The organism is Aerococcus sp. UMB7834 (assembly GCF_030215145.1).
GTDB lineage: Bacteria > Bacillota > Bacilli > Lactobacillales > Aerococcaceae > Aerococcus.
The window spans coordinates 173,015-230,685 of record NZ_JASOLI010000004.1; the positions used below are offsets into that span (position 1 = coordinate 173,015).

50 protein-coding genes, 1 tRNA gene and 3 pseudogenes (2 of these 54 running past the window's edge) are annotated in these 57,671 nt (G+C 47.0%); 36 read left to right on the plus strand and 18 right to left on the minus strand.

The annotated features are described in order from the left end of the window. The 3 genes in view from QP339_RS04555 to QP339_RS04565 are tightly spaced (at most 53 nt apart) and all read left to right on the plus strand, a layout consistent with a single transcriptional unit that may run on beyond the window. Positions 1-968: the 3' portion of an Mbeg1-like protein gene (locus tag QP339_RS04555; protein ID WP_284910595.1), read on the plus strand. 769 nt of this gene lie to the left of the window's left edge; the window shows 968 of its 1,737 coding nt (coding positions 770-1,737); its start codon lies beyond the left edge, outside the window; its stop codon occupies positions 966-968. 53 nt (positions 969-1,021) lie between these two features. Further along, positions 1,022-1,153 carry a hypothetical protein gene (locus QP339_RS04560; RefSeq protein WP_284910596.1) on the plus strand — a complete coding sequence of 44 codons (132 nt, stop codon included), beginning with the start codon at positions 1,022-1,024 and terminating at the stop codon, positions 1,151-1,153. A 51-nt stretch (positions 1,154-1,204) separates the two neighbouring features. Continuing rightward, a complete protein-coding gene (locus QP339_RS04565) occupies positions 1,205-1,969 on the plus strand; it encodes a linear amide C-N hydrolase (RefSeq protein ID WP_284910597.1) in 765 nt (254 codons plus the stop codon). Positions 1,970-1,988: 19 nt separating this feature from the next. Here QP339_RS04565 and QP339_RS04570 read toward each other — a convergent pair whose 3' ends face one another. Beyond that, the gene (locus QP339_RS04570) at positions 1,989-2,717 is read right to left on the minus strand and encodes a lysophospholipid acyltransferase family protein (RefSeq protein WP_284910598.1); all 729 of its coding nucleotides are present in this window, start codon (positions 2,715-2,717) and stop codon (positions 1,989-1,991) included. A gap of 206 nt (positions 2,718-2,923) precedes the next feature. On the opposite strand from QP339_RS04570, the gene rlmD reads away from it, so the two are divergent. From rlmD to QP339_RS04600, 6 genes are all read left to right on the plus strand, one after another. Next, positions 2,924-4,324: a 23S rRNA (uracil(1939)-C(5))-methyltransferase RlmD gene (gene rlmD, locus QP339_RS04575; RefSeq protein WP_284910599.1), complete on the plus strand. Its 1,401-nt coding sequence runs from the start codon at positions 2,924-2,926 to the stop codon at positions 4,322-4,324. Positions 4,325-4,592: 268 nt separating this feature from the next. Then, positions 4,593-6,299 carry a signal peptide peptidase SppA gene (gene sppA, locus QP339_RS04580; protein ID WP_284910600.1) on the plus strand — a complete coding sequence of 569 codons (1,707 nt, stop codon included), beginning with the start codon at positions 4,593-4,595 and terminating at the stop codon, positions 6,297-6,299. A gap of 135 nt (positions 6,300-6,434) precedes the next feature. Beyond that, positions 6,435-6,812 (plus strand): YbgA family protein, encoded by a 378-nt coding sequence (locus tag QP339_RS04585; RefSeq protein ID WP_284910601.1) that lies wholly within the window; start codon positions 6,435-6,437, stop codon positions 6,810-6,812. Between the two features lie 468 nt (positions 6,813-7,280). Continuing rightward, entirely contained in the window at positions 7,281-7,559 is a 279-nt protein-coding gene (locus QP339_RS04590; RefSeq protein ID WP_284910602.1) for a response regulator transcription factor, read from the plus strand. After that, complete coding sequence (locus QP339_RS04595) at positions 7,492-7,932, plus strand: hypothetical protein (protein ID WP_284910603.1); 441 nt, start codon at positions 7,492-7,494, stop codon at positions 7,930-7,932. The genes QP339_RS04590 and QP339_RS04595 overlap by 68 nt, the downstream gene beginning before the upstream one ends. A 217-nt stretch (positions 7,933-8,149) precedes the next feature. Further along, the gene (locus tag QP339_RS04600) at positions 8,150-9,058 is read left to right on the plus strand and encodes a class II fructose-bisphosphate aldolase (protein ID WP_067974904.1); all 909 of its coding nucleotides are present in this window, start codon (positions 8,150-8,152) and stop codon (positions 9,056-9,058) included. Positions 9,059-9,117: 59 nt separating this feature from the next. Here the strand turns inward: QP339_RS04600 and pcaG are convergent, their stop codons facing one another. Next, complete coding sequence (gene pcaG, locus QP339_RS04605) at positions 9,118-9,804, minus strand: protocatechuate 3,4-dioxygenase subunit alpha (RefSeq protein ID WP_284910604.1); 687 nt, start codon at positions 9,802-9,804, stop codon at positions 9,118-9,120. Further along, positions 9,797-10,546 carry a dioxygenase family protein gene (locus QP339_RS04610; RefSeq protein WP_284910605.1) on the minus strand — a complete coding sequence of 250 codons (750 nt, stop codon included), beginning with the start codon at positions 10,544-10,546 and terminating at the stop codon, positions 9,797-9,799. The genes pcaG and QP339_RS04610 overlap by 8 nt, the downstream gene beginning before the upstream one ends. 305 nt (positions 10,547-10,851) lie before the next feature. Between QP339_RS04610 and QP339_RS04615 the strand changes: the two genes are divergently transcribed. From QP339_RS04615 to QP339_RS04640, 6 genes are all read left to right on the plus strand, one after another. Then, positions 10,852-11,586, plus strand: coding sequence for a YaaA family protein (locus tag QP339_RS04615; RefSeq protein ID WP_284910606.1), 735 nt, complete (start codon positions 10,852-10,854; stop codon positions 11,584-11,586). Beyond that, positions 11,586-11,888, plus strand: coding sequence for a hypothetical protein (locus QP339_RS04620; RefSeq protein ID WP_067974915.1), 303 nt, complete (start codon positions 11,586-11,588; stop codon positions 11,886-11,888). Before QP339_RS04615 ends, QP339_RS04620 begins: the two co-directional genes overlap by 1 nt. 250 nt (positions 11,889-12,138) lie before the next feature. Continuing rightward, positions 12,139-12,351 carry a FeoA family protein gene (locus tag QP339_RS04625; protein ID WP_067974918.1) on the plus strand — a complete coding sequence of 71 codons (213 nt, stop codon included), beginning with the start codon at positions 12,139-12,141 and terminating at the stop codon, positions 12,349-12,351. 18 nt (positions 12,352-12,369) lie between these two features. After that, positions 12,370-12,591, plus strand: a complete 222-nt coding sequence (locus QP339_RS04630) for a FeoA family protein (RefSeq protein WP_067974923.1) — start codon at positions 12,370-12,372, stop codon at positions 12,589-12,591. Between the two features lie 7 nt (positions 12,592-12,598). Further along, the gene (gene feoB, locus QP339_RS04635; RefSeq protein ID WP_502869648.1) at positions 12,599-14,740 is read left to right on the plus strand and encodes a ferrous iron transport protein B; all 2,142 of its coding nucleotides are present in this window, start codon (positions 12,599-12,601) and stop codon (positions 14,738-14,740) included. Between the two features lies 1 nt (position 14,741). Further along, on the plus strand, positions 14,742-14,936 hold the full coding sequence (locus QP339_RS04640; RefSeq protein ID WP_284910608.1) for a hypothetical protein: 195 nt from the start codon (positions 14,742-14,744) through the stop codon (positions 14,934-14,936). Positions 14,937-15,050: 114 nt separating this feature from the next. On the opposite strand, the gene brnQ is transcribed toward QP339_RS04640, so the two are convergent. The 6 genes from brnQ to QP339_RS04670 all read right to left on the minus strand — a co-directional run bounded on the left by brnQ (position 15,051) and on the right by QP339_RS04670 (position 19,943). Further along, complete coding sequence (gene brnQ, locus QP339_RS04645) at positions 15,051-16,361, minus strand: branched-chain amino acid transport system II carrier protein (RefSeq protein WP_070616608.1); 1,311 nt, start codon at positions 16,359-16,361, stop codon at positions 15,051-15,053. Between the two features lie 273 nt (positions 16,362-16,634). Continuing rightward, complete coding sequence (locus QP339_RS04650; protein WP_070616610.1) at positions 16,635-17,177, minus strand: glutathione peroxidase; 543 nt, start codon at positions 17,175-17,177, stop codon at positions 16,635-16,637. A gap of 68 nt (positions 17,178-17,245) precedes the next feature. Beyond that, positions 17,246-17,812 carry an NADPH-dependent FMN reductase gene (locus tag QP339_RS04655; RefSeq protein WP_070616612.1) on the minus strand — a complete coding sequence of 189 codons (567 nt, stop codon included), beginning with the start codon at positions 17,810-17,812 and terminating at the stop codon, positions 17,246-17,248. A 12-nt stretch (positions 17,813-17,824) separates the two neighbouring features. Further along, a complete protein-coding gene (locus tag QP339_RS04660; RefSeq protein WP_070616614.1) occupies positions 17,825-18,892 on the minus strand; it encodes an LLM class flavin-dependent oxidoreductase in 1,068 nt (355 codons plus the stop codon). 2 nt (positions 18,893-18,894) lie between these two features. After that, positions 18,895-19,344 (minus strand): LLM class flavin-dependent oxidoreductase, encoded by a 450-nt coding sequence (locus QP339_RS04665; protein WP_284910609.1) that lies wholly within the window; start codon positions 19,342-19,344, stop codon positions 18,895-18,897. Between the two features lie 2 nt (positions 19,345-19,346). Then, entirely contained in the window at positions 19,347-19,943 is a 597-nt protein-coding gene (locus tag QP339_RS04670; RefSeq protein ID WP_284910610.1) for an LLM class flavin-dependent oxidoreductase, read from the minus strand. A gap of 143 nt (positions 19,944-20,086) precedes the next feature. Between QP339_RS04670 and QP339_RS04675 the strand changes: the two genes are divergently transcribed. From QP339_RS04675 to QP339_RS04700, 6 genes and pseudogenes are all read left to right on the plus strand, one after another. After that, positions 20,087-20,536, plus strand: a complete 450-nt coding sequence (locus QP339_RS04675; RefSeq protein ID WP_070616618.1) for a pyridoxamine 5'-phosphate oxidase family protein — start codon at positions 20,087-20,089, stop codon at positions 20,534-20,536. Between the two features lie 12 nt (positions 20,537-20,548). Further along, positions 20,549-21,976 (plus strand): DASS family sodium-coupled anion symporter, encoded by a 1,428-nt coding sequence (locus tag QP339_RS04680; RefSeq protein ID WP_284910611.1) that lies wholly within the window; start codon positions 20,549-20,551, stop codon positions 21,974-21,976. Positions 21,977-22,014: 38 nt separating this feature from the next. After that, complete coding sequence (locus QP339_RS04685) at positions 22,015-22,881, plus strand: PPK2 family polyphosphate kinase (protein ID WP_070616622.1); 867 nt, start codon at positions 22,015-22,017, stop codon at positions 22,879-22,881. 227 nt (positions 22,882-23,108) lie between these two features. Further along, positions 23,109-24,338, plus strand: coding sequence for a quaternary amine ABC transporter ATP-binding protein (locus tag QP339_RS04690; protein ID WP_070616623.1), 1,230 nt, complete (start codon positions 23,109-23,111; stop codon positions 24,336-24,338). After that, positions 24,331-26,085, plus strand: a pseudogene (locus tag QP339_RS04695) (ABC transporter permease/substrate binding protein). The gene QP339_RS04690 and the pseudogene QP339_RS04695 overlap by 8 nt, the downstream one beginning before the upstream one ends. Positions 26,086-26,178: 93 nt before the next feature. Beyond that, complete coding sequence (locus QP339_RS04700) at positions 26,179-27,057, plus strand: glycine betaine ABC transporter substrate-binding protein (RefSeq protein ID WP_284910612.1); 879 nt, start codon at positions 26,179-26,181, stop codon at positions 27,055-27,057. Positions 27,058-27,185: 128 nt separating this feature from the next. Here QP339_RS04700 and QP339_RS04705 read toward each other — a convergent pair whose 3' ends face one another. From QP339_RS04705 to QP339_RS04725, 5 genes are all read right to left on the minus strand, one after another. Next, positions 27,186-27,938: an iron ABC transporter ATP-binding protein gene (locus QP339_RS04705; RefSeq protein WP_284910613.1), complete on the minus strand. Its 753-nt coding sequence runs from the start codon at positions 27,936-27,938 to the stop codon at positions 27,186-27,188. Further along, complete coding sequence (locus QP339_RS04710) at positions 27,935-28,957, minus strand: iron chelate uptake ABC transporter family permease subunit (RefSeq protein ID WP_284910614.1); 1,023 nt, start codon at positions 28,955-28,957, stop codon at positions 27,935-27,937. The genes QP339_RS04705 and QP339_RS04710 overlap by 4 nt, the downstream gene beginning before the upstream one ends. Further along, positions 28,954-29,940 carry an ABC transporter permease gene (locus tag QP339_RS04715; protein WP_070616631.1) on the minus strand — a complete coding sequence of 329 codons (987 nt, stop codon included), beginning with the start codon at positions 29,938-29,940 and terminating at the stop codon, positions 28,954-28,956. Before QP339_RS04715 ends, QP339_RS04710 begins: the two co-directional genes overlap by 4 nt. Positions 29,941-30,114: 174 nt before the next feature. Then, positions 30,115-31,176 carry a siderophore ABC transporter substrate-binding protein gene (locus tag QP339_RS04720; RefSeq protein WP_284910615.1) on the minus strand — a complete coding sequence of 354 codons (1,062 nt, stop codon included), beginning with the start codon at positions 31,174-31,176 and terminating at the stop codon, positions 30,115-30,117. A gap of 184 nt (positions 31,177-31,360) precedes the next feature. Next, entirely contained in the window at positions 31,361-32,032 is a 672-nt protein-coding gene (locus QP339_RS04725) for a helix-turn-helix transcriptional regulator (protein WP_284910616.1), read from the minus strand. 286 nt (positions 32,033-32,318) lie between these two features. On the opposite strand from QP339_RS04725, the gene QP339_RS04730 reads away from it, so the two are divergent. The 9 genes and pseudogenes from QP339_RS04730 to QP339_RS09680 all read left to right on the plus strand — a co-directional run bounded on the left by QP339_RS04730 (position 32,319) and on the right by QP339_RS09680 (position 45,651). Continuing rightward, positions 32,319-33,395 (plus strand): PTS sugar transporter subunit IIC, encoded by a 1,077-nt coding sequence (locus tag QP339_RS04730; RefSeq protein ID WP_070616638.1) that lies wholly within the window; start codon positions 32,319-32,321, stop codon positions 33,393-33,395. Positions 33,396-34,062: 667 nt separating this feature from the next. Beyond that, positions 34,063-35,082 carry a PTS sugar transporter subunit IIC gene (locus QP339_RS04735; protein ID WP_070616640.1) on the plus strand — a complete coding sequence of 340 codons (1,020 nt, stop codon included), beginning with the start codon at positions 34,063-34,065 and terminating at the stop codon, positions 35,080-35,082. Positions 35,083-35,203: 121 nt separating this feature from the next. Further along, a complete protein-coding gene (locus QP339_RS04740; protein ID WP_070616642.1) occupies positions 35,204-36,553 on the plus strand; it encodes an aspartate aminotransferase family protein in 1,350 nt (449 codons plus the stop codon). Between the two features lie 178 nt (positions 36,554-36,731). After that, a complete protein-coding gene (locus QP339_RS04745; RefSeq protein ID WP_284910617.1) occupies positions 36,732-36,965 on the plus strand; it encodes a helix-turn-helix domain-containing protein in 234 nt (77 codons plus the stop codon). Next, the gene (locus QP339_RS04750) at positions 36,937-38,262 is read left to right on the plus strand and encodes a helix-turn-helix domain-containing protein (protein WP_284910618.1); all 1,326 of its coding nucleotides are present in this window, start codon (positions 36,937-36,939) and stop codon (positions 38,260-38,262) included. Before QP339_RS04745 ends, QP339_RS04750 begins: the two co-directional genes overlap by 29 nt. A 365-nt stretch (positions 38,263-38,627) precedes the next feature. Further along, positions 38,628-40,859: an Ig-like domain-containing protein gene (locus QP339_RS04755; protein ID WP_284910619.1), complete on the plus strand. Its 2,232-nt coding sequence runs from the start codon at positions 38,628-38,630 to the stop codon at positions 40,857-40,859. A gap of 1,390 nt (positions 40,860-42,249) precedes the next feature. Further along, positions 42,250-43,503: pseudogene (locus QP339_RS09670) on the plus strand (collagen-flanked surface repeat-containing protein); the annotation flags it as partial. 90 nt (positions 43,504-43,593) lie between these two features. Continuing rightward, positions 43,594-43,914, plus strand: a pseudogene (locus QP339_RS09675) (collagen-flanked surface repeat-containing protein); the annotation flags it as partial. Between the two features lie 570 nt (positions 43,915-44,484). Continuing rightward, a complete protein-coding gene (locus tag QP339_RS09680) occupies positions 44,485-45,651 on the plus strand; it encodes an LPXTG cell wall anchor domain-containing protein (RefSeq protein ID WP_502869652.1) in 1,167 nt (388 codons plus the stop codon). 83 nt (positions 45,652-45,734) lie between these two features. Here the strand turns inward: QP339_RS09680 and QP339_RS04765 are convergent, their stop codons facing one another. The 4 genes from QP339_RS04765 to QP339_RS04780 all read right to left on the minus strand — a co-directional run bounded on the left by QP339_RS04765 (position 45,735) and on the right by QP339_RS04780 (position 51,710). Continuing rightward, complete coding sequence (locus QP339_RS04765; protein ID WP_284910621.1) at positions 45,735-48,236, minus strand: G5 domain-containing protein; 2,502 nt, start codon at positions 48,234-48,236, stop codon at positions 45,735-45,737. Between the two features lie 300 nt (positions 48,237-48,536). Next, entirely contained in the window at positions 48,537-49,799 is a 1,263-nt protein-coding gene (locus tag QP339_RS04770) for an NRAMP family divalent metal transporter (RefSeq protein WP_284910622.1), read from the minus strand. Positions 49,800-50,159: 360 nt separating this feature from the next. Further along, positions 50,160-50,232, minus strand: a tRNA-Lys gene (locus QP339_RS04775). A gap of 206 nt (positions 50,233-50,438) precedes the next feature. Then, a complete protein-coding gene (locus QP339_RS04780) occupies positions 50,439-51,710 on the minus strand; it encodes an amidohydrolase family protein (RefSeq protein ID WP_284910623.1) in 1,272 nt (423 codons plus the stop codon). A 218-nt stretch (positions 51,711-51,928) separates the two neighbouring features. On the opposite strand from QP339_RS04780, the gene QP339_RS04785 reads away from it, so the two are divergent. The 6 genes from QP339_RS04785 to QP339_RS04810 form a co-directional block, all read left to right on the plus strand. Then, positions 51,929-53,077, plus strand: a complete 1,149-nt coding sequence (locus tag QP339_RS04785; RefSeq protein WP_284910624.1) for an MFS transporter — start codon at positions 51,929-51,931, stop codon at positions 53,075-53,077. A 143-nt stretch (positions 53,078-53,220) separates the two neighbouring features. After that, on the plus strand, positions 53,221-54,303 hold the full coding sequence (gene rlmN / locus QP339_RS04790) for a dual-specificity RNA methyltransferase RlmN (protein ID WP_070618886.1): 1,083 nt from the start codon (positions 53,221-53,223) through the stop codon (positions 54,301-54,303). Between the two features lie 128 nt (positions 54,304-54,431). Beyond that, a complete protein-coding gene (locus QP339_RS04795; protein ID WP_284910625.1) occupies positions 54,432-54,731 on the plus strand; it encodes a DUF4298 domain-containing protein in 300 nt (99 codons plus the stop codon). A gap of 10 nt (positions 54,732-54,741) precedes the next feature. Beyond that, entirely contained in the window at positions 54,742-55,410 is a 669-nt protein-coding gene (locus QP339_RS04800; RefSeq protein WP_284910626.1) for a YoaK family protein, read from the plus strand. 62 nt (positions 55,411-55,472) lie between these two features. Next, positions 55,473-56,675, plus strand: a complete 1,203-nt coding sequence (fabV, locus tag QP339_RS04805) for an enoyl-ACP reductase FabV (RefSeq protein WP_284910627.1) — start codon at positions 55,473-55,475, stop codon at positions 56,673-56,675. A 97-nt stretch (positions 56,676-56,772) separates the two neighbouring features. Further along, positions 56,773-57,671 carry the 5' portion of a coenzyme F420-0:L-glutamate ligase gene (locus QP339_RS04810; protein WP_284910628.1) on the plus strand. 301 nt of this gene lie beyond the right edge of the window, so 899 of the gene's 1,200 nt are visible here — the first part of the coding sequence; the start codon lies at positions 56,773-56,775; its stop codon lies off the right edge, out of view.

The following is a 57,671-nucleotide window of genomic DNA, read 5'->3' on the forward strand; positions in this document are numbered from 1 at the left end:
TCCAACACCTCCTCCAACTCTGGGAGATCGAGGGAGACCAGTTTAAAAGGGTGGAATCGACCACTGTGACCAGTCAGCTCAGCCAAGAAACCCTTAATATCTGGATGAAATGGCACGGACCAGAGGAAATTGAATTGTTGCTGACGCTTTTATTCGATGCCCTCTATAATACGGGGGTCCTCCGCCTCACCGATATTTCGGAACACTTCCGCACCTTTATCAACCGGCTCTATTCGGAGGCTCGAAAATTAGAACCAGAGGAGCGCCGTTTTATGGTGAAAGCTATCAATGATTTGTTACTCATTTGGGAGGACCTCCACCAGGACCGCCTCTACCAAGTCCAAAGTCGGCATAAGTCCCTGTCACTTTCAGCTGAGGTCCACTTACAGCTCAACCGACTCAATAGAGACCAGTCTTTGGCTAGTGTTTTGATTGGCTGTGTCTTAATGATGATGGGCGTTTTCCTCTTTTTAGAACCGGATAAGGACCTGCATATCTTTGCTGTGGCCTTTCTCTTAGGAACGGCCCTATCAGGCATTTGGGACCTCCGCCATTTCTATCAGGCGGGCCGCAAGCACCTCCATTATGGCAACTTACTGACGGGGTGTTTTTCTATTTTGACCTGTATCTGGGGGATCTATGACTATATCCAGGGTAGCCAACAAATTTTTCCCTATGTCCTAGGGGGCTGGATGCTTGGAATGGGCTTGGTCCGTGCCTACCAATTCTTCCGCCTTCGCTACGAAGACTCACCGGTTCCAATCTGGGGGAGCCTTTTATCTCTGGCGGGAATTCTTTTGGGCTTACTCCTCGTCGGCCATCCGGATTTTAGCCTTTACCTTCCTGACCTCCTCGCTTTGGCCTTTATCGTTCAGGGGATCCAGATGATTGTCAGCTACTTAATCTATCGTAAGGAGAGTGACCTCTATCGCTTCATTGACCGAGTCAAGCATGAGCATATGGATTGAGTCGACCTGGGATTCATGATAGCTTAGAGCTAAAATGATGGGAGGGGCTTATGATGTGTACAGGGATTCAGATGACTTATGACCAAGGGGTGGTGCTCGGCCGGACCATGGATGTGGAAGGGCCGGTGCCTTGGAATATCATCTACCAGCCAGCTGACTATCCTGCTGCCGATGACCTCTACTAGGGAGGGACTTACTGCGGACCTTATCGCCGTTTGGGGATTGGCTTTAGGGATTTGGACCCTCTAAAAGAAGGCATCAATGACCAGGGACTTATCGGCATCACCAATGAATTTGTAGGCCCCAAGCCGCGCTTCTCTAAACTTCCCCAGCCGGACAAGAAGAACCTGTCGAGCTATCACTTTTTGACTTATGCCCTGGCCAACTATGCCTCCCTTGCAGAAATCCTAGACGACCTGGACCAGCTTTGCCTAGCCAACCATGATCGAGAAGGACAGGCGGTCATCTGCCCCGACTTCCATTATATGTTCACAGATGACAGCCAGGCTTGCCTGGTCTTAGAACCTGACCGTGGCCGTTTAAAAGCGACTGTCAATCCTTACGGGGTAATGACCAATTCACCTGATATTGATAAGCATTTTAAGGCCTTAGAAAAGACTTTAGCAGTAGATGACTTGCGAGCTTTCAATGCTGCCAAGGACCTACCAGGGGGCTATGACCCCAAGTCACGCTTTATTAAGGCCTATTATCTAAAGGCGATGACGCCTCCAAACCAGGAAGAGGGCCAGGCACAAGCAGCTGCCTTTGATGTTCTGTCTGCCTTGACCCTCCCCCGTGGCTTTATCCGACCAGGTAATCGAAATGAGGGAACTTTTACCCGCTATAGTTCTGTCTATGCCAGCCAGAGCCAGACCCTAACTGTTCGTTCCGGGACCAATCCCTTGCCTTACCAGCTGAGTCTCAAGGACCTCGCCCAAGCAAGCGACCGCCGCGCCTTCTTCCTCCCCGACCACTTCCAGGCTTCCTCCTTAGAAACTTAGAGACTAAAAAAGCCAACTCCTATTTTACGGAGAGTTGGCTTTCGTTTTCTTCAAGCTGTTCAAGGGAAGGATCAGCCAGTCGATTGAGTTCGTCCTGGAGGGCCTGGGCCATCAGTTCTCGCTCCTTGCGAAACTTCATCCGACCAGTGAAGCGCAAGGGGCGGCCGATTTCAAATTCTTGCTTGTGCTTATTGGCGACTAGAGGGATGAATTGGATACGCTGACCATACTTTTTAAAGTAGAGCTGGTCGATGGTTAGGAAACCCTCATAGAGTTCCCCGATGCTTTGGTCGCTATTTTGATAGTCGATGTCGGGGAAGATCGCGATGGGCTGGCCGGCTTGGAGACTGGCCACGGATTCTCTGAAAGTTAGGCGGATCTTCTTACTCTGCCGGTAGACAGGGATGGACCGGGCGCTCTTGAGGAAGAAGACGCTGATTCGGGCAGCAGGCCAGGCTACGCATTTGGCTAGGACTTGGGGCAGGCCAAAACGTTTGTAGAAGGTGTAGGAGCTGAAGTGCTTGTAGCAGCTTTTGAATTGGGTCAGTTTGGCGAAGACCCAAGGCCGCATGAAAACTGGCGTCCAGATCATCAGACGCAGGGGCCCCTTGAGGTTCTCGTGGTGGGAAACGAAGATGGTCGGTTGATCAAGGTTCGGTAAATCTTCGCAATTAAACTGATACTTAGGCAGGAAGAGGCGGACGACACGCCTCAAAATGCGGAGACTCCAACCAAAATGTGCTGACATGAAATCAACTCCTTAACCTAGCTAATGGTCAATTACCAAGAAAACTGGCTATCTCTTAAATAATCGTTAAGACTATTCTATCATAAGTATAGCCTAGAACCACGCATGAGCTCTTATAAGCTGGCGAAAAACCTTGCACCCAGACTTTTAATATGCTTAACTGGAAGAAAATTATTCTATAATACGCGCAAAGAAGGTGGTTGTTAATGACTAAGAAAAATTATCCGACTGAACAACTGGAAGTGGAAGTAAAGGCCCTGGATGATAAGGGGATGGGCCTGGCGACTTATCGCTTTCCTGATACAGATGAAGGCAAGGGACGCAAGTTAAAGCTCCGCATCCCCAAGGCCCTGCCCGGAGACCGGCTCCTGATTAGCGTTCCCAATGCTCGGGGACGGCGCCGGGCTTGCTTAACTTATGACCGGATCCTGGAAGCTGCGCCGAGCCGAATTGGCGGCTATGAACTTGACCAGGCCCAAGTGGGTGGAGCGCCGTTAGAATTTATGGCCTATGAGGACCAATTGGCCTTTAAGCAGGCCATGGCCCAGACCTATCTAGCAGACCAAGGCTTTGATCCAGACCTTGTGGGGGAGGTCTGGGGCATGGACGATCCCTACCACTACCGCAATAAGATCGAGCTGAGCTTTTCCAAGGAAGGAGCGTTGGGATTTTTTGCCCAGGGCGACCAGTACCAGATTGTGGACTGGCAGGACAACATCCTGGCTCCTGAAATCTATATGCAACTCAAGGAAGAAATCCAGGCTTGGCAGAAGCATTGGGGACTGGCGGGATATGATAAGAAGTCCAAGCAGGGGCTCCTCCGCCAACTTCTTCTGCGCCAAGGCCAGAAGACTGGGAAAGTGATGCTGGCCTTATTCGCCAAGGAAGATAGCAGCCAGTTCCCTGAAGCTGTAGCAGACCTGATTTGGCGGATGGGGGCCTACACCGATGTTAAGAGCCTGATGTGGATTAAAAATACTGAAATTGCCGATAAGATGGGGGCTGACCAGGTGACTGTCTTAGCCGGCCGTGACTACATCCGTGATGAACTAGCCGGCTTCCACTATCGCCTCTACTTCGATACCTTCTTCCAGCCCAACCCTAGCCAGGCCCAGCGGATGATTGACCTCGTTCTTGATTGGGCAGACCTAAGCGACCAGAGCCTGGTCATCGACCTCTTCTGCGGGGTGGGGACCTTCAGCCTGCCCTTAGCCAAGCAGGCCAAGGCGTTGGCAGGTATTGAAATTGTCGATCAGTCCATCGAATCCGCCAAGCGTAATGCCCGGGAGAATGGGATTGACAATACCCACTTCATGGCCCGCGATGCCCGGCGCGGCTTGACCGAGATTGAAGACGATTGGGGTCAAGCCGACCTCTTGCTTCTCGACCCGCCCCGCAATGGGGCAGGGGGCAAGGTCATGCGCCGGATTGGCCGCTTGGGCACCGATAAGATCATCTACGTCTCCTGCAATCCCAAGACCCTGGCTAGTGACATGGCCTGGCTCAGAGACTATGGCTATCAGCTCGCCAAGATCCAACTCGTCGACCAATTTCCCCATACCCAGCACGTGGAGGCGGTTGCCTTGTTGGAGAAAGAGCATAAATAGCATTACAGCGAGCTTCTTGAGAGGTTGCGACTTCTGTTGAATAATGTGTTTAAGCAATGAAGTAGGATATAGATAAGGAAGAAGTTCCATTGATGGAGCTTCTTTTCTGTTTGAGGGAGAAGCTAACTAGGCCAAAGCTTTAACTATAAGAATATAACAAAAAACTATCATATTCCCTTTGCCTTCTAGCTGTTATACAATGAATCTATCCACCTCATCGCTGCAGAGAAGGGTGTGGTAAATTTTAAAGTAAAAAAAGACTGATGACATGTTTATTGTTCGCGCCTTGATCGAAGGTTTGCTAGTGGCTGTGATTTTTATTGCCTTACTAGGAATCTTGTCTGGGATCGTTTACAAGAAACTGAAGGCTAAATCTTCACCGACTAAGGAAGTGATGACCAAGGCAGTCAGACAAGTGGTAATTGATACAGACGATTTGAAAGAAGACCAGACAAGTTCTTTGATATCCAGGGAGGCAGACGACTCGTATTATACTTTCCTAGCTAAGTTAGAAGACTTAGTGGACGATCCACAGATCGAGCGGGTCTACCTGAATGTTGACCGTATGGACTTAAGCTTAGCCCAAATTGAAGAAGTCTGTCCCTTATTCGAAGAAATGGCCAAGCACAAGGAAGTCCTTGCTTATGGCACAACTTATGACCAGCAGACTTATCAAATGGCCTTATTAGCGCCCAAGATTTATATGCTGGATACCAATAATGCGAGCTTGTGGTTGCGGGGCTATGCTTATTATGACCTTTATCTCAAAGATTTCTTGGCTAAGTTTGGCCTTAAAATGCATGTCTTATCAATTGGAGACTATAAGCTAGCTGGTGAAGCCTACCACCATAATCAGATGAGTCCAGCGAGGCAAGAATCCCTGCAAGCCCTAGGGCACGAGTCTTTGACCTATTTCATTGATTTGCTTAAAGAAAAGCGCGGGCTAGATATTGAGGAAGCACTCTTAGCAGGGGACCTTGTTCTGGCTAACCGCCAACAGGCCCTAGCATTGGGCTTGGTCGATGGCTACCTGGGCTACGACGACTTAGATATTCACGACTCAGAGCATACCGTTTCATTTGATACTTATGAGTGTCTGAGCGATAAGGAAAGTCACCTTGGCCTAAAGCCGCTCAAAAAATGGACCAGTCGCTCGGCCGACCAAGACGAGCTAGCCCTTATCTGTCTCTCGGGGACGATTCAATCCAAGCCTGGCCAAAAAACACATATTTCTTACGAGAATGTTAAGAATAAGGTCGACCAGATTAAGAAGATGGATCATGTGCGCGGCCTGGTGATTCGACTTGATAGTCCAGGTGGGGAAGCCCTTGAAGCAGAGAAGATCTATCAACTATTCAAGCATTTAGACTTACCGACCTATGTCTCGATGGGCGATTATTGTGCCAGTGGGGGCTATTACATTGCTTGTGCAGGAGAGCGCTTATTCGCTAATCGAAATAGCTTAACAGGGTCGATTGGCGTGGTGGCCATGGTTCCAGAATTTACTGGGACCATAGAGAAATTAGATCTCCATCTGGAAAGCGTCAGCAAGGGGCAAGGGACCGATTTTTTGAACCCCTTCGAGCCCCTGTCTGATGAATCGAAAGGCCGTTACGTTGCTAGTATGGAAGCTGTCTACACTGAGTTTAAGGACCGGGTATCGGCTGCGCGAAAGATAGCGGCAGACGACTTGGAGCCCTTAGCTGGCGGCCGAGTTTACCTGGGACAGCAGGCCTTCCACAAAGGCCTAGTCGATGAGATTGGCTCTCTGAATGACTGCGTGGAGGCTCTAGCTAAACACCTAGGACTTGAAGATCCAGATCTTGTCTATATCCAAGAGAAAGTCGATAGCCGTGACCTACTCAAACAAGTAGGCGGCCCCTTGACCTTAAACACAGTAGAAGACCTCTTGAAGGCCCAATTGCTCGAAAAGAATCCTATTCAATTCTATGAGAGGGTTCGCCGCAAAATATAGTAGTAATGATAAATAGCTTGCGCCTAAAAAGTTGACTGGAATCCCTATGTCCTCCAAAAGCGATGCAAGAAATTAAAAGACAAGTTCAAGTATTTGTTTTATCATAGGCTTAAAAGACTGATAGGAGGGGGAAAAATGACCAAGCAAGTCCAAGCCTGCCAAAAGCTGTGGGCACAAAATAAGTACCTGGTATTGAGCAAGTCACAGAAGATCTACCGAGAAATTCGAGAGTATTTAAAAAATGACCAGCCTGAATTAGCTGTGCTAGAAACTTATATCGAAGAGGCAAAAGCCTTGCCCGAAGACCCTGGCCAGGTCGTCAATGCCTACCAGCATGTCTGGGGCTACTTTAAAAAGTTGGCAACCGACCAAGAGAAGGTTGATTTTATGAACTTGTTGTCGGCATACTGGGAGGGGCAAGTGGAGCAGGACCAGCTGGCTGAGGCAGCGAGAAGGCTTTTAGCAAGCTATCCCAATGACTATTTAGGCCAATCCAAGTTATTGGAACAATGAGTGATGTAACAGCTCGTAAGCTTTTAAGAGCTTTAGTTGATAAAGAAGTTCTTTGTTGGCATGGAAATTCAAAGCGAGATCCTAGACAATATTACACTCTCTTAAGTGAGTGTAAACGTTGAAGAGTAGTTCGGAGCATCTTACAGTAATTCCCAACACTTTTAGCTAATTAAAGCGCTTTCTACAGGTTTGGCGTAAGTTGAAGTAATTCAGACTAGCGTGAACTTGTTGAGAGTAGTTTGTTCGAAATCATTCCTGTGTTTTAGAATTTTTCATCATCATTTTCCTGCTATCCCAGTATGATTAAGGTATCGTTTATTTCAAAGCTAAAGCTAAGAACGAACCTCTGACAATTCTTGTAGTGTCAGAAGTTCGTTCTTGTTTGTTAGAAAAAACACTATGATCTGATAGAATAGAAGTGAAGGATAAGAAGATATGAAGGACTGTCAACATTTGAGGAGGTTTGACATGAATTCTCTGCTTTTAGTTGAAGATGATCCCGCGATTGGCCAAGAGACTGTCGACTTTTTGACCAAGCATGGTTTTGATGTGGGCTTGGCGAGGAATTTCGCAGAAGGACAAGCAGCAGCTAGGCAATCCTACGATCTGGCTATTCTCGATTTAAATTTGCCGGATGGGAATGGTTTTGATCTTTATCTAGCAGAGGAGATGATCAAGGATGCAGACACTAGAAGAAGTGAAGGAAGCGCGTCAAGCAGCTCAAGAAGTTTTGTTGGGTTTGGATAAAGCCATTAAATCCCTGCAAGATGCCTCTGGTTGGGGCGTGATGGACTTATTAGGCGGAGGATTCTTCTCGTCTATGATGAAACGCGATCATATGAAAAGGTCTAACCAAGAGCTTGAAGACCTCAAACGTGGCCTAGATAAATTGGACCATGAACTGGCTGACCTCGGTCTATCCCTCCCAGATGAAATTAGTGATACTTGGGGCGATAATTTCGTGGATGTCTGGTTAGATAATACCTTCATTGACGCCAAGGTCCAATACGAAATCAAAGACCAGCTCAAGGCCCTCCAGAAGCTCCGTCAGTCGATTGTTGAACTGGAGGAGGACTTGGCTGCGAAGATGGAAAATTTGAAGGAAAGTGATAGTGTTTAGAGAAATTGGTCGCTAAAATAAGCTTATAAAATCCACAAAAAAGTTATTTTTGTTCTGAAATGACTTTTTTTAATCGTTTTTATTGAATTTCTTGCTAACTTTTGACCGTATTTGATTGTTTTTGATTATGAAAGCGATTTAATTTGTAAAAAGGGCTGTGAAAAATTTAATTAGTAGGGTATAATGAACTCGGTAAAAATTTTAGGAGGTATTTTTGATGGCTTTTTTAGTGAATGGTAACGAGATTTTACAACACGCTCGCGACAACCAATATGCAGTGGGTGCATACAACACAAACAACTTGGAATGGACACGTGCATTAATTCGTGGGGCGAAAGAAACTCGTACACCATTATTAATTCAAGTGTCTACTGGTGCTGCTAAATATATGGGTGGCTACAAAGTGGTTCGTGACTTAGTCCTGAATGAAATGGATGCTATGGAAGCTGACATCCCAGTCATCTTAAACTTAGACCATGGTGACTTCGCAGCTGCTAAGGAATGTATCGACTTAGGCTATTCCTCAGTTATGTATGATGGCCATGATCTTCCCCTTGAAGAAAACTTGAAAAACACCAAAGAAATCGTTCGTTTAGCTCATGAACGCGGGATTTCTGTAGAAGCTGAAATCGGTAAAATTGGTGAAAACCAAGGTGTCGGTGAATTAGCTTCTGTTGATGAAGTTGTGATGTTTGCTGAAGCAGGCGTTGACAAATTAGCTTGTGGTATTGGTAACATCCACGGGGTTTACCCAGAAGGCTGGGAAGGCTTAAACTTCGAACGCTTGAAAGAAATCGCTGATGCAGTGGATAATCCATTGGTATTGCACGGTGGTTCAGGTATTCCTCAAGACCAAATTCAAAAAGCAATCTCACTGGGTATTGCTAAGATCAACATCAACACTGAATTCCAATTAGCTTTCCAAAAAGCAACTCGTGAATACATCTTAGCTGACAAAGATATCGACAAAGCGAACAAGGGTTATGACCCACGTAAACTCCTACGTGCTGGGACTGACGCAATTACTGAATCTATGAAAGAAATGATCGGCTGGATGGGAACTCGTCCAATCGACAACAAAGACTCTAAAGTTGTCTTTGATGAAGCTTCATTAAACGAAGAATAATTAAGTCTATCACTCAAAAAAGCCAGGCTTTCACTGCCTGGCTTTTTAATATTAATGGCTTATTTAAAATGGAAGAAGTAGGTCGTAGCTTTTCCTGATCCATCTGGGAGCTCGTCGACTTCTTCACCATCGAGCTTGGATTCAAGGACCATATCTTCAGCATCGCCATCGAGGATGATATCAAATTGGTAAGTTGGGAGGTCTGTGCCTTCTACTTTCTTAGCAATCAAAGTCTTAGCTTCTTCTTCGGAGACTTGTTGGATGAAGTGGTCATCTTGGCTTTCGTCTTCGAAGTAGATCCGGGTATAGAGAGGGTAGGAGACCCCACTGGCGTGGACAAAGGCGAGAATATGAGGAGATTGGGAAAATTCGGGATAGTCTTTTTCTAGGATAGCTCCAGGTTTGAAGGTTCTGAAGCTGTATGCTCCACTTTCATCTGTAATGGTTCGCCCAAAGCCTACAAAGCTAGGATCATAGCCTTCCCGGTCCTTAAAGGCAGGGTGGTTGAAGACCCCTTCGGAATTAGCCTGCCAAATTTCAACAAGGACGTTAAATAGAGGCTTACCGTCTGAGCCGAAGAGATTTCCCTGGATGATAATTTCTTGGCCTTGACCACCGTCTTCGATTAGGTCATTAGTGATATGGTCATTGGCTTCATCAGCCACCAGTCCTAGACTGGCATAGGGCCCCACTGTTTGTTGGGGCGTTCGGATGGGGTCGAGGTGTTCTTGGTCTACCTTAGTCATCGATTAAGTCCACTCCTTTATCTTTGAGATCTTGGCGTTCTTCGTCACTGAGTTGGTGGCGGTTAGGCATGGTTGGGGAAGCACTTGAGCCGCGGAGTACCATGTCGAATTGGTAGCCTAGGGCCCAGTCTGGTTCGGTGAAGTCGTGATTATAAGTTGCCACAACGCGCTTGCGCTCGTCTTCATCGAGATCGAGGTAGATCCCTTCGTCATAGTCTAGGAGAGGGTCCCCTTCGAAGTAGAGTTGGGTCACTAAACGGTCGGCGAGGGCAGGTCCCATCACTGAGAAGTGGATATGGGCAGGTCGCCATTGGTTGATATCGGGTTTCCAGGCATAGTTACCAGGTTTGATGGTGGTAAATTCGTAGTTGCCGTCTTCATCTGTGTAGGTCCAACCGCTCCCGATGAAGTTCGGATCGAGGGGGGCATCCCAAGAGTCTAACTTATGGATATAGCGGCCCGCTGCATTGGCTTGCCAAATTTCGATAAAGGCTTTAGGAACAGGCTTTCCATTCTCATCGAGGACGCGGCCCTTGACAATAATGCGTTGGCCAATGGCTTCGTCGCCAGTGCCAGCATTTTTGGTGAGGTCATCATTTTTACCATACTTATCAACGAGGGCGGGGCCAGGACCCGGCTCAAAGAGAGGGAAGAAGGATTTGAATTCTGCTTCATCCATTTCGTGGCCGTATTCTTTAATGTGTTCCCAGGCTTGGGCGTTCTTCAGGCTTTTGTTAGTCATCTAAGACGTCCTTTCTTTTGTGGGCTTTAAAGTTAAATTAAAGGGTTGTCTGTATCCTAGCACAGCTCAAAATAAACATGCAAATAAAAACAATCATGCAAATATCGTTATTTTTTTCTGCTGCTAGAGGAAAGTTAGTTTTTAAGCAAAAAGTCCTTTAAACTGGGCTTTATAGCCTGGGCTGATTATCAGCCAAAGCTTGCTTCAACGATCACTGCAAACAATATTGTATTAGAAGGCCTGGTCGGGTGGACAGGGAGGACGCCATCAGGCATAATAGATCTTGATTGAAGGAGGCGTTTGCTATGAAGATTATCTTATCCCCAGCCAAAGAGCAGGATCTTTCTCATCCTCTAACCGAGGATTGGGATCTGTCCGCTAAGAGTCAACAAATCGTTGACCAGGTGAAAAGCCTGGAAGGGGGCGAGCTCCAAAAAGCTCTTAAACTGTCGGACAAGCAAGCTGGTCCGGTTCAGGAGATGATAGCAGCTTTTGACCAGAAGACGACTTATCCAGCCATCCAGCTCTATCATGGACTAGCTTTCCGGCAATTTGACTTGGAGAATTTGACCGCCAGCCAGGAGGATTATCTCGCAGACCATGTCGTGGTTCTTTCCGCTTTGTATGGTCCTATTAGCGCTTTTACTCCGATCAAGGCCTATCGTTTGGACTTTACCATGCCCTTGCGGATCGATGGTCAGTCCTTGCGCCAATATTGGAAGGGGAGTTTCGACCAGGCCTTCCAACCAGGCGAAGTGGTGGTTAATCTCGCGAGTCAAGAATATGCCAGCATGCTCCAAGTTGATCGTTATGACTGGCTTGAGGTCGAATTCTGCCAATATCGCCAGGGCAAATTGAAGAAGGCTCCGTCTGCTACCGCCAAGAAATTACGGGGCAAGATGGCTAATGCCTTGGTCCACGACCAGGCGGAAAGTATCGAAGCACTTAAGACTTTTCAAGCGGAGGGCTTTACTTATGCCCCGTCAGCTTCTAAAGAAGGGCTTTTAGTCTTTATCCAAGACGAGGAGGATCAGACCTGATGAACTATCAGAATCCCTACCGGAAGAAAGTCAAGAACAGCCACCTTTTGTTGGTTTCCTGCCAGGTCTGCAAGGCCGATTTAGCGATTTACTATAAGGTAGGGCGGGGTAACCTGATCAAACTCCAGGTCCACCGCATCCACTCGGCTAACTTCCCCCTCCAGCCTCTAGCTAAAGCCTTGAACTGTCCGGAATGTGGCCAACAAGTCGCTTCCTTAGCAGATTACAAGGGGAAGCCCTGCTACTTTCTCTTCCGGTCTTTAACCACTAGCCGTCGCATCTCCAGCCACGACCTGGCTTAAGTATTCTTAATTACTCAAAATAGATTAAAAAGGACTGAGCAATTTGTCTTAGTCCTTTTTACTTGTGATTCAATTTTCAAATTGTTATTCTTTTATTCTATTTCCTTACAAAATACTGACAAATCAAACTTTTATACTGTCAAATCTTTCTCTAAAAAAGAAAATTATGGTAGACATGAATAGGGTATCAGGCATAAAATAGTTAAGTGATGAACATGTAACTGAGAATTAGAATCAATGAGAGGCGCATATGTATTTAGCCATGTTAACAAAAGGAGAGACAGGAACGATCGCTCGTCTAGTCGGTTCCAAGCAAATTGTGAAACGTTTAACGGACCTGGGCTTCGTACCCGGAGCTGAAATTACGGTACGAAACGAACTAGCGGGGGATTTGATTGTGGACTTGAAAGGGACTCGCCTGGCCTTGAATCGCTCTATGGCCATGCATATCCTGCTTCGCTAAAAGGAGAGAAAGTAAGAGATGAAAACCTTAGACCAAGTAACATTGGGAGAAAGTGTTCGGGTGAAGGGCGTCCATGCTGAAGGGATCTTAAGGCGACGCCTCCGGGATATGGGACTGACCAAGGGGGCCCAAGTGACCCTGCGGAAGTTGGCACCCCTTGGCGACCCTATGGAATTGACCGTTCGGGGCTATGAGTTGAGTTTGCGGAAAAAAGATGCCGCATGTGTTGAAGTGGAATAAGGAGTGAATGATGACGGTTAAATTGGCATTGGCCGGTAATCCGAATACCGGCAAGACAACCCTTTTTAATGCATTGACAGGATCGAATCAGAGAGTGGGCAACTGGCCGGGAGTAACGGTCGAGAAGAAAGGCGGAGCGCTCAAGGCCGATAGCTCGGTCTGGTTAGAGGACTTGCCGGGGATTTACTCCCTGTCTCCCTATACTTCGGAAGAGTTGATTTCTAGAAATTATATCTTGGAGGAAGACCCTGACCTGATCTTAAATATTGTGGATGCTTCCAGTCTTGAACGTAACCTCTACCTCACCACCCAATTGACAGAAGTGGGGATTCCGGTTGTCGTGGCCCTCAACATGATGGATATTGCGAAGAAACGCGGCATCCAAATTGATAGTCAGCGTCTCAGTGAGGCAATGGGCTGTTCGGTAGCCCCTATATCGGCCCTTAAATGGACCGGGGTCGCTAAATTGACGGAAGCAGCAATTGTCCGCGCTGAAGAAAAGCTTCCTTACCAACCCCCTAAAAAATACCCCCACCGAGTCGAGAAGGTGATTGGTGAGATTGCTGAGATTATAGACGGACAGGTGCCGGCTGACCGCCTGCGCTGGTATGCGATCAAGACTTTTGAACGCGATACAGAAGTGGTCGAAGGACTTGACCTATCCGATGACCAAGCCAAGTCAATCGAAGCGCTTATCGACCAGCTGGAGAACGCCTATGATGACGATTCAGAAGGGATTATGGCAACGAGCCGCTATGAATGGATTAGCCAGATGATTGCCGACTGTGTCCAAGAAGAAAGCCAAGAGGAGTTGAGCTTGACTGACCGAGTGGATGCCATCGTCACCAACCGCTTCCTGGCCTTGCCCATTTTTGCGGGTGTGATGTATTTGGTTTATTATCTGGCCGTTTCAACGATCGGTAAGCAAGGGACAGACTGGGTCAATGACCAGGTCTTCGGCGAATTTGTCCCTGAACACCTGGGCGGGCTCTTGGCGAGTCTAGGCGTGTCGGACTGGCTACAAGCCTTGATTATGGACGGGATTGTGGCTGGTGTGGGGGCTGTCCTAGGCTTCTTACCGCAGATGATGGTGCTCTTTATCTGCCTAGCCTTCTTGGAAGACTGCGGGTATATGGCCCGGATTGCCTTTGTCCTCGACCGAATCTTCCGTAAGTTTGGCTTATCTGGGAAGTCTTTCATCCCCATCTTAGTTTCGACCGGTTGCGGGGTTCCGGGCATCATGGCGGCGCGTACCATTGAAAATGACAATGACCGCCGCTTGACCATTATGACGACCACCTTTATCCCTTGTGGAGCTAAGTTGCCGATTATTGCTCTGATTACGGGGGCCTTCTTCCCCCATGCCGACTGGGTGGCCCTATCGACTTATTTTATGGGGATTGGCGCCATCGTTCTCTCAGGGATTATGCTCAAAAAGACCCGCTGGTTTGCGGGGGATCCGGCACCCTTTGTTATTGAACTGCCAAGCTACCACCTGCCGAGCTTAAGCGGGGTCTTGCGGACAGTTTTTGAACGGACCAAAGCCTTTGTCAAAAAAGCCGGCACTATCGTCCTCTTGTCAACTGTGATGATTTGGGCCCTGCAGACTTTCGACTGGCAGCTGAACTTGGTGGAAACAGGAGACTCTATCCTGGCGAGTTTGGGCCGTGTCTTAGCCCCTCTCTTTGCGCCCTTAGGCTGGGGTGATTGGCGGGCTGCTGTGGCTTCAGTAACTGGTCTTTTAGCCAAAGAAAACTTGGTAGGGACTTTCGGCATTCTCTTTGGCTATGCGGAAGCTGCTGAAGATGGGGCAGAGTTCTGGCCCCAACTGTCCCAGGCCTTTACACCGATTGCTGGTTATTCACTGATGACCTTCAACTTGCTCTGCGTGCCTTGTATGGCAGCTGTGGGGGCCCTACGTCGGGAGATGATGGACGATAAAATGACTCTTTTTGCGGTGATTTACCAGTGCTTCCTAGCCTACGGTATTTCGCTGATGATCTACCAGTTCGGGACTTGGTGGACAACCGGTCATTTTGACGTTTGGACAGCCATGGCTTGCCTGACTTTAGCAGGTATGGTGTACATGGTCTTCTTCAAGCGTCCATACCAAGCCAAGCCTGCCTTGGCTCATTTAAGGAGGGTTTAATATGGGAGATATTTTAGTCTTGCTGATCCTTATTCCGATCATATTCTATGCTGGACGCACCGTCTATCAAGAATTCCACGGGCAAGGTCCCTGTGCCGCCTGCGCCTTTAAGCGAGAAGGTTGCGCCGGCTCCTGCAAGCCGATCAAAAAGGCCAAAGTAAAGGGTCAAAGCTCCTACTATTGCAAGTTAAAATAGCTGAAGCTACAGACCCAAAATAAGTGAAGGAAGTACTTATATCTATCATTTGAGCCTTATAGTTACAGAAGCATAAAAAATGCCAAGTCATTTAATCGACTTGGCATTTTTGTTTTAAGCTGGGCTTTGGCGACCTTGCCAATAGGCGTAGAGAGTGCAGGCGAGTGCACAGAGTAGAGAAGGCAGGAACCATTCCAAACCGTATTGGCTAAGGGGAAGCTGGCTGATAAAGTTTAAGATCGGCTCTAGCTTCAAGGTCTCGAAGTAACGGCCTAAGATGGCTAGGGCTTGGACTAAACCAATCAAGCCTGCACCGATGACCGCTCCAGTATAAGTGGCATTGTATTTAATGTGACGGTCGAAGAGTGAGAAGATGATCAGGACCATCACGATCGGATAGATCAGGGTCAATACAAAGCTGGCAAAGTCAATAATCCGTGTTGTTCCTACTAAAGAAATCACGAATTCAATAGCCACACAGGTCAGTGTCACTGCCTGGTAGGTCCAGCGTCCCTTGGATTGGCCCACGAAGAAGCTGGCACAGGCGGAGGTGATCCCCACGGCCGTAGTTAAGCAGGCCAGAGTCACGCAGACCCCCATGATGAGATTGCCATAGGGGCCGAGAATTTGCGCTACAGTCCCGGTGAAAACGACAGTCCGGTCATCCGCTATGGTAAAGAGGCTAGAGACCGTTGAGCCTGCGTAAGTGAGCGACAAGTAGACGACCGCTAAGAGGGCAAAGGCGACGATCCCAACTAGGACACCGGCCTTCATTTGAGTCTTCTTATCTGTATAGCCCCGCTGCTTCAGTTCAGACATGACCACGCTGGCAAGAATCGAAGCGGCTAGAGCATCCATGGTCTGGTAACCCTCCCTAAAGCCATAAGCGAAGGTATGGTCGATTTGACTAGCTTGGGGGGCGCCCACAGGATTAATAATCGCTGAGATGACGAGAACCGTTAGAATGATAATAATAGCTGGTGTCAGGTACTTCCCAATATTGTTGATCACCTTACTTGGATTGAGGGCTAAATAGGCCGTCAAGGAGAAGAAGATCAAAGAAGTGATCCAAATTGGGGCGTCGGGCCAAAGTGATTGGACGAAGACCTCATGCGTTGTGGCCCCGGTCCGCGGTACGGAGAAGAGGGGGCCAATCAGAACTACTGAGATCCCGGCGAGGATAATTCCAAATTTAGGATGGACTCGCCGTCCTAAATCATCCGCCCGTCCCCCCAGGGCTATGGTCACGAGGACCCCCAGGATGGGGAAGAGAGGGTCTGACATCAGAAAACCAAAGGCAGCATTTAACCAATTCTCGCCGCCCAGAACGCCTAGATATGGCGGAAAAATCAAATTTCCAGCGCCAAAGAAGATGGCAAAGAGGGCGAAACCAATAATAATAATGTCTTTTGTTTTTATATTCATTATAACAATCTTTCTATTTATGATGGTACCTATGATAACACAAAAAATTAACGAATGAGAGAGTTTTACCAAATTTATTTAGAAAATTTCCACAAATGATCAGTTTTGCTTATTTATTGTTTCAATTGTCCTTACAAATCGACAGTGATTGCTTTGCTGTTTGACTGACCGAATTATGGAAAAATTCGAACAAAACATGAGCCCTGAACGCCTAAAGAGATCTGAGATTAGATCCCTTTAGGTGTTTCAGGGCTTTAAAATATCATTGAGAACCTACAAGAGGCTTTGGATATGTTGGCCGAGTTTTTTGAGGGAATGGCTGGGCTCGTAGCGGGCGACGACTTGGCCATTGCGGTCAACCAGGAATTTGGTGAAATTCCACTTGATATCTGGATTCTGCTGGTAGTTCTTATCCTGAACTTTGAGCATAGCGGCGAGGGCCAAGCCCTTAGCTGACTTACCGAAACCATGGAAAGCTTGCTGGCTCTTAAGATAGCGATAGAGGTCTAATTGGTCGGGACCATTGACTTTAGCCTTCTTCATTTGAGGGAATTCGGTTTGGTAGTTTAACTGGCAGAATTCTTGGATATCCTGGTCAGATCCGGGCGCCTGGTCTTTAAATTGATTGCAGGGGATATCGATGATCTCTAAGCCCTGGTCGTGATAGTTGTCATAGAGCGCTTGAAGGTCTTTATACTGACCAGTGAAACCACAACGGGTGGCTGTGTTGACGATTAAGAGGACCTTGCCTTTGAGCTCTGCTAGGTCTAAGGTAGTCCCATCTGGACGCTCGACAGAATAATCATAAATGGTCATAGCTTTAATTCCTCCTCACTTATATTATAGAGCACTTGCTGGCTTTATAAAATGATTCGCTCATGATTTTAAAAACCGAATTTCTCATCTTCCTTGCGCAGAATTTCTTGGTAGGTCTCGGCTAGGACCATGGTTTCATCCACCAGGTCCTTGATGCGGAAGAGGACGTCATCATTGTGGATCTCGTCGATACCGAAGTCGCGATCGTTGAGATAAACATAGCGGGGAGTCACATTAGCCTTCATATAATTGAGGATGGGCTTCAATTGGAGCTCTGGAATGAGGTAGTGGCGGTTAGAGCCAGAAGAGGCGATGATGCCCACTGTTTTATGTTCCAAGCCTTTTTGGGGGAGGAGGTCAAAGACATTCTTCAGGCTGGCAGGGATGGAGGCTTGGAAGATGGGAGTGCCGATGAAGAGCACATCGGCGTCCATGACAGACCGGGCGACAGTTTTAGTATCCCCCTTGTAGTCTAGGAAATTACGCCCATCCGCAAAGACCATGTCCAGTTCCTTGAGGTTGAGATAGTTTAGCTTGTGGTCGCCGTAATGGTCTTGGAGTTCTTGGTAGAGGGCTTTAGTGGCAATTTCTGTTTTGCGGCCCACATTGGAGCCGGAGAGTACGAGTATATTCATGCTTTATCCTTTCTATTGGCGGGTATATTTCTTGACGGTAGGGATGACTTTCTCACCTAGGAGGTCGATCATGCGGCGGATATCATCCATGGGAATGCCGCCAAAGTCGATTTGAGCGGTATAGCGTTGGTTGTTGAAGAGCTCATGCTGGTAGAGGATTTTATCAATAATAAGCTCAGGGTCGCCCACATTGAGGGAGTCTCGGTAGTCCTTAGCCTGGGCAAAGAGCCGCTTGTCAAAGCCAGTGCCATTAGCCTTGCGCATGCCTTCGTCCAAGTGTTTGTAGTAGTTTTTGAAGGCGGTGTTCTGGTCTTCGTGGATGTACATGAGGCCAGAAGTGGTCACAGGCATAGCCTCTGCATCAAAGTCTTTTTCATGGAGGACGGACCGGTAAATATCAATGGAATGTTTGAAGTATTCGGAAGATCCACCAAGGGTCGTAATGTACATAGGGACCCCTTTAAGGCCGGCTTTGATAGCGGAGTCTGCGGGGCCACCAACTGCCCGCCAGATGGGGAGGCCTTCTTTAGACCGGGGGAGGACCCGGGCTTTATCCAGGCTAGGGCGGAATTGTCCGGACCAGGTGACCTCTTCTTCTTCATTAATCTGGAGGAGGAGGTCTAATTTTTCTTCGTAGAGGGCTTCATAATCTTTGAAGTCATAGCCCAAGAGTTCAAAAAGCCCGATGCGTGAGGCCCGGCCTGCGACAATTTCCATCCGACCACCGGACAGTAAGTCAATGGTCGCCGCATTCTCATAGACGCGGACGGGGTCGGAGGTGGAAATAATGGTCGCAGCGGAAGCAATGCCAATCGTGTCCGTTGCTTGGGCGATGGCAGAGAGGATGATCATATGGGCCTGGGAGATGAAGTATTCTTGGTGGGATTCGCCTAGGTGGAAGATATCTACCCCGGCATCTTCAGCTAACTGGGCCATTTCAATGAATTGTTGGAGCCGGTTTTCGGGGCTGACCCAGTCTCCTGTATGGGGGTTGGGCATATAGTCACCTAGGCTGTAGAGGCCAAATTCAAGGCCCTGGCTGCGGTCAATTTGTGGGATAATATGTGGATTGTTTGTCATTTTTATGCTCCTTTTTGCGTGTATTTTTTCACAACGGGTAGGACCTTCTCAGCGAAGAGGTCCAGGGTCTGTCTGATACTGTCCATACTTTGGCCGCCAAAATCAATCTCACCATTGAAACGTTGCTGGCCAAAGAGCTCGTATTGCATGAGTAATTTATCGATAATAAGCTGGGACTCTCCGACCGTCGTGATGCTCTTAACCGACTGGCCCTGGGCAAAGGCCCGCTTGGAGAAGGGCTGGCCGTTGGTTTTCCTGAAACCAGCGTCCAAGTGGGGCCAGAAGTCGCGGTAGGCCTGGTCTGTGCTTTCGCGCAGGAAGAGAAAGCCGCCTGTTTGCACAGGGAGTTTGCTTGGGTCATGACCGTATTCCTCGGCGGCATCACGGAAGACCTGAATCCGCCGCGCATAGGTCTGGGCTGCTCCAGCCAGATGGGCTTGGTAGATCGGCATGCCTAACTTGCCGGCTTCATAGGCTGAAGCATCTGAATTCCCGATGGCCCGGTAGATGGGTAGGCTGTCCGCTGCAAAAGCTTCGGGCAGGATGGCCTGGTCCTAAGTTCAGGTCGGAAGTCGCCAGACCAAGTGATCCGATCCTTATGCCTTAGTTCCCAGAGCAGGCGGATTTTCTCTTCGAAGAGGGCATCGTAGTCTTTATAGTCATAGCCAAAAAGATCGAAGGAGCCCACGCGAGAGGCGCGGCCAGCGACAATTTCCATCCGTCCCTTAGAGATGAGGTCAATAGTCGCCGCATCTTCGTAGACCCGGACAGGATCGAGGACCGAGAGGGTAGTGACGGCTGAGCCAATCTTGATGGAATTTGTTTCCCTAGCAATGGCTGATAGGATAATGAAATTGGATTGGGAGACGAAATAATCTTGGTGGGATTCTCCGACCTGGAAGGCATCGAAGCCTGCATCTTCAGCTAATTTAGCGAGTTGAATCAGTTCTTCGAGTCGTTCAGCTGCGCTTAGCTTCTTTCCGCTAATTGGATGAGGCAGGTGGTCACCTAGACTATAGAGGCCAAATTCGAGGCCTGCTTGCTTGGTCATCTGTATGCTCCTTTCGCTAAATATTCACTATCATTATAGAGGAATTTATTTCGAAAGTGAAACAAATAGTTTTGGCCGGAAAGATTAGGGGATTGGCAAAGCTTTTGTTATAATAAAGAAAACGCTTAAAGGAGTGGTAAATAATGGATGCAACTGAAATTCTAAGAATACTCGAGGAGGATATGGGTGTTGGGATCTTTGCTACCGTCGATGCTGAGGGGAAACCGCACGCACGGCCCATCCATATTGGCTTAGCTAATGACAAAGGGATATTCTTCATGACTAGTCCCAAGACTAAGTTTTACGAGCAGTTATCGGCCAATCCCAACCTAGCTATCGCGGCCTTCCAGACCGATGATTACCTGGTTCAAAGTATCCGGATTGAAGGCAAGGCTCGAGAAATAGGACGAGATAAATTGGCAGAAGTCTTATCCAATAATCCTTTCGTTGACCAGGTTTATCCTGATCAAACCGACCGCGATGATATCCAAGTCTTCCAGGTCTATGAGGGCCAAGGTTTCTATCATAGCCTGAGCCAAGGACACAAGTATGTCTTTGAACTTCCTGGCGATGGACCTGCCAGAGACCTCTAGGAGGTGGAGACAATGACCTCTTCCAACAAAAGGAGCTTGCAGGCCTGGCAGAGCTGGGCCATCGTCCTGGGAGTCAGCGCAGGGATTTACTTCTTTCCCTGGCGGCCTGGTGATTTAAGGCCAGAAGCCCTGCATATGCTAGCTATCTTTGTGGGGACCATCTTGGGGATCATCCTCAAGCCCCTCCCCATGGGGGCAGTAGCTATGATTGGCTTGGCAGCGACTCTTGTGACAGATACGGTGCCGAGTGCAGAGGCTTTTTCCGGTTTTTCATCTAAGAGTGTCTGGTTGGTGGTCATGGCTTTCTTTATCTCTAAGGCCATCATTAAGTCAGGGCTGGGCCAGCGGATGGCTTACCGCTTTATTCAAGTTTTTGGGAAAACAACCCTGGGCTTGACCTATGCCCTCTTAGCTGTAGACTTGGTGCTCGGTTCAGCCACACCGTCCTCTACAGCGCGGGCAGGCGGTGTCATGGCACCGATTGCCCAGGCATTGGCCCGGTCTTATGACTCTTACCCCCATGAGGCTTCTCGCAAGCGGATTGGAGCCTATCTGATGAATTGCCTCTACCACGGTGATTCGATAGTAGCCATCTTCTTCCTGACGGCTGGCGCGACTAAGCCACTGGCCCAGGCCATTGCGGCTGACTTCGGGATTGAAATTACTTGGATGAATTGGTTCTTGGGAGCTCTGGTTCCCGGCGCTATTTCGCTTCTAATTGTTCCCTTGGCTTTTTTACTCTTATCACCACCGGAACTTCGGGCTACTCCCCAGGCTGCTCAAATGGCCCAGGAGGAATTGGAAGCCCAGGGGCCCCTATCCAGGGATGAGAAGTGGACAGGAGCGATTTTTGTCCTAGCTTTAGTGCTCTGGGTAACGGGATCCTGGCACTTCTTGGATGCAACTTCAACGGCTGTATTAGCTGTGGCCTTCTTACTCCTCGCAGGGGTTCTATCCTGGCAGGACATCTTAGGGGAGACGGGAGCCTGGAATACCTTGTCCTGGTTTGCTGTCCTAATGATGATGGCCGAGCAGTTGAATAGTCAAGGCTTTATTCCTTGGTTCAGTGAGCGTGTGGCAGGAGCCCTTGCTGGCTATTCCTGGCAGTGGGTCTTTGTAGCCCTCTGTCTCTTGTACTTTTACAGCCACTACTTCTTTGCCAGCTTGATTGCCCATGTGACCGCCATGTATCCGGCTTTCTTAGCCGTGGCCCTGGCTGCCGGAGCGCCTCCCCTTTATGCTGCCTTGATGCTAGCCTATGTAACGAATATTTGTGCCTCGACCACCCACTATGCCAGTGGTCCGGCTTCGATCATCTTTGCAACTGGCTATGTGACCCAGGGCGAGTGGTGGCGCAACGGAGTCGTGATGGGGGTTATTTACCTCCTCATTTGGCTAGGTATCGGGAGCCTATGCTTTAGCTTGATGGGCTGGCTTTAGTAAGTTGAAGCTTGAATGATTTAATAAGGAGGATACTGATGACACTTGACGACTATAAATTAACGGGGCAAGAGATTCATTTGGCCGATTATCCTTGCCATGTTTTATCAAAAGAAGATGATGAGAAGCTTAAGGACAGTCTTTATGAGGACCTGGTGCCTGACCTTGTGGACTGGCACAACCGGTTGACAGCCGAAGGGACGCGCGGCGTTCTGATTGTCCTCCAAGCCCTGGATGCAGCAGGCAAGGATGAGATTATTCGCTATATCTTCTCAACGCTACAGCCCCAGGCCCTCAAGGTGACTTCCTTCCAGAAGCCTTCCGATAACGAGAAAGCCCACGACTATCTCTGGCGGATGCATGAGGGCCTACCTGCGCGGGGGGAGATTGCCATTCTCAACCGGTCCTATTATGAAGATATTATTGCCCCTCAGATCCACCAATCCTTAGATTCCGAGGAGCAACCGGAAGAAATTAAGGCTGACCCTGAGCTGATCAACAAGCGCTATGAACAGATCAAGGGCTTTGAAGATTATCTGACAGCTAACGGCTTTCCTGTTCTAAAACTCTTCTTTAATATGTCCAAGGATACCCAACGCGATCGCTTGTTGGAGCGAATTGAGAATCCTAAGAAGAATTATGAATTTTCACTTTCCGATATTGAAGACCGCAAGCAGTGGGATCACTACCAGGAAGTCTTTGAAGGCATGCTCAACCATACGGCAACGGAAACGGCCCCTTGGTATGTGCTGCCCGCTGACAATCCCTGGCTCTCGCGCCAAATAGCCACCCAGGCCCTGATCGAAATCTTAGCCCAATTGGATCCCCAATATCCAGAATTCTCAGAGGAGGAGCGGGCAGAAATCAAGAAAGTAGCGGACCAACTCCGTCAAGGTGAAATTTAAAGCAAGTACAAACTTTGTATTTTTCAGAAAGGAAATTATGGAAACAGTTACATCTACTTTGACTTAGGGATAAGGCCTGGTAAAAGTTAAGAAAATTTAAACGTAATTGATTTTTAAAATCCATGAAAAGCCAATAATAAGACCTTCATCTTTGAAATGGGGGTCTTATTTTGTTAGGGTGGAATTATGACTGTTACTAGAAAAATCAAAAACAGGGAGGAGAACGAATGAGTTCAGTAAAAATTCGCAATCTCACAAAAATTTATGGAACGCGCGGCCAAATCGACCGGGCGAAAAAGATGCTTAATGAAGGAAAAACTAAGGAAGAAATTGTTAAAGCAACCGGTGCAACGGTTGGGGTCGACAATGCTTCCATGGATATCCATGAGGGGGAAACCTTCGTTATCATGGGACTTTCTGGTTCAGGGAAGTCTACTCTCTTACGGATGATCAACCGTTTGATCGAACCAACTTCAGGTTCCGTTGAAATCGATGGGGACGATTTGACAAAAATTTCAGCAGAAGAATTGCGCGAAGTACGCCGTAAGAAGGTCAGCATGGTCTTCCAGAACTTCGCTCTCTTCCCTCATATGACCCTCCAAGAAAATACCGAATACGGCTTGGCCGTCCAAGGGGTCGACAAGGAAGAACGCCGCAAGGTTGCTGAAAAAGCTTTAGCCAATGCTGGCTTAGCGGAATACAAGGACCAGTATCCTGACCAATTATCTGGTGGGATGCAACAGCGAGTTGGTTTAGCCCGGGCCCTGGCTAATGATCCTGAAATTCTCTTGATGGATGAGGCCTTCTCAGCCTTGGACCCGCTCATTCGTCGTGACATGCAAGATGAACTCGTTGACCTCCAAGAACGGGTGAATAAGACCATTATCTTCATCACCCACGACTTGGATGAAGCCCTCCGTATCGGGGACCGGATCGCCTTAATGCGGAATGGTGAAGTCGTTCAAGTCGGCACCGGTGAAGAGATCTTAACGAACCCAGCCAATGACTATGTGGAACGCTTCGTTGAAAGCGTGGACCGTTCCAAGGTTATTACTGCTGAGAATGCCATGAAACGTCCTGAATTTGTGATTAATATGGACCGCGAAGGCTTGCGTGTGGCCCTCAGACGGATGCAAGAGGAAGAGATTTCACAAATTATGGTTCGGGATGATTCCCAACGCTTGCGTGGTTACATCCACGATGGGGAAGCCTTAGCCTATATCCGTAAGCAAAACCAAGCAGGCAAAGACCTGAACCTAGAAGATATCCTGCATACTGACGTGCCTGTCATTGCGCCGGATGCCACCATTAATGAAACCTTCGATGCCTTGCAAGGGGCGTCGCTACCGGTATCGGTTGTCGATGAGAATGGCCGTTGGTTAGGGATTATTAACCGCCGGATGATTATCGATATTCTCTCATCAAGTGACTATGAAGGAGGTCCAGTAGATGAATAAACTTGCCTTATTTCCCTTAGACCAACTCCCAGTGGCCGATTGGGTGGAAGGAGCGACTGAGTGGATTACTAATACCTTTAGTGGTCTCTTCGATGTCCTCCAATCCCTTGGTTCCACTGTGATGGACGGCTTAACCGGCCTCTTGATGATGATTCCACCAGCTATCTTCATCATTGCCCTAGCTGTTCTAGCTTACTTTATCTCCCATAAGAGCTGGTCGCTGCCAAGCTTTGTTTTGATTGGTTTAGGTTACATCCTCAACCAAGGGCTCTGGTCTGACCTAATGAACACGGTCACCTTGGTCCTTGTGTCCAGTCTGGTCTCAGTGGTGATTGGGGTACCTCTGGGGATTCTTGCTTCTAAGTATGATCCCGTGCAAAAGGTCCTCAAGCCTATTCTTGACTTCATGCAGACCATGCCAGCCTTCGTTTACCTCATCCCAGCTGTTGCTTTCTTTGGGATTGGGACGGTGCCAGGCGTCTTCGCCTCAGTCATCTTCGCCCTCCCACCAACTGTTCGGATGACCAACTTAGGGATCCGTCAAGTGCCTGAAGACTTGGATGAGGCAGCTGAAGCTTTCGGTTCGACCCCTTCACAAAAACTTTTCCAAGTGGAGTTACCGATTGCTAAATCAACCATTATGGCAGGGATTAACCAAACCGTAATGCTAGCCCTCTCTATGGTGGTAACGGGTTCCATGATCGGGGCACCTGGTCTCGGCCGGATCGTCCTATCTTCCTTACAGAGAGCCCAAGTTGGGACAGGTTTCGTGGCCGGTCTCGGGATTGTTATCCTGGCGATCATTATCGACCGCTTGACCCTCTTTGCAACTGAAGATAAGCGTAAATAAGAATAGGAGGCAGATACGATTATGAAGAAAATTATACTTGGCATCGTGGCTGTCCTAGGTCTGGTACTTAGCTTGGGCAGTCCAGGCGCCTTCCGGTCTTCAATCTTCTCTGGAGGCGGAAGTTCAAATGGCGAATCCATTACCCTCTCTTATGTTGAGTGGGATACGGAAGTGGCTTCAACTAATGTGGTTGCTGAAGTCCTCCGCCGGGAAGGCTATGATGTCACAATTACACATCTTGATAATGCCATCATGTGGAGTGCTGTGGCGACAGGTGAGGCTGACGGGATGGTCGGAGCATGGCTTCCCCAAACCCATGGCCCACAATTTGAACAGTATGGCGACCAAATGGAAGACTTAGGCCCTAACCTCGAAGGGGCTAAAATCGGTATGGTTGTTCCTGAATATATGGATGTGAATAGCATTGAAGATCTTTCAAACCAAGCAGGTTCTGTGATCACTGGGATTGAACCTGGTGCTGGGGTAGTTGCGGCGACAGAAGATGCTGTGGCTCAATACCCTAACCTATCTGATTGGACCGTTGAGACCTCTTCTTCCGGTGCTATGACCACTGCTTTAGGTCAAGCCATCTCTAACGAAGAAGAAATTGTCGTAACGGGTTGGTCCCCACACTGGAAATTCCAAGCCTATGACTTGAAATATCTAGAAGATCCTAAGGGCGTTTATGGTGGTGAAGAAACCATTAATACCATGGTCCGCCAAGGTTTCAAGGAAGACCATCCACGGGCTTATCAAATTCTCGACCAATTCAATTGGAGCTTGGATGATATGGAAAGCGTCATGTTAGAAATCTCTAACGGTAAGGATCCGCAACAAGCGGCCATTGAATGGATCGACGCCAATCCCGATAAAGTGGAAGAATGGTTAGCAGAATAGAAAGCTTTAGCTATTCTATTAATTGTTTTTTACCGCTTAAGACTAACTGTCTCAAGACCTCTTAGCCTTTAAGAAGGAGTTAAAAAACAAGTCATGATGAAAAAAATACTATTAGCTTTAACCGCCTTAGTCGGCTTAGTCTTCACTCTAGGGAGTGAGGGGGCCTTTAAGTCCTCGCTCTTTGATGGCGAGCTTTTCTCAGATAAAGAAGAAATCGAAATGGTTTATGTCCAATGGGATACGGAGATTGCTTCGACCCATGTGATTGCCAGTGTCTTAGAGGAAGCTGGCTACCAAGTCAAAATGACTTCAGCTGATGTTCCAGTTATGTGGGCTTCCTTAGCTTCTGGCGATGTGGATGGCATGGTGGCTGCTTGGTTGCCACAAACTCATGGTTCTTACTATGATGAGTTTGGCGACCAGATGGAAGACTTGGGCCCTAATCTAAGGGGTGCCAAGATTGGTTTGGTCGTTCCTAGCTATATGTCGGTCTCTAGTATCGCTGACTTGTCATCCGAGGCTAGCTCGACTATAACAGCGATTGAACCTGGGACAGGCGTTGTTATGGCCACTGAAAGAGCATTCGACGCTTATCCTAACTTAGGGCAATGGCAGATGGAAACCGCCTCAACGGGGGCCATGACGACTGCTCTCGGTCAAGCGATTGACCGCGACGAAGAAATTGTCGTGACAGGTTGGTCGCCTCATTGGAAGTTCCAAAGCTATGACCTAAAATACTTGGAAGATCCAGAAGGGGTCTTCGGTGGCGAAGAAACCATCAACACTATGGTTCGCCATGGTCTAAAAGAAGACCACCCACGCGCCTATCAAATCCTCGACCGCTTTGAGTGGGAGATGGAAGATATGGAGAGTGTGATGCTAGATATTGCAGATGGCACTGATCCAGGGCAAGCAGCAGACAAATGGATTGAAGCTAACCGAGACAAGGTCGATAGTTGGTTAGCAGAGTAAAGAACTCCATTCCTTTGTAAAAGAAATGCTTTAAGTGAAGCCTAGGCCTTACTTGGAGGGACTAATGATACAAATAAGAGCCATAGACTGAGTAAAATTTCAGTCTATGGCTCTTTTGTGTTTAGCCTTTAATAAACAGCAATCGGTCCTGCTTCGCTTTCGATGACGCGGATGTTGGCGTCGAATATGTCTTGGAGCTGCTGGGTCTGCATGACATCGCGGGGGGAGCCGAAGCTTGCGATCTGCCCCTTCTTCATGGCGCAGATGAAGTCAACGTAGCGGGCGGCGATATTGATATCATGGAGGACCGTGATGATGGTTCGGTCCAGCTGGTTAACCACCTGGCGGAGGTGCATCATCATCTGGATAGAGCTCGCAATATCCAGGTTGTTCAAAGGTTCGTCGAGGAGGACATAGGGGGTCTCTTGGGCTAGAACCATGGCTACATAGGCACGCTGGCGTTGGCCACCAGACAGTTGGTCGAGATAGCGGTCAGCTAGCTTTTCTAGGCTGAGGAAGTGGATATAGTTATCTACAATTTCTAAGTCTTTCTCAGTGAGACGACCCTTGCTGTAGGGGAAGCGGCCAAAAGCCACCAATTGCTTGACTGTTAACCGAGTCATGAAGTGGTTTTCCTGGCGGAGCACAGCAATTTTTTTGGCCAAGTCCTGGCTTTTGCTTTCATCCATGGCTTGGCCTTCCAGGTAGACCCGGCCGTTATCCGCTTGGAGTAAGCGCCCAATCATCATCAGGCAGGTCGACTTGCCTGCACCATTGGGACCAACGAGGGCAGTAAAACTACCCTTAGGAATTTCGAGATCGAGGGGACCGATTTTGACTTCATCGTTATAGGCTTTAGAGAGCCCTTCGAGTCGGATCATAGGGATTCTCCTTTCTTATTTCTGAGGAGGACGGTGAGGAAGCTGAGACCACCGAAGACCTCAATGATCACACCTACCACGCCCTGGGCATTGAAGATATGGTACATGAAGAAGTAGGCACCTGTTAAGACAGCAAAGGCGACCGCAATGGCCATCAGGAAGAGATAGCGGTGGTCATAGGTCGGAACTAGCTGGTAGCAGATATTGGCTACCAGGAAGCCAAAGAAGGACAGGGGCCCAATCAAGGCAGTAGAAATGGCCATCAGGATGGCGACAAGGCTTAAAACAAGGATGGCAATCTGCTTGGGATTGAGGCCGAGGTTCTTGGCAACATCCCTTCCTAGGGACATGATATCGAGTTTGGAACTGAGAGCCAGGAGACCGGTGATAGCTAAGACACAGAGGGGGACGGCCAAGATGAATTGTTCGGCTTCCGCATGGTTAACGGAAGCGAAGAGCCGTGCTTGGAGGATATCGAACTCTGAGGGCGCCAGCATCCGGCGCATGAAACTCGCCAGGGAGTTGAGTCCTGTGCCCAACATCATCCCCACTAAGAGCATAATCTGCATATCCGCGTACTTACCTGTCAGCAGCCAGCGGTAGAGGAGCAGGCTGGCTGATACCATGAGGACCAATTGGATGCAGAAGGCCGTTAGACCCGAGAATTGGACTAGGGATTGGACCCCGAGGAAGAAGACGATCGCGGTTTGAAGAGCTACATAGAGGGCTTCAAAACCAAGCAGGGAAGGGGTAATGATCCGATTTTGGGTCAAGGACTGGAAGGCAACAGTCGCTGTGCCCTGGCAGAGAGCCACGATGACCATGGCGATGAGGGCGGTCAACCGCCTTTGAATGACAGGAAAGAAGGAGGGGGAATCAATAGCTACAGGGTTATTGTAGAAGATGAGCCCCCAGCTGAAAGCGAGACCCAGGCAGAAGATGACCCCAAAGAGGATCCAATAGCGGCGCCGGTCAGCTTCCTTAGTAAAGGCTGGAAAATAATGAGGCTTTAATTTCATGTTTTATGCCTCCTTTGGTAGAGTAATAGGCTAATGAAGACGAAAGAACCCAGGGTCCCCAAGATCACAGAGACGGGCAGCTCGAAGGGAGCGATCAGCCATCGGGAGAGGATGTCACAGGCCATGATCAGGGCCATGCCCATGAGGCTAACCCAGACCAGGTTGGACCGGACATCATCGCCGCGAAATAGGGAAATGGTATTGGGAACGATGAGTCCAAGAAAGGGGAGATAGCCGACGACGCTAGCGACAATGCCGACAGCTAGGGCGACGAGGGCGGTTCCGAGCAAGCTCACCTTTTGGTAGTCGACGCCGAGATTGGTTGCCACGTCGCGACCGAGGCCGGCAATGGTCAATCGGTCAGCAAGGAAGTAGATGGCTAGGGTAACCAGGATAATCAACCAGAGATACTCATAGCGTCCCTGCTGGATCGAGGCAAAGGACCCTGTGAACCAAATTTCTAGGGACTGGGTCATATTGAAGGCAAGGCCAATAAAGGTTGAAATAGCGGATACAACTGCTCCCAGCATGATCCCGATGAGGGGAACCAAAAGGCCTGACTTCAAGCGGATGTTGCGCATAAAGTAGAAAAAGATGAGGGTGCCCAAAAAGGCTGCCATAATAGCAAAGCCCATCCGCAAGAAAAGGCTCGGTGAGGGAAAGAGCAAATAGCAAAGGATCAGGCCAAGCCCCGCCCATTCAATGGTTCCAGTCGTCGTGGGTTCAACAAAGCGGTTCTGGCTCAAGAGTTGCATGACCAAACCAGACATGGACATGGCCGTTCCGGAAAGCATTAAGGCAAGTGTTCTTGGGAAGCGTGTGATCCAGAGCATCTGCCAGCCCTCTTCATGGGCCTGGATATCATAAGCGCCAGTCCTAAGGGAGAGATAGGCGAGTAAGACGACGAGAAGGCCGAGGCCCAATAAGCCCCAGCGCCCCCTTAAGGCTTGCTGTAATTTAATTTTATAGGATTTTTTTGGCATGGGCTTGCCTCCTTTAGGCGAGAAAATGCTAAAATTTGCTGCTTAGGCAATAATAATTTAGATAACGAAAGAAACCGGCGACCAATTCAACGGAATGATCGTCGGTTTGTCATTGCCCACTCATTCACATTCATCTTAACAGAGAATGAACTGAATGGAAAATATCAGGACCTACTATTTACTCATCGCATCGGCAATGCGGTTGAAGATTTCAGTGAAGGTTTGGATAGATTCATTAGTATAAGTATCTTCTGGGGCGTAGACGATCTTTTGATCCTTAACGGCTGTCGTATTGGCCAAGGCTTTAGCGTTTTCGAGCACATCTTTGGCTGGCTGAGATTTTTCACCAGGCTTAGAAATGGCTGCATCGCGGTCGAGGACCATGAGCCAGTCAGGGTTGCTTTCGGCAATGGCTTCTACGGAAACATCGTCCCCCTTGTGGTCAGAAGATTCATTAGCCACTTCTAGGGCAGGTTTCCAATTGAAGATATCGTAGAGTGGGCCCCATACCCGGCCAAAGTGTGGCGCTGAGAAACCAAGTTCGCCACCTGAAACCACCAAGGCCATTACTTTGTCTTCGCCATTGTAGGCTTCTTTAGCCCGCTTGATGGAGGCATCCAAAGCTTCGACGTCCTTCTTAGCTTCGTCTTCTTTGTCGAAGATCTTACCCAAGGCCAGGCTCGAATTCTTCAGGCCATCCACTAAGTCTTGGCCAGGGTGCTCGCTGTCTTCGCTCACGTTAATGTCTAAGTTAATCACGGTAGCTTCAGGCACTAATTTCTTGATGTCATCATAGTAGTCAGCAAAACGTTGGCCCACAATCACGAGGTCAGGTTGTTCAGCGGCAATGATTTCTAGGTTAGGTTCCCGGTGGTTGCCGATGTTTTGTACGGAATCATCCTTAACGAAGGCGGAGCTTCCAGGCATGACATCTTTAGGTACGGCAACAGGTTTAATGCCCCATTCTTCCAAGCTTTGGAAGGTCCGGTTGTCTAAGGCAACGACTTTTTGTGGGTTCTTAGGCACTTCAACCTTACCTGTAGCATCCTGGATTTCAACAGTTTCTGCTTTCGCATCAGTCTTGGCACTTGTGCTTTCTTCTGTTTGGCTAGTTGCGCTTTGGCTGCTTTCCGCTTGGTTGGACTGGTTCGATTGACCAGACTCTCCCTGGCTGCAGGCGCCCAGCGCCAACATGGACAAGGAGACGAGGGCGACTTTTAATGCTTTTTCTTTCATATCAATAACCTCTTCTTTGCTATTTTCGAAAATCCCGCTCGTAATTGAGAAAGGTTTTCAATTGATATCCTTATTTTAGCAAAGATTTTGTTTAAAAACTATAGAATCCAACAAATGGGAATGAGTCCAATTTAATCTAGCTTCTTATGATTTAGAATCTATAAACTATAATCACTTTAAATATCTAGGATTGCTTTTGGATCATGCGTCGATAGCGGTAGACAGAAGGCACCGAAACACCTAAAGCCTTGGCAACTTGGGGGACAGCTCCCTTGATCTTGAAGACCCCCTTGGCTTCCAAGCGGCGCATGATATCGAGCTTGGCTTCCGGTGTTAAGCTAAGATTGGACTGAACTTGATCAGGACCGATAATTTCAGTGATGACATCGTTTACATTTTCGGACAGAATTTCCGTGAAATCATTTGAAAAAGCCTCCTCTCTTTCAGCTAATTGGGAGGTCTTAATGGAGATAGGGAGCTTGAGGCTTTTAATGATATGGTCGGCCAGGTCAAATTGCTTGGAATAATCCATATTGACACAAATCATCCCTTGGAGTTGGTTCTCATCATCCTTGATGAAGAAGGTTGAGCCTTGGAGGACTTTTCCAGCTTTTGTCCGGGTCTTATAATTGACCAGGTAATCGCGCTGGAGGTAGTCTTCCTTTTCCATTAATTCGAGGGCAAACTTGGTGATGGGGGAGTCTTTGCTGCGTCCACTCAACTCGCCGTTGACAATCTCTGCGATATACATACGTTTACCATCATAAATATGGAGCACGACTTCGAATTGGTCGCCAAGGACCTCTCCCAAAAAATGTACCAGGGCAATATAATGCTTGAGTCGATCTTTATCCATTCATGGGCCTCCATTCACAAAGCGCTGTTAGTCATCGATGCTTAAATTTAAATTCATTATAGCGCAAACGAAAAAAATAACAAACTTCCGCTAGAGAATAAGAAGAAAAAAAGCTAGAGATGAGAGAGGGATGGGAAGAAGAATAAATATTTATTATCTGCTGTGAAAGCGTTGACCCTAATAATAATCATTGTTAAAGTTGATAACTGTAATGTGAAAGGACTTGCAGAAAGAAAAAATGTAAGCGCTATGAAAAATATAGATACAGAAAGAAGGAAGTAAAAATATGGATTTAATTATTGGAGTGGCTCTCCTGATCCTTGTCTTAGCCTTGTTTACGCTCTTTACCTTCAAAGCTCCTAAAGGCCGTGAAACCATGGGAGCATTTGCGGATGCCTCTTGTGCAACTCTCTTAGTGGAAGCTTTTCTCAATTCCTTTGTGGGGAATATCTTCGATGCCGACTTCTTCAGTGAGGTCGGCATGGCGGCCGGTTCCATGGGTGGGGCCGCCGCAGCCTGTATGATTCCTCTTGCCTTGGGGGCTTCCCCAGTGGCCGCCATGCTCTGTGGGGCAGCTACTTTTGGCTTAGGGATTCTTCCTGGTCTGGTTGCCGGTTACACTTGCTATTGGATCCTTCAATATATTGAGAAGAAATTGCCAGCTGGTCTGGACCTACTCGTGATGATCATTGTGGTAGCTCCTCTAGCACGCTTCATTGCAATCGCCAGCGAGCCGGTTGTCGAAGCGGCCCTCCTCAATATCGGTAAGAGTATTGAAGCTAGCTCTAATGCCGCGCCTGCTATCATGGGGATTATCGTTGGTGGGATCATGGCAGTTGTTTCCAGCTCGCCCATCTCATCTATGGCCCTATCTGCTATGCTCGGTCTGACTGGTCTACCAATGGGGGTAACGACCATGGCCGTCTTTGGCTCAGCCTTCGTTAACTGGATGACCTACCGCGAATTGAAACTCGGGGGTCCGCGTGAAAGCTTGGCTGTCTTCTTAGAAGCCAAGACCCAGGTTGACCTCACCTCAGCCAATCCGCTTCCAGTATATCTGGCTGACTTTATCGGGGGTGGCTTGTGCGGCCTTGTTGTAGCCCTTGCCGGTATGGTGAATGAAGCCTCTTCTACGGCTACACCATTCGCAGGCCTAGCCGTGATGTTTGCCTATAACCCTGCTATGAAGGTTGTTATTATGGCTGTTGCCTGTGCTTTGATTGGCCTAGTGACTGCTTATATTTCAGCGAAATGCTTTAAAAATTATCCTATCAATCGTTTGGATGATCTTAAAGCAGAAGCAGACTCAGAGGAAGCAGACGGTGTTTCTTCAGACGCTTACTATGCCCACCAAGCAAGCTAATAAAAAATGTTTTTATAAATTGTGTTAGTGAGCAACCATTAAGCTTTTGCTCAAAAAAGTAACTGGTATAAAAGTTTTCATTACTGCTCACCAAGATAAAAAATTAAAACTATTTTTTAAGGAAGTTAGGGAAGCCCCTGCTTCCTTTTTTGAGCTAAAAGGCTCTGCTGAAAGAGGGAATTGAGCTTTTTATACAATCTTAAAACAAAAAGAAGACTTTCACAAAAATGTTCAAAAAAATCTTTCTCATCATTTTTATTATTGTTCTTCTATTATATTGCTGATAAAATGAGTATTTATTAATTTTTAATTATTGCCTTGAATACGATAACAAATAGTGTTTTATTTACTTGTTTATTGACCTTAACAATAGTTTCTCTGAATTTTATCACATTTAAATTCTCATATTATAGCGAGAAAAATTAATAAAATATTATCCTTGTAATAATAAATTATTTGTATTGATGGCGCTTTCATGATAAGCTTTTATCAAGTTGTAATGGGAAAGGGGGACCCAGAAGAAAAGCTTGTAATCAGTGATGTAAGCGGTTTATTGTTTTTTGTCTGAAAACACTGTCTCCCCTTGTCAGGATAATTCGATCAGCTCTTATACTAGGGCAAGGGGCAGTGTTCAGCGAGTCAGAGATTAAGAAAGCAGGATAAAACTATGGATATTATTGTCGGTACGATTTGGTTGCTAGTTGTACTAGCTATCTTTACATTATTTAACTATAAAGCTCCCCACGGCGCGAAAGCCATGGGCGCCCTAGCTGCAGCAGCCTGCGCCAGCTTCCTGGTAGAGGCCTTCCATGATTCCTTCTTTGGATCGGTGCTTGGCCTTGAGTTCCTTAAAGAAGTTGGGATGGCTAATGGTGCCCTGAGTGGTGTCGCTGCAGCGATCTTGGTTGCAATTGCGATTGGTGTTCAACCGGGTTATGCGGTCTTGATGGGTCTGGCTGCTTCTGGAACAGGGATCTTACCTGGTTTCTTGGCAGGTTACTTAGTGGCCTTCCTGGTTAAGTGGATGCAAAAAAATATTCCAGGTGGTCTTGACTTAATTCTTATTATCATTATCAGTGCCCCACTTACTCGGGCTATCGCCCTTTTCATTGCGCCACTTGTCGATAATTCACTCTTACAGATCGGCGAAATCTTAATTGCTTCCTCTGAATCAAGCCCAGTGATTATGGGGATCATCCTCGGTGGGGTAATCACTGTGGTTGCAACGGCTCCTTTGAGCTCTATGGCCCTAACTGCCATGCTTGGGTTGACAGGGACTCCGATGGCTATCGGGGCTTTGGCAGTCTTTGGCTCTTCTTTCATGAACTACATGATCTTCCACCATCTCAAACTGGGTGAGCGCAAAGACACCATTGCCTTTGCGATTGAACCCCTAACCCAGGCTGATGTGACTTCAGCGAACCCTATTCCAATCTACGGCATTAACTTTGTCGGTGGGGCTTGCAGTGGGATTCTAGTAGCCCTCTTGCAGATGGTCAATGAAACCCCAGGCACAGCGACGCCAATTGCTGGTTTTGCGGTGATGTTTGCTTACAACCCAGCCATGCAAGTGCTCCTCGTTGGTTTAGCCCTCATCGTGATTAACTTGATTGTTGGTTTCCTCGGGGCTAAAGTCTTCAAGAACTATCCAGTCATTACTAAACAAGAACTAGCCGAACGTGAATAGTTAAGCTAGAGCCTAAGAAAAAAAGCTAAGCGCTTGATTCAGCTTAGCTTTTTTCATGCTTTCGGACGCGGAAACATGCTACAATCAGTGGTAAGAATGAATTAGCCTGAAGGGAGATCTAATGATGGAAGAAGAAAGTCGGGCCCAAGCCTTTATCGAAGCGGGGGAGCGGATTAGTTCGGCTGCGCGGATTAATTATGTGGATTTACTGGTGGACCATGCCCAGGGTGCCTTGGTCTATGATGCGGATGGCAAGGCCTATATTGACCTCTTAGCCAGCGCTTCAACGGCCAATGTCGGCCACTGCCATCCCCAAGTGGTCGCTGCCATCCAAGAACAGGCTGAACACTTGCTTCATTATATTCCCTCCTATTCCTACCAAGCTCAGCTCGAAGCATTAGCTGAACGTTTAGCAGGAATGACGCCAGGCCATTTCGAGAAGAAAGTTTCCTTCTCTACCTCGGGATCAGAAGCCAATGAAGCGATCATTAAATTCGCTCGCGCCTATACAGGCCGCCCCTATCTGATCAGTTTTACTGGGGCCTATCATGGATCGAGCTATGGGGCGATGACCCTGTCGGCTTGCAGCCTCAATATGCGGCGCAAAATGGGGCCCCTTTTACCTGGAGTTTATCACATGCCTTATCCAGATCCCTATCGGCGAAGACCAGGGGAGAGTGATGACCAGCTAGCTGAGCGTTACCTGGACGCTATCCGGTTAGCCTTCGAGACCTACCTGGCCCCTGAAGAGGTCGCCTGTGTCTTAATCGAACCAATCCAAGGTGATGCTGGCATCATTATCCCACCCCAAGCCTTTATGCAGGGCCTCTATGAGCTTTGCCAAGAACATGGCATCCTCTTTGCAGTGGATGAAATTAACCAGGGACTCGGAAGGTCGGGGAAGCTGTGGGGGATCGACCACTTTGGTCTCACGCCGGATCTGATGGCAATCGGTAAGTCCTTAGCATCGGGGCTCCCGCTCTCTGCCTTGGTGGGACGAGCAGAGATCCTAGAGAGCCTCGGCTCACCCGGCCATGCCTTCACCTCGGCTGGCAACCCCGTCTGTGTTGCAGCTGCACACGCCAGTCTCGATGTGATCGAAGAAGAAAACTTGGTCCAAAAATCTGAAGAAGACGGGCGTTTTGCCCAAGCAGCTTTCCAATCCCTCCAGTCTAAGTATCCTCAGATCATAGGGGATGTCCGGTGCTTGGGCCTCAATGCGGGTATTGAGCTCGTGACCGACCCTGAGACCAAGGAAAGGGACAGCCAAGCTGCCAGCAAGATCATGACCTATCTCTTTGACCACGGGGTGCTCATGGTCACCTTGATGGGCAATGTCCTCCGCTTCCAGCCGCCCCTAGTGATTAGCCGAGAGCTTTTAACGCAAGCCTTTGCAGTCTTAGACCAGGCCTTTGCTGCCTTAGAAGCTGGAGAGATCCAACTTCCAGATCATGTGGACCTGGGCTGGTAGGGCTTTAAGCTGATACTTCCTTAGCCTAGTTAGGCTAGGGATTTTTTGTTCTTCCTAAGCCGTACCAAAAATTTTACCGACTTCGATTTAATAAACAAATCTTTACTTGATAATATGCTATGATGATTAAATGATAGCTGAGAGTCAATAATGTAAGGATGAGTAAGGAGATGATGACATGATGAGATTGCTTGGAAGTAAGGACCGACGCCAGCTGGCATTGATCGCTATCTACCAGAATGAAGACGACTTATACCTCACCCATGGGGACTTAGCCGATCGTCTGTCGTGTACCAATGCAACCATCAAAAGTGATTTAATCGAAATACAAAGTTTGTTCCCAGAGGAGATCCAAGTGAACCAGTCCGGTATTTGGGTAAACCTTGCCTTCAAAAAAAATGGTATCTGCTAACTATTACTTCAAAAAGTTTAGCCAAGAAGCTGTGACTTATCGCTTGCTCTTTGAATTGATGCGTGTTTCTTATACATCGGTGGAAGAGCTCAGCCAGAAAATTTATGTCAGCCGTAGCTCGGTCTACCGAGCCATTAAACAGATTAACCAATTTTTCGATGAGGCAAATTTAGAACTTGAAGTGACCACTTCCCCCTTGGCCTTAGAGGGTAAAGAATTGACTATTCGCTTATTCTACCCTTTTGCTTTAATTCATTACCTATCGGATACCGATTGGCCCTTTACAAGCATTAGCCAACAGCAGGCCTTTGACTTATATGAGGTGCTAGCCTCAACCTCTCCTTACCTCAAAAGCTTTTCTTCCAACCCCTTAGTTTATTTACAGATCGGTTTGAACTTTGAACGATTTGCCAATCAGTTTGTGCTTGAGAAGGCAGACTGGCCGATAACAACACGAGAGCTGTCGCTTTTAATGGTTAATTTAGATATTTTTACAGATTTTCAAGCTCAGACTGGCAGGTATCCGCTCTTTGAAGTTATACCACAAGTTGTTCCTGGATTAATTTCATCGGGAACCCTGCTTAATCGGTCTTACTTGGAAGAGAACTCGAGAGTCCCCGCGGCTGTTAAGCAAAGCATCGCTAATTTTGAAGCGGATATGTACCAGCTCAAGGCGGACTACCAACTCAAGACGGCCCAAGAAAAAGATATTCAGCTCATTTCTTTGATCTTATACAATTTATGTATTGCTATGGATAAGAATGTGAACGTTATCTTGAATAATCCCATTACCTACCAGAGTAACTTAGTTTATGAGGTTGCCTGCATTAATCCAGAATTTGTGGTGGATGTCCAAGCCATGATTAAGAAATTTATCCAGTCGCTCAATATAATGACCGACATTTCTGACCAGCTTCTGATTGGCTTTACTTTCTATTTTATTGTGGCTTGGCCGAATACAATTTTTGAACTAAATAGAATCGTTAAAATTGACCTCTTGCTTTATACCGGGAATTTCCAGTATGATCTGGAATATAAAGCCATATTGGATCCTATAGTCCATAACTATGTGACAGTCCATGTCCGCAACCAGGCCATTAATTGGCAGGAGATTCTCGAAGACAGCCCCTATCAAATAATCATGACGACCTTCGACATTCCAAGCACACCCGGCCGTTATATCTTTAATATCAATTCGATGCCTAACGTGAACACCTTCTTATGGATCTATGAGACGGTTCGGACCATCAATGATTCAGATACGTCCAACATGTCTGACATGCTCTTCACCCAATAGGAACGATCAACTGACTCGCAAGGGTCAGTTTTTTTATTAAGAGGTTTCACATTTTTACGGTTTAAGCTTATTAAGAACAGAAGAAAACAATAAAGATGATTATAATCAAGATAAATTTTAGTGAAAGGAGCAGGTTCCCGTTTGAAGGGGATAGATAGAAGAAGAGTTAGCAGTTTGCTAGAGTTTCAATTGACCGGTTTTAGTCATTTGTCAGTGGGGTAGCGATAAATTACTGACTTTATCGCTTTTTTTTACTTGGAAAAAATAGTCGAGGGAGCCAAACATCCTTTGATTGACCAAGCAAAATAAAGACAAGTTAAGAGCTACAAGCCTCAGTCGATAAGCTTAAGAAAGGAAAGTTTGATATGGTAGGTAAGAACAATAGACAAGTCCAAAGAGAAAAACAAAGTCATAAATTTTACCGTTATTCGATTAAACGATTGAATGTGGGAGTGGCTTCCGTTGCAGTCGTGGCAGGTCTCCTTTTTGCTGGGGATATGGCGATTGTCCATGCAGCTAATCTGACGGATGTTCCATCAAGTGAGCCAGCTGCTTTAGAAGGAGTGGCAGAAGACAAGCAAGCTGATCGAAATCAGCTGGAAGTAGCGGCTGAACAAGTAGCCCCGGTAGAAGTGGGGCCAGCCACAAGTCAGCCAGGGCAAGAAATTTCGTCTGAAGCCAAAGGGGAAGACAAGGCTATCGATTCTGACGAAAGTGCTCAGTCCGAAAACCAAGCGGAAAAGCAAGCGACAGACCAAGTTGTTCAAGCCGGTCAACAGAAAGAAAAGATTGGTTTGACCGAGGCGAGCTTCCATAGCGAAGAAAAACAAGCCGAGTCAAGGCAAGGACTAGACGCTCTTAGTCGTCAAAAGAATTCTCTTCAAGGCCCAAATCTTGAACAATTAGCGCATCAAGTTCAAAATGCAGGAAATCCTAAGCAAGTTTTACGGACCCACTTAGCGGAAGTCTATGCGCCAGAAGACGTTGAGGGCTTAATAGCTCATATTAATTTGAAGCATATTCACAATGCGACTAGCCTGCAGGAGGAAATAACCAAGGCAGGTCTTCAATACCTTGAGAAACAGAGGAAGTATGCCAATGTCTACATGGCCATGCCCCGATCAGCTCGTGCATCCCAAAGTGGTCGGAATGTAAATTCATTAATTCAGGTGGATCAGTTGACGCTAACAAGTTCAAAGGATTTCAACCATCCCACAGAACTCAAAACGGTCAATGATAATCGTGGGGAAGCTTTATACTTACATACGAGATTCCGCGTACCCCAGGGCGTCAGGGGAGGGGACTACTTCACCATTGATTACGGCGAGTATTTCCGCCCTGGTGGCTTGAATATTCCGCCATCGGTGCAGCATATCATGTCTTTAAACGGACAAGTTCTTGCGCGAGGAAACTATGATGCCCAGACTAACAAGGTAGTTTACGTCTTCGAGAACGGGGTGGACCACTTGGCGAATATTCAAGGATTTATTCATCAAGGTCTTCAACCCTTCTACGATAAGGTCACAACCGATAATAAGACCTACCAAGCTAGGGTCCAGGTAGGCAATCAAGCGAAAACACAGGGCTTCGCCTATAACTTTGATGCCACTAACCAGGCAGATAAGCGAGGGAAATATTTATTAACCAATGGGACGCATACCCAGACGGATCGGCGTCGGCCTGAAGTCGTGACAGAAGTGGTTTACCACATTAACCGTGATGGGCTGCCGGTAACGGATGGTCCGCATACGCTCTTTATGGAAGCTGACCAACATAAGATTCGCGATTTTAAACTTTATGAAGTCGTTAATGACCGGGCTTTCACCGATTCTTACAATCCTAATTTTAATCCCGCAGATGTTCGGGAAGTGACAGACTTACGGATTACCGAAACGCGGGATAAGGACAATAAGCCAGGCTGGCGAGGAGAGTCTAACCGATTCAAGGCTGGTCTAAGTCAAGGTAAACGCTATATTATTAAAGCCCATTATGTTCCGAAGTCGGCAGAGGCGGCTACCAAGTCGGGGCAGATCCACCTATCTGTTCGTAATAGTCGAGATAACACCTCTCCAAGCGGCTGGAAGCCTCTAACCATGTCAAAAACATATAATTCTGGTGATGCTTCGGCAGAAATGAATCGAAAATATGGAGCCTTCGTTGAACACCACCGCTATGAAACTGTCGATCAGAACGGTAAAGTCCTGAGTGTCGACAAAAATATTGATGGAGAGACCTTAACCGGGATTGTAGGCAAGCATACCTATCTAACTTCGGCCAAACCGATTGAAGGCTATCGCTTCGTCAAGGCCGAGAACCCTATTAATGGTCCAGCATACAATCCGGATGGACGCTACAAGGCTGGTCAATTTAAAGCAGATGTTACCCAGGAAATTACTTATGTGTACCAACGGGTGGTTGAAAAGCAATCGACCTATGAAATGACAGTGGAAGATAGCTCTTATAAGACGGACTTCCAATACAATCCCTCGTTGCCAGCTGGTCAAATCAAAGAAATTCGTCCCGGCCGTGATGGACGCGTTCGGGTCCTATATGAACATGTCGATTCAGAGCGGATTCCTAACTTTAACCCCCAATGATTTTAGATACATGCGCGGCCAATACTGGCGCGAAGTATCTCGAGAAGTGGTTCAAGAAGCCCAAAGTCAGATTTTTGGCTATAACTTTGAAAGTATTATTAGAACTGAGCCGCAAGCAGATGGCGGTGTGAAAATTGTTTATAATACAGGCCGTGAACTTGTTATTCCTGGGCCCAAACAACCAGACAAGCCGCTGCTACCGAATAAACCCATTGTTGAAGTCAATCGTGGACAAGGGAGTCATCCTGAAAGCGGCAAGCACGTCAAGGGAAGTTACGTAACTGTAAAAATTTATAACCCTAACACGGATCAATTTGAAGATGAAAAAACTATTTTCATCCCTGACGGTGAAAAAGGTGATCAAGGTGAGCGCGGAGAACAAGGCCTTCCAGGGACTCCAGGTCAAGATGGAACCGATGGTAAAGATGGGAAGTCAGTCCTCGCAACTACTGAACGCGGCACCAAAGCTGATGAAACCGGAAAAGAGCGTCCAGGCACTTGGATGATTGTTCACGAAGACGCTAATAACAACGGGAAAGTAGACCCAGGTGAACGCGAAATCAGCCGTGAATTCATCTTCGACGGCACCGATGGTAAAAACGGTAAGACCCCAGTTGTTGAAAGTGAACGTGTTGAGAAAGATCCAAATGATCCAAACTCCGAATCAGGTGTGAAGATCATTGTCAGAGATCCTGAGAGCAACGATATCATCAAAGAAACCTTCGTTAAAGATGGCGAAAAAGGTGAGAAGGGTGACCAAGGTGAGCCTGGTCAAGACGGCAAGTCCTCTTATGTTCACCTCGTTAAAGGACCAAACGAAGCTGGCGACCCAGGCCAATGGCTCATTACCTACTTTGACAAGAACGGCGACGGCAAGTTCACAGAAGATGAAATTGTCTCCACAGAATTCGTAGCTGACGGTAAGGATGGAAAAGATGGCAAATCAGTCCTCGCAACGACCGAACGTGGCACCGAAGTTGACGAAAACGGACAAAACTGTCCAGGGACTTGGGTGATTGTTCATGAAGATACCAACAATAACGGTCAAGTTGACCCAGGTGAACGTGAAATTAGCCGTGAGTTCATCTTCGATGGTACCGATGGTAAAAACGGTAAGAGCCCAGTTGTTGAAAGTGAACGTGTTGAGAAAGATCCAAATGATCCCAACTCCGAATCAGGTGTGAAGATCATTGTCAGAGATCCTGAGAGCAACGACATCATCAAAGAAACCTTCGTTAAAGATGGCGAAAAAGGTGAGAAGGGTGACCAAGGTACGCCAGGTACCCCAGGTCAAGATGGCCAAGACGGTAAAGATGGTAAGTCGGTTCTCGCCACTGCAGAGCGCGGCACAAAAACTGATGAAAACGGCAAAGACCGTCCAGGCACCTGGATGATTGTTCACGAAGACGCTAATAACAACGGGAAAGTAGACCCAGGTGAACGCGAAATCAGCCGTGAATTCATCTTCGACGGCACCGATGGTAAAAACGGTAAGACCCCAGTTGTTGAAAGTGAACGTGTTGAGAAAGATCCAAATGATCCCAACTCCGAATCCGGCGTGAAGATCATCGTGAGAGATCCCGAAAACAATGAAGTCATCAAAGAAACCTTCGTTAAAGACGGCGAAAAAGGTGAAAAGGGTGACCAAGGTGAGCCTGGTCAAGACGGCAAGTCCTCTTACGTTCACGTTGTGAAGGGACCAAACGAAGCGGGTGAATCAGGCAACTGGATTATCACTTACTTTGACAAGAACGGTGACGGTAAATTCACAGAAGATGAAATTGTCTCCAGTGAATTCGTTGCTGATGGTAAAGACGGTAAATCACCAAAAGCTGAAGTCAAAGACAACGGTAATGGCACCCACACCGTAACCATTACCAACCCAGACGGCACGACGACTGAAACAGTGATTGAAGATGGTAAGGACGGCAAGTCTGCCACAGCTGAAGTTAAAGACAACAATGATGGTACCCACACCATTACCATCACTAATCCAGACGGCAGCCAAACAACCACTGTGGTTCGCAATGGTGAAAAGGGCGACAAGGGTGATCCAGGTAAAGATGGGAATTCCTCTTACGTTCACCTCGTTAAAGGACCAAACGAAGCTGGCGACCCAGGCCAATGGATCATCACCTACTTTGACAAGAATGGCGATGGCAAGTTCACCGAAGATGAAATTGTCTCCAGTGAATTCGTAGCTGACGGTAAAGATGGTGCTCCAGGCCAAGCTGGTGCTAAAGGAGATAAGGGTGACCCAGGCCAAGCTGGTAAGGATGGCAAGTCCTCTTATGTTCACCTTGTTAAAGGACCAAACGAAGCCGGTCAACCAGGTCAATGGATTATTACCTACTTTGACAAGAACGGCGATGGCAAGTTCACCGAAGATGAAATTGTCTCCAGTGAATTCGTTGCTGATGGTAAAGATGGTAAGTCACCTAAGGCTGAAGTTAAGAATAACGGTAACGGGACTCACACCGTAATCATTACTAATCCAGATGGTACGAAGTCTGAAACCATCATCAAAGATGGTAAAGACGGTAAGGCCGCTACAGCTGAAGTCAAAGACAACGGCGATGGTAGCCACACCATCATCACCACTAACCCAGATGGTAGTCAAACCACTACGGTAGTGAAGAACGGTAAAGATGGCAAGTCTTCCTACGTTCACCTTGTTAAAGGACCAAACGAAGCTGGCGAGCCAGGCCAATGGATCATCACCTACTTCGATAAGAACGGTGATGGCAAGTTCACCGAAGATGAAATTGTCTCCAGTGAATTCGTAGCTGACGGTAAAGATGGTAAGTCACCTAAGGCTGAAGTTAAGAATAACGGTAACGGGACTCACACCGTAACCATTACCAACCCAGATGGCACGAAATCTGAAACCGTCATCAAAGATGGTAAGGATGGCAAGTCTGCTACAGCCGAAGTTATAGATAATGGTAACGGAACTCATACCATCACAATCACCAATCCAGATGGCAGCCAAACGACAACAGTTGTGAAAGACGGTGCCAAAGGTGATCCAGGTCAAGATGGCAAAGACGGCAAGTCAGTGACTGTTTCTACAGAACCAGGTCATTTCCAAGGTCAAGATGGTGTTTGGATCATTGTTCAAGATAGTGAAACAGGTAAAGAACTCGATCGAGACTTTGTTGCCAACGGTAAAGATGGCAAGGATGGGAAGTCTGCAGATATCAAGACAGAAGCATTAGTGGATCCGAATGGCCAAGAAACCGGTTATAAGATTACCATTATCCATCCAGATGGTTTAGAAGAAACTCGTCTGATTAAACATGGGAAAGATGGTAAGGATGGCAAAGACGGTCGCGATGGGAAATCCATTATTGCGACAACGGAACGTGGCGACCATAAAGGACAATCAGGTGCTTGGTTGATTATCCGTGATAGAGAAACGCTACAAGAAATTGACCGCGAATTTATTGCAGATGGTCAAAATGGCAAATCAGCCGATATCTCATCACGAGAAACTACAGAAGGTCTAGAAATTACCATCCACCATGCCAATGGAACAAGCCATACGCATATTATCCGTGATGGCAAGGACGGCAAGTCTATAACCGCATCAACCGAACCTGGAAGCTTCAACGGACAGTCAGGTATGTGGTTGATTATCCGTGACCGTGACACGGGTCAAGAATTAGACCGTCAATTTGTGCGCGATGGTAAGGATGGGCAGGACGGAAAAGATGGAAAATCAGCTCTTCTAAGTACTGAAAAGATTCTTGATTCAGATGGTAAGGAAATTGGCCTAAGTATTAAGATAACGCATCCAGATGGCTCTACCGAAACACATACGATCTACCATGGTCGCGATGGTAAGGATGGCCAAGATGGGAAAACTCCACAAATCCGTACTGAAAAAGGCAAAGATAGTCAAGAAAATGTGGGCAGATGGTTGATTATCGAAGACGGTCATGGCAATGAAACCGTTCGTGAATTCATCCGTGATGGCCAAGATGGTAAGACGCCTTCTGCTAAAGTGGAACCCGGTAAGAATGAACATGGCGACAGTGGTCAATGGATTATTATCTTCGATGGAGATGGTAATGAAGTCTCACGTGAATTTGTTCGTGACGGCAAGGATGGCCAAGATGGCCGCTCGCCAAGTCTTGAAACAGTTCCCGGTAAGAATGCAGACGGTGACAGTGGTTTATGGGTGATTGTTAAAGATCCTCAAGGTAAGGAATCGAGCCGCCACTTTATTAGAGACGGTAAAGATGGCAGAGGAATCAAGAAAATCTATAGTAAAGACGGTCGTTTAACGATTGTATTTACAGATAATACAAAAGAAATTCTTGAAATCCCATGTTGCCAACCGAAGCTAGAAGAACCTAAACCAGAAGAACCTAAACCGGAAGATCCGAAGCCAGAGGATCCAAAACCAGAAGAACCAAAACCAGAAGATCCGAAACCGGAAGATCCGAAGCCAGAAGATCCAAAAACGGAAGATCCAAAACCGGAATATCCGAAACCAGAGGATCCAAAGCCAGAAGAACCTAAACCAGAGAATCCAAAAGCAAAGATTCCAAATGCAAAAAATAAAGAGTTAGAGGAGGAGAAGAACAAAAATTCAAATGTAAGAACCACCCTCATAACCAGTCAAGCAAGTGATCAAGCAAAGGAAAAAGCACTAGCAAAAGCCTATAAAGCTAAGGCACAGTTACCGCAAACAGGTACAGTGACCAATGTGTCCAATGCGGCCATCGCTGCTAGCTTGTTATTAGGTGTGGGAGGACTAGTTCTTAGTCAAAAGAAAAAGAAATAGTAACTTGTAAGCTAAAAAAGAGCTGTGCCGCTAATTGAGCGGCACAGCTCTTTGTCATATAGAAATCAAAAGGAGAGGTATTATTAATATTTTTCTAGGCTCATGACCATAGCTGCATAAAGCGGCATACCGTTCATAACAGTCCATTTATCTTTTTGATTTAATAAATAGGCATAATTATTATCTACACGATTTGTTTGTACAGCTAATGCAATATAGTTCATATTAAATGGGGTTTCAATATTTGCTTTATGTCCAGGCGATATCATCCATTGATTATAAAATTCTTTAGCGAGTGCTTTTTCACTGGTTAACATTGGATAGTCATGAGCCCAGGTTTGTAGAATATTTTCGTTTGAAATAATATCGCCATATTGGTCTAATGAAGCGGTCCCATCAATTAAACTATGAGTTTTTCCATTAATACGAATTGTTCCAATTTTAGCTAATTGATTCGTTGTATTATCAATTGGTTTTCTTAATTTTGGATCGTAAGCGACTTGGCTTAGCCCTAATTCTTTTCGGTGTGCATTGATTAATTTGGCGAATTCTTCATTGAGTAAATCAATGTCAATGATTTGATATTTATTAAAAGCTTCAATGGTTTCGTTTGTTGGTACAATCCCCCAGGCAATACCATTATGTGTTTCTCCTGTGCTGTTATTTTTAGCAATATATGAAATATGTGGTCTATGATCAGTAGAATCGTTGTATTTGGCTAAGTCATAACGCTCTTCTGGCGTATAAGCCTTTTTGAATTCATCAATCGTCATATCAACGAATTTTCCGGTCTTATCTGTGATCTTAATATCATAAACTGTTTTATCAGTCACTTCACCATTTTCTAAGTGGTAAGGGTCACCAACAACTTGTGTGAAGATATCGCCAACGTTAACATTGCCATAGCCTCTTGTTTCAGTTTCAGGTTTTGGTGTTGGCTTGTCTTCAGGTTGTGGCGCCGGTTGGTTCACCTTAGTGCCATAACGCACAACTTGTTCGATGGGTTCTGTTCGGCTTTCATCAATGAGTTCACGTTGGCTTTCTACGCCGTTGGTATAAGTCACCCGATAGGTTTTAGTAACCTTGCCGTCAACTCCTTCTTGGGCAACAATTTCTTTCCCTTGTTCTAAGTTGTCATCTTTGATATAACGGATGCCATGCCTGATAAGGGTATCGTGGCTTTCAGTTTTAACGGTCACTTGGTCTTTAACTTTGGTACCGTAATAGATGATCGTGGCAACGGGTTCTTGGCGATTAATTTCTTTGGAGGTTTCGGATACGACGACACCATCTGTAAGGGTTTGGGTGATTTGCGTTGTCACAAAACCATCTTGACCTTCTTGTCCAACACGCTCTTCACCTTCTGGAAGGTTAGGATCTGCTAGGTAACGAACAGGAGCGGTGATCACATCTGTCTTTTCAGAGACTTTTGTGGTCGTTCGTTTCACTGTTGGTTCGCTAGGTACTTCGATAAACTCAGGTTCAGTTGAAGGTGGTGTTGTCGGAACAACTTCTTCATCTGGATTTTCGGGATCAACTACAGGTTGTTCAGGTTCTGTGTAGTTGGGGTTTGGAACAACTTGAGGGTCACCTGGAATGATTTCCTCGTGGGTATCCTCGTTGATGATTGTTGGTTCACCGGGGATGAGGGTGGATGGGGTGTCCTGTGGTGGAGTAACGGTGTTTCCGTCTTCTGTAGGGACTTCTTCGTCATGGATAGTGATTGTTGTTTCACCTTGAGAAGAGTCTTTATCACTTGGTGTATGGATTGATTCATTCCCCTTATCCACGCTTGGACCATCAATTGTTTCGTTACTTGGTGTGGTTGAAGGTTTTTCTTCTTTTTCTTTGTTTGAAGGCGTGTGGGATTTATCTTCAGAAGGTTTTTCGCTTACTGCCTGTCCACTTGGTAGGTTCTCTTGATCTTGTCGATTTTCATTTGGCTTCTCTGTTAGACTAGGCGCTTCCATTGAGTCATGCTCTAAAGAACTTGTTTGAGCTCTAAGGCTGGATGCTGGAATAATAACATTATCCTTGGTGCGGAAGGCCACTTCTTTTTGTGGACCATAGCCGTAACCTTTTTCCTTAATCCCTTGGCGAGTCCCGTCTTCCTTCTGTTGATAGTCTAGGGAACTGTTCTTGTAGGGATTAACGAGGGCCAGGAATTTATCCCGCTCCTGTCTTGAGACACGCTCACCGTTTTTCAGCATGGTATTAATTTTATCCGCATCGATGAGAAGGCGCTGACCGGTAAAAATTAAATCAACATCTTCAATTTGATTGACTTGGGCCAGGTCTTCGATTGCTATATTGGTCGCTTCTGAGATGGCTGATAGGGTATCTCCCCAATTAACAATGTAGTAAGCATCCACTAATTTTTCTTTTTGAATTTGTTCTTTGACTTTTTGGACACTATTAGCCTTCCATTGGCTGGCTGAGGCGGCTGGCTGATTTTGTTTAGTGGCTGGTTTGGCAGCCTGAACAGGTTCAAGGCCTAAACCAAGAATACTAGGACCTAGAGCATTAAGGCTAGCTAAACTGATCAGACCAAGCTGGGCAAATTTACGCATCTTCTTCTTCATCATGTTCTTTCATACCTCCAAATAAATAATGAAATTTATAAGCTCAGTATATCATTACTTTGTCCTATATAACCGATAATGGCCTAAACAGTTGTTTTTGACTCCTGAATCGTTTCTTTTCTTCTCAATATGAGAGGAAATACCAGCCTAGGCCTTTTTGGGGCTAGACCTCTTAGATTAATGACATGTTCAGCATAGTCAAGCTAAACTGAGCTAAAGAGTCAATAGGCATAAAAAAAAGCTGCCCTTAAGTTTTCACTTGGGGCAGCTAACTGCTTACAGAATTTATAGGAATTTAGAAACTTAGCCTGCCTGACCAATAAGGAGGGCATAGACAAAGAAGAGGGCGAAACCAAATAGGAAAATTAAACCAAGGATAGCTAAGATTTTCAACCAGCTTGGAAGGTTTTTGTTTTCGCGAGTGACGAGGACATAGTTCAAGAGAGCAAAGAAGGGGGTGGTTAGGAATGAGCCAATCATGGCGAAGCGAAGCATGGTGGCTACCTGACCTGCGAAGAATTGGATAAGCACTAAACCGATGATGGCGGTCAGGGTCATCCAGATCTTCAGAGAATTTTGACCGGCTTCTTTTTTATTAAGGAGTAAGCGCAGGGAAATTTCGTTGACCCGGGAGTAACCGTCGATAACGGTAATGACTGTGCCAAAGATGCAGAGAAAGGCGATGAAGGTGATCAAGTAACGGGACCAGTCACCGAGGACGGAGGCATACATGCCCACAAACTGGGAGATGTATTTGGCGGAGGCAGCTTCTACTGCTTGGCCGGTAGGGTATTGGATGAGGGCGCCTAGAGCCACGAAGAAGACAGCTAAGATAGCTGTTCCAATGTAGCCCACGTTGAAGTCGAAGAGGGCATCTTCGGTGTTGAAGTCAACGCTCTTCCGCTTCTCTGCTGACCAGAGCGAGTTGATGGCTGAGATTTCAATCGGTGCGGGCATCCAACCGACCAGCGACACGATGAAGGGGAGGGCAGCCAGTTGCCAGGGGGTCCGTTCTACAAAGTCTGCACTGTATTCAGGGTGCTCAATGGCCGCGATGATAACGGCTAGGACAGTGGCAATGGTGAGGGCGGACATGATCCACTTGGCCATCCCATCGAGTAACTTGTAGCCCCCGAAGAGGAGCATGGCCCAGATGAGGGCGATGAGGATAATGGACCACTGGGTAATAGTTAGATTAATCATAGGGAAGGCACTGGCAATAATAGCTGAACATAGAATAGCCACCCCTGCTGTATTGACCAAGGCGGAGAAGACATTTAGGATAAAGAAGACCCAAAGATGGAATTTGCCCTTCTCAGTATAACCCTCAACGAGAGTTTTACCCGTTTCGGCTGTATATTCCGCGCCAAAACGGAAGAAGGGGTATTTGAAGATATTGGCCAAGATAACGAGGAATAAAAGCGACCAACCATATGAAGCACCGGCTTGGGTAGAGGATACAATATGGGACCCACCCACCGCAGCCGAAGCCATGAGGATACCTGGCCCCATGGCTTTGACCTTGCTGGCCCAGGTAGATTGACTTGTTGTAACGACTTGTGACATAATCATTTCTCCTATCGGTTAAATTTTCAGAATAATCTGAATGAGTTTCTAAAGTATATAGAAAAAAATTTCTGAAAACAAGGGTAGGATTTGTTTCAAAGCGCTAACATATCTTCAAAATGTTGGGGGATAACGAAAGATTTGAAATGGGGGACTTTGCTCTAAATAATTAAAAGCTTTTACCATCTCAGTAGTCATTAAAAAAGCATAAATGTGTTAATGACTCTAGATATTCCTCCGGTTTAAGTAAAAAAGAAAGGCTTTGAATCGTGCAAAATCTCGTACATAAATTTAAAAATATAAAAAAACATCGTGACAACAAGGCTTACAAATGCTTGTTATCACGCTGTTTGTAGACGATGGACCGTGAGAGGCTCGAACTCTCGACAGACGGATTAAGAGTCCGCTACTCTACCAACTGAGTTAACGGTCCGTGTCGTTATCGCTTAATGACGATAAATATATCTTACGCCTGTTTGAGGAAAATTTCAAGTCTTTTTCGTTATTTTTTTCAAAAAAATTTTGGGACTTTGACTGTGGGGTTATTTTTCTTGTTTTATCAGCGTTTCTTAAGAAAAAATAAATTTAAAAAAGCCAAGCCCTCATTTGGGCCTGGCTGATTTTTAAAATTTAACAGTCTTATTTGGTTTTGCGATCGATGTCTAAGTCAGTCCGGTATTCACGAGGCGCTTTTTCGAAGAGGTATTCGCCGTTGCGGATGGAAGCGAGGCATTCTACCCGGCAGCGTTGGGCTTCATAGGTGCTTGGAGCATCGAGGACGATGAAGTTGGCAGGTTTCCCTTCATCCAAACCATAGACATCTTCCACTTGCATTAATTTGGCCCCGTTGTAGGTAATCAAATCAAAGTTGCGTGGGAAGTCTTCTTCGCGCATGAGCTGGGTGGCGTGGATGCCGTTGTCTAGGATATTCATCATGTTACCAGATCCAGCTGGGTACCAGAGGTCAACAATGGAATCTTGGCCGAATGCCACGTTGATGTCATTGTCGACGAATTCTTTCACCCGGGTCAGGCCACGGCGTTTAGGATAGGTGTCTTGGCGGCCTTGGAGGAAGAGGTTTTCGGTAGGGCAGGAAACAAAGTTCAAGCCAGATTGACGGAAAAGGCCCATCATGCGGAAGGCGTAGGCATCGTTAACGGAACCGAATGAGCAGGTGTGGGAAGCTGTGGTTTCATGGCCGTAGCCTTGCTTCATAGCTTCTGCATTGAGAAGTTCGAGGAAGCGGGCTTGGTCGTCATCGGTTTCGTCGCAGTGGACGTCGATCAATTTGTCATATTTAATGGCCAGGCGGACAATTTCCTTAATCGATTCCATCCCGTCTTGGCGGCTCCATTCATTGTGAGGGATCCCGCCGACACAATCAGCCCCTAATTGAAGGGCTTCTTCAACTAAGTCGCGGCCCGTCTTGCCTTCTTCTTCATAGGAGTACATCCCGTTTTGGGGGAAGGCAACAACTTGGATGGTGATATTATCCTTTAATTCATCACGGACTTCGAGAGCGGCCTTGATGCCTGTTAGGTTAGGATCGGTACAGTCGGTTTGGGCGCGGATGAATTGGGTGCCGTAAGCAGCCACGTCTTTAACAGCTTGGCGGATCCGTTCTTTCATTTCTTCCTTGCTGGTACCTTTCTTGTAGTCGTTCCATAAGTCAATGGCTTCAAAAAGGGTCCCTGATTCATTCTTCACCTTAGGATCTTGACCCGTGAAGTAGTAGTCCAAGTGTAAGTGGGAGTCAACGTATGGAGGAAGAACGAGGCGACCTCCTAAGTCGATCGTTTCGTCAGCTGAGCCGAGCTCTGTCCCAATAGCTTTGATTTTTCCATCTTCAACTAAGATTTCAGATGCATCATCGTGCTTATAGATACACGCATTAATAAATTTTTTTGACATCTTATAATTACCTCCTGTAATGATATCTATAACCTAGCTTAAGGTCTTCTTTCATTTAAATCAAGTCTTAGGGTTGACTTTAGCTAGCCAGCGCGCCAATTCACATGAGAACATGAATTCTTGCTCAGATTCGCACAGAAAAAGCTATTTTGGGGCTTGCCAAAGCATTTGCTTAAACTATAATGAGCCTTAAGTAAAGAGATGAAAGGACGAAAAATATGCATCAACAAAGAACGGGCTTTTCATGGCCACTTTTTATTTTGATGGCAAGCATTACCTTTATGGCCATCTTGTCGGAATTAATGCCTTCGGGTGTCTTACCTCAGATGGCGGAAGGTTTTGGGATTACAGAGGCACAAGCGGGAGGTTTTGTTGGCCAATATGCTATTGCTTCAGCTTTTTGCGGTATTCCCATTATTTCCGCAACGGTTGAATGGGACCGAAAGAAGCTCCTCATGCTGCTCCTTATCGGCTTTTGCCTAGCCAATCTCGTCATTGGGCTCCTACCGATTTATTGGTTGGCTGTCCTCGCGCGTATCTTAGGAGGGGTCTGTGCGGGTGCACTTTGGCCCATGATTTCTGCCTACGGAATGAGCCTGGTGAAAGCAGAAGACCAGGGCAAGGCGGTCGCTGTGATCATGGCTGGGACAACAGTCGGTATGAGCCTGGGTTTGCCCTTGATGACCTGGATCGGGACCCGTTTTTCTTTCCACTTAGAGTTTATTGTGATGGCAATCTTTATTGCAGGGGTGGCCTTCCTCTGCCAGACCTTCCTACCCCATGTCCCTGGTGAGAAGCGCTCTCGCTCGAACTCCCCTCTTACCATGTTGAAGAATAAGGGCGTCCTCCTCGTTGTCCTCCTGACCGTTCTTGCGGTCGTTGCCAACTATGGGGTCTACACCTACATTACCAACTTAGTGAAGACTATCGATTATCCAGGTATTGGTCTAGCCCAAATCCTCTTTGGGCTGGGATCGATTCTATCTGTTGTTATAGCCGGAATCTTTATTGACCATTACCTGCGCTGGGTCTGTGCGGGCATGCTAGGTAGTGCGGCCTTGGCCATGGCTTGCTTCTATTTTGTGTCGAGCACAGGGCTTCATCATCTGGCCTTTATCCTATGGGGGCTGGGCTTCGGCGCTCTGGTGACTCTCTTCCAAACCGCAGTGACCCGTCAGGTGAGCCAGGGAACAGCTGTGGCGACTTCGCTCCAGTCAGCCGCCTTTAACTTCTCGATTATGATTGGCTCAACAGTTGGCGGCTGGTTACTTGCTTCCTCGTCTTCAGCAGCGATTGTGGTCATGGCCTTGCTCCTCCTGATTCTGGGCTTAGCGATCAGTTTATCAGCAAAAAAATACCTCGCCTAATGAAAGAGACTGCGCCTCTATGGCCAGTCTTTTTTGTTAGGTAATTGGTCTAAACTTTATTAAGACAGCCTAGCTATCAGTAAAGTTCATGTTATAATGGAAAAGAAATTTAGAAGGATTTAAAAAAAGGAGTAAGACAGTTCATGACAAAAGAATCAATCTATGGTCTGACGCGAAAGGAAATGGAAGAACGCTTAGTGGAAATGGGCGAGAAAGCTTTTCGCGCGGAACAAATCTGGCAATGGCTCTACCGCCAACGGGTAGGGAGTTTTGCGGAAATGACCAATCTTTCCGAAGACCTGCGACAAGCTTTGGAAGACCAATTTAATTTCAGCCCTTTAAAAGAAGAAATTGTTCAGCGGGCTGAGGACAGGACGACCAAGTTCCTCTTCCAATTAGCGGATCAGTCGATGATTGAAACGGTTCTAATGTACCACCACTATGGCTTGTCGGTCTGTGTGACGACCCAAATTGGCTGTAATATCGGCTGCCGTTTCTGCGCTTCAGGCCTCTTGCCTAAACAGCGGGACCTGACGACAGGTGAAATCGTGGCCCAGATTATGTACATCCAACGCTATCTCGATGCCCGCGGGGAGGGCGAGAAGGTTTCCCATATTGTGGTGATGGGGATTGGGGAACCCTTCGATAATTATGACAACGTGATGCGCTTCCTCCGCATTGTGAATGATGACAAGGGACTAGCTATCGGTGCCCGGCACATTACCGTGTCAACGTCTGGCCTGGCCCCTAAGATTCGCGAATTTGCCCGTGAAGGCATCCAGGTCAATTTAGCGGTTTCCCTCCATGCCTCCAATAATGAGGTCCGGTCATCAATGATGCGGATAAACCGCAAGTATCCCATGGAAGAGCTCTTCGATGCTATCTATGAATATACCGACCTGACCAATCGCCGGGTGACCTTCGAGCATATTATGATTGATGACGTCAATGACCGGCCAGAGCATGCGCAAGAGTTGGCAGACCTTCTCAAACCTATGCGAAAATTAGCCTATGTTAACTTGATTCCCTATAATCCGGTACCAGAAAATCCTTACCGCCGGTCCAAGCCAGAAGCCATCACTAAGTTTTTCGATGTCTTGATGCAAAATAATATCAACTGTGTAGTCCGCAAAGAATTCGGGACGGAAATCGAAGCCGCTTGTGGCCAATTGCGCAGCCAGTATGAACGCAAACGCCGGGAACGTCGGCAAAGAGAAAAGGCCTAGGAGCCAGTGACAAAAGGCACTTAGGCTTGAATCACTGGAACAGATTTTTGCTTAATGAGTCGTTATTTTTAAAGAGGACGGAGTTTTTGTTTCAGCCTCTGTCTAGCCCAGCAGAAAGGAAGTAAAAAATGCCAGCTATAGAACGCATCCAAGAAATGGAAAGTCACTTGAAGGAAATTCAATCCTTTTTTGAAGATTTTGACCAAGATCTGGCTAAATTTGAAGCGATCAAGCCTCAATTAGAGGCCCTCGAAGCTTATTATGGGAGCGAAGAATGGTTTGACGATTTTGATGCCTATGAGGATGGAAGCATGCCTGAGGACTTGACCTACCAGGTGCTGAGCGAAGATGGGGTCTATGATTGTTTAGTCGACAAGCACCGGATTGCCTTGGCCCTTCTCGACTTGGCCCGCGACCTTTTAGCCTAGGAGGTAGGATGTGACCAGCGAAAGCAGACAAGCGAATTATTGGTCGGTCTTATTCCTGCGTTTTTTGGCAGGCTATATTAATGTGACGATGATTATTCATTTTGCGACCACCTTGGCGGGGCAGACGGGCTCGCTAACTAATATTCCGATATTGATTGTCCAGCAGAATAATTTTGCCTTGGTGGAGACCTTGTCCGTTGTCTTTGCCTTTCTTATGGGGACCATCTTCAGTGGTTTCTGTTATCCCCATGATGATTCAGCGGTGCGCTTACGCTATACGGCTATTCTGTCGGGCTTTGGGCTCCTCTGGCTGGCGACACCCTGGCTAGATTTGCCAGCTGGCCTTCTCTTAGTCTTGACCGCTTTTTCTCTAGGCTTTCAGAATGGTATGCGGCTCTCTTATCGGGGGATTACGGTCCGCACGACGATTATGACCGGCTTGTTGACGGATATTGGTGTCATGGTCGGCCGCTGGCTCAACCGCCATCCTATTGAAATCTGGCGCTTGACCTTTCATTTGAATAATTTATGGAGCTTCTTAGCGGGAGGGATCTTTGCGGCTCTGGTGGACCAGTATACGCCTATCCATGAAATGTTGGTGGCGGGTATCCTGGACCTCCTGGTGGCGGGGTACTTCTTCTTTTTCCGTGATAAGCTTGAAGTGACGAGCTGGCCCTAGAACTATCCAGGACCAGCTTTTTTGTGTATAATTAATAGAAAAATAATATCAGGAGTGATGAGATGACAATTGAAAGTAAGCCTGTCTTAAGGGGCAATGTGCTGATGACCGTTAACCCCATGGGGCTCAAGCAGGAGATCCAGAATCAAATTGACTATGTGAAGAGCCAGGGACACTATGAAGGGCCTAAGAAGGTCCTTGTTTTAGGAGCATCTTCCAGCTACGGTCTAGCGACACGTATTACCACAGCCTTCGGGGCAGGGGCAGATACCATCGGCGTATCCTATGATAAGGGGCCCCGTTCGGAGAAAAACTTGGGAACTCCCGGTTGGTACAATAATATCTTCTTCCGCCAAGCGGCTGAAAAAGAAGGCTTAGTGGCAAAAAATTTTGTAGGGGATGCCTTTAGCCAAGAGTTGAAGGATGACGTCATTCATTACATCAAGGAAGAATTCGGTGGAAAAGTTGACTTAGTGGTTTATAGTCTGGCAACCGGTCGGCGGACGGATCCTGAAACAGGACAGACCTACCATTCAGCGATCAAATCTATCGGCCAAGAAGTCGTAGGCCCTAATATTAACCTGCAGAAAGAAGAACTCTATGAGGAAGTCTTAGAGCCAGCCAGTGAGGAAGAAATCGAAGCAACCGTTAAAGTCATGGGTGGTGAAGATTGGTATGGCTGGATCAAGCTGCTCAATGAAGCTGGTGTTCTGGCTGAAGGGGTCCAAACGGTTATTTATTCCTATTTGGGGAGTGACCTCAATCGTTCTTACTACCAAGATGGGACCTTGGGCCGGGCTAAGGCAGACTGTGATGAGAAGGCAGATTGGATTAATCAAGAGTTAGAAGACTTAGCTGGCAAGGCTCAAGTTGTTGTAGCAACGGCTGTGACCACCAAGGCCAGCGCGGTAATTCCTTTCTTCCCTATTTATTGCATCGCCCTCTACAAGGTGATGGCTGAGCGCGGGACTCACGAAACGCCGATTATGCACCAGGATCGGATCTACCGGGACATGATCTACGGTGATCAGGCAGCCTACGATGACAAGGGACGCCTCCGTCCCGATCTTTGGGAATTAGATCCCGAGGTACAGGCCCAAACGGAAGCTCTCATCAAAAAAATCACGCTCGAAAATTTCAAGACCGATCTGACCGCTTATGACTTGCTCTGGCACGAATTTCTAAACCTAAACGGCTTCGATGTCGATGGCGATGACGGTCAAGAAGCAGTCGACTTGGACGACTTGAAGGCACTAGAAGCTTAGCGCTTTTTTTGAAATAAAGCTGCACGGCGAGGGCAAAACATGCTATCATGGAGACGTATTGTTTTTTATAAAATAGACTGATAAAAGGATGATGAACATGTCAAGACTGCTAGGTACTGTCGTTCGGGGACTGCGTGCGCCTATTATTAAAGAAGGCGACGACCTCGCCCAAATTGTGAAAGCGACCCTCGTCCAAGCTGCGGACCAAGAAGGTTTTAAGATTCAAGATAAGGATATTATCGCGGTAACGGAATCGATTTTGGCTCGCGCCCAAGGTAATTTTGTGAGCCTGGATGCGGTCGCAGAAGACCTCAACAAGAAATTCACTTCTGATACGATTGGAATTGTCTTTCCGATTACCAGCCGTAACCGCTTCTATCCTATTCTCCAAGCTATCGCCCGGGCCAAGTCCAAAGTGGTGATCCAATTCGCTTATCCTCGTGATGAGGTGGGCAATGCCCTGATCTCAGACCAAGCTCTTGAGGAAGCTGATATTAATCCTTGGTCGACGACATTAACTGAGGAAGAATTCGTCCAAACTTTTGGTCAACCCAAGCATCCCTTCACAGGTCAAAACTATGTGGCCCTCTATAAGGAATGTGTGGAAGGCGAAGGGGCAGAATGTGAGATTATCTTCTCTAACCGGGTGGAAACAATCCTCGATTACAGCCAGGATGTCTTGGTCTGCACCACCCATAGCCGCGACCGGTTGAAACGTGAATTGAAGAAGGTAGATGACCAAGCAGTGGTTCTGAGTCTCGATAATATTCTCAACCAAGCCCCTAGTCAGGGAGAAGGCTACAATGAAGAATTTGGGCTACTGGGTGCCAATCTCTCCGGTGAAAATACGCTGAAACTCTTCCCCCGTGATGCCATGACTTTTGTTCGTGAGCTCCAAGCGCAGATTGCTGAAGAAACGGGAGCGACGATTGAAGTGATGGTCTACGGAGACGGGGCCTTCAAGGATCCAGTCGGCCATATCTGGGAACTCGCCGA

What these genes read in the sequence shown, in the direction of transcription:
- QP339_RS04735 (WP_070616640.1), top strand. Translation starts at nt 34,063, where the DNA reads ATGGATATTATTGTCGGTACGATTTGGTTGCTAGTTGTACTAGCTATC.
- QP339_RS04685 (WP_070616622.1), top strand. Translation starts at nt 22,015, where the DNA reads ATGACACTTGACGACTATAAATTAACGGGGCAAGAGATTCATTTGGCC.
- sppA (WP_284910600.1), top strand. Translation starts at nt 4,593, where the DNA reads ATGTTTATTGTTCGCGCCTTGATCGAAGGTTTGCTAGTGGCTGTGATT.
- QP339_RS04650 (WP_070616610.1), bottom strand. Translation starts at nt 17,177, where the DNA reads ATGACCATTTATGATTATTCTGTCGAGCGTCCAGATGGGACTACCTTA.
- QP339_RS04615 (WP_284910606.1), top strand. Translation starts at nt 10,852, where the DNA reads ATGAAGATTATCTTATCCCCAGCCAAAGAGCAGGATCTTTCTCATCCT.
- QP339_RS04715 (WP_070616631.1), bottom strand. Translation starts at nt 29,940, where the DNA reads ATGCCAAAAAAATCCTATAAAATTAAATTACAGCAAGCCTTAAGGGGG.
- QP339_RS04765 (WP_284910621.1), bottom strand. Translation starts at nt 48,236, where the DNA reads ATGATGAAGAAGAAGATGCGTAAATTTGCCCAGCTTGGTCTGATCAGT.
- brnQ (WP_070616608.1), bottom strand. Translation starts at nt 16,361, where the DNA reads ATGAATATAAAAACAAAAGACATTATTATTATTGGTTTCGCCCTCTTT.
- QP339_RS04700 (WP_284910612.1), top strand. Translation starts at nt 26,179, where the DNA reads ATGATGAAAAAAATACTATTAGCTTTAACCGCCTTAGTCGGCTTAGTC.
- QP339_RS04745 (WP_284910617.1), top strand. Translation starts at nt 36,732, where the DNA reads ATGATGAGATTGCTTGGAAGTAAGGACCGACGCCAGCTGGCATTGATC.
- QP339_RS04585 (WP_284910601.1), top strand. Translation starts at nt 6,435, where the DNA reads ATGACCAAGCAAGTCCAAGCCTGCCAAAAGCTGTGGGCACAAAATAAG.
- QP339_RS04640 (WP_284910608.1), top strand. Translation starts at nt 14,742, where the DNA reads ATGGGAGATATTTTAGTCTTGCTGATCCTTATTCCGATCATATTCTAT.
- QP339_RS04680 (WP_284910611.1), top strand. Translation starts at nt 20,549, where the DNA reads ATGACCTCTTCCAACAAAAGGAGCTTGCAGGCCTGGCAGAGCTGGGCC.
- QP339_RS04795 (WP_284910625.1), top strand. Translation starts at nt 54,432, where the DNA reads ATGCCAGCTATAGAACGCATCCAAGAAATGGAAAGTCACTTGAAGGAA.
- QP339_RS04655 (WP_070616612.1), bottom strand. Translation starts at nt 17,812, where the DNA reads ATGAATATACTCGTACTCTCCGGCTCCAATGTGGGCCGCAAAACAGAA.
- QP339_RS04595 (WP_284910603.1), top strand. Translation starts at nt 7,492, where the DNA reads ATGCAGACACTAGAAGAAGTGAAGGAAGCGCGTCAAGCAGCTCAAGAA.
- QP339_RS04570 (WP_284910598.1), bottom strand. Translation starts at nt 2,717, where the DNA reads ATGTCAGCACATTTTGGTTGGAGTCTCCGCATTTTGAGGCGTGTCGTC.
- QP339_RS04620 (WP_067974915.1), top strand. Translation starts at nt 11,586, where the DNA reads ATGAACTATCAGAATCCCTACCGGAAGAAAGTCAAGAACAGCCACCTT.
- QP339_RS04660 (WP_070616614.1), bottom strand. Translation starts at nt 18,892, where the DNA reads ATGACAAACAATCCACATATTATCCCACAAATTGACCGCAGCCAGGGC.
- QP339_RS04705 (WP_284910613.1), bottom strand. Translation starts at nt 27,938, where the DNA reads ATGATCCGACTCGAAGGGCTCTCTAAAGCCTATAACGATGAAGTCAAA.
- QP339_RS04665 (WP_284910609.1), bottom strand. Translation starts at nt 19,344, where the DNA reads ATGCCGATCTACCAAGCCCATCTGGCTGGAGCAGCCCAGACCTATGCG.
- QP339_RS04755 (WP_284910619.1), top strand. Translation starts at nt 38,628, where the DNA reads ATGGTAGGTAAGAACAATAGACAAGTCCAAAGAGAAAAACAAAGTCAT.
- QP339_RS04690 (WP_070616623.1), top strand. Translation starts at nt 23,109, where the DNA reads ATGAGTTCAGTAAAAATTCGCAATCTCACAAAAATTTATGGAACGCGC.
- QP339_RS04670 (WP_284910610.1), bottom strand. Translation starts at nt 19,943, where the DNA reads ATGACCAAGCAAGCAGGCCTCGAATTTGGCCTCTATAGTCTAGGTGAC.
- QP339_RS04600 (WP_067974904.1), top strand. Translation starts at nt 8,150, where the DNA reads ATGGCTTTTTTAGTGAATGGTAACGAGATTTTACAACACGCTCGCGAC.
- QP339_RS04630 (WP_067974923.1), top strand. Translation starts at nt 12,370, where the DNA reads ATGAAAACCTTAGACCAAGTAACATTGGGAGAAAGTGTTCGGGTGAAG.
- QP339_RS04785 (WP_284910624.1), top strand. Translation starts at nt 51,929, where the DNA reads ATGCATCAACAAAGAACGGGCTTTTCATGGCCACTTTTTATTTTGATG.
- feoB (WP_502869648.1), top strand. Translation starts at nt 12,599, where the DNA reads ATGATGACGGTTAAATTGGCATTGGCCGGTAATCCGAATACCGGCAAG.
- QP339_RS04675 (WP_070616618.1), top strand. Translation starts at nt 20,087, where the DNA reads ATGGATGCAACTGAAATTCTAAGAATACTCGAGGAGGATATGGGTGTT.
- QP339_RS04590 (WP_284910602.1), top strand. Translation starts at nt 7,281, where the DNA reads ATGAATTCTCTGCTTTTAGTTGAAGATGATCCCGCGATTGGCCAAGAG.
- QP339_RS04730 (WP_070616638.1), top strand. Translation starts at nt 32,319, where the DNA reads ATGGATTTAATTATTGGAGTGGCTCTCCTGATCCTTGTCTTAGCCTTG.
- QP339_RS04780 (WP_284910623.1), bottom strand. Translation starts at nt 51,710, where the DNA reads ATGTCAAAAAAATTTATTAATGCGTGTATCTATAAGCACGATGATGCA.
- QP339_RS04625 (WP_067974918.1), top strand. Translation starts at nt 12,139, where the DNA reads ATGTATTTAGCCATGTTAACAAAAGGAGAGACAGGAACGATCGCTCGT.
- QP339_RS04560 (WP_284910596.1), top strand. Translation starts at nt 1,022, where the DNA reads ATGTGTACAGGGATTCAGATGACTTATGACCAAGGGGTGGTGCTCGGC.
- QP339_RS04720 (WP_284910615.1), bottom strand. Translation starts at nt 31,176, where the DNA reads ATGAAAGAAAAAGCATTAAAAGTCGCCCTCGTCTCCTTGTCCATGTTG.
- QP339_RS04725 (WP_284910616.1), bottom strand. Translation starts at nt 32,032, where the DNA reads ATGGATAAAGATCGACTCAAGCATTATATTGCCCTGGTACATTTTTTG.
- fabV (WP_284910627.1), top strand. Translation starts at nt 55,473, where the DNA reads ATGACAATTGAAAGTAAGCCTGTCTTAAGGGGCAATGTGCTGATGACC.
- pcaG (WP_284910604.1), bottom strand. Translation starts at nt 9,804, where the DNA reads ATGACTAAGGTAGACCAAGAACACCTCGACCCCATCCGAACGCCCCAA.
- QP339_RS04770 (WP_284910622.1), bottom strand. Translation starts at nt 49,799, where the DNA reads ATGTCACAAGTCGTTACAACAAGTCAATCTACCTGGGCCAGCAAGGTC.
- rlmN (WP_070618886.1), top strand. Translation starts at nt 53,221, where the DNA reads ATGACAAAAGAATCAATCTATGGTCTGACGCGAAAGGAAATGGAAGAA.
- QP339_RS04740 (WP_070616642.1), top strand. Translation starts at nt 35,204, where the DNA reads ATGATGGAAGAAGAAAGTCGGGCCCAAGCCTTTATCGAAGCGGGGGAG.
- rlmD (WP_284910599.1), top strand. Translation starts at nt 2,924, where the DNA reads ATGACTAAGAAAAATTATCCGACTGAACAACTGGAAGTGGAAGTAAAG.
- QP339_RS09680 (WP_502869652.1), top strand. Translation starts at nt 44,485, where the DNA reads ATGTGGTTGATTATCCGTGACCGTGACACGGGTCAAGAATTAGACCGT.
- QP339_RS04710 (WP_284910614.1), bottom strand. Translation starts at nt 28,957, where the DNA reads ATGAAATTAAAGCCTCATTATTTTCCAGCCTTTACTAAGGAAGCTGAC.
- QP339_RS04610 (WP_284910605.1), bottom strand. Translation starts at nt 10,546, where the DNA reads ATGACTAACAAAAGCCTGAAGAACGCCCAAGCCTGGGAACACATTAAA.